The 42,994-nt window shown below is 69.1% G+C and carries 40 protein-coding genes and 1 other RNA gene; 30 read left to right on the top strand and 11 right to left on the bottom strand.

The features are described from left to right. Positions 1–367: 367 nt before the first annotated feature. From NBW77_RS12780 to NBW77_RS12765, 4 genes are read left to right on the top strand one after another with little or no spacing between them, the layout of a single operon-like run. Entirely contained in the window at positions 368–1,108 is a 741-nt protein-coding gene (locus NBW77_RS12780; RefSeq protein WP_250279745.1) for a signal peptidase II, read from the top strand. Beyond that, complete coding sequence (locus NBW77_RS12775; RefSeq protein WP_131746497.1) at positions 1,101–2,054, top strand: RluA family pseudouridine synthase; 954 nt, start codon at positions 1,101–1,103, stop codon at positions 2,052–2,054. The genes NBW77_RS12780 and NBW77_RS12775 overlap by 8 nt, the downstream gene beginning before the upstream one ends. Continuing rightward, the gene (locus NBW77_RS12770; RefSeq protein WP_131746482.1) at positions 2,051–3,076 is read left to right on the top strand and encodes a hypothetical protein; all 1,026 of its coding nucleotides are present in this window, start codon (positions 2,051–2,053) and stop codon (positions 3,074–3,076) included. The genes NBW77_RS12775 and NBW77_RS12770 overlap by 4 nt, the downstream gene beginning before the upstream one ends. 6 nt (positions 3,077–3,082) lie before the next feature. Next, positions 3,083–4,630 carry a hypothetical protein gene (locus NBW77_RS12765; RefSeq protein WP_131746481.1) on the top strand — a complete coding sequence of 516 codons (1,548 nt, stop codon included), beginning with the start codon at positions 3,083–3,085 and terminating at the stop codon, positions 4,628–4,630. A gap of 107 nt (positions 4,631–4,737) precedes the next feature. On the opposite strand, the gene NBW77_RS12760 is transcribed toward NBW77_RS12765, so the two are convergent. Genes NBW77_RS12760 through NBW77_RS12750 form a run of 3 tightly spaced genes read right to left on the bottom strand, consistent with a single transcriptional unit; the run spans position 4,738 to position 6,108 of the window. After that, positions 4,738–5,106, bottom strand: a complete 369-nt coding sequence (locus tag NBW77_RS12760) for a hypothetical protein (RefSeq protein ID WP_207386958.1) — start codon at positions 5,104–5,106, stop codon at positions 4,738–4,740. A 12-nt stretch (positions 5,107–5,118) separates the two neighbouring features. Beyond that, positions 5,119–5,610 carry a hypothetical protein gene (locus tag NBW77_RS12755; RefSeq protein WP_207386957.1) on the bottom strand — a complete coding sequence of 164 codons (492 nt, stop codon included), beginning with the start codon at positions 5,608–5,610 and terminating at the stop codon, positions 5,119–5,121. Positions 5,611–5,628: 18 nt separating this feature from the next. Then, positions 5,629–6,108: a glycine-rich domain-containing protein gene (locus NBW77_RS12750; RefSeq protein ID WP_131746480.1), complete on the bottom strand. Its 480-nt coding sequence runs from the start codon at positions 6,106–6,108 to the stop codon at positions 5,629–5,631. Between the two features lie 654 nt (positions 6,109–6,762). On the opposite strand from NBW77_RS12750, the gene NBW77_RS12745 reads away from it, so the two are divergent. Continuing rightward, complete coding sequence (locus NBW77_RS12745; protein WP_131746478.1) at positions 6,763–8,211, top strand: DUF2252 domain-containing protein; 1,449 nt, start codon at positions 6,763–6,765, stop codon at positions 8,209–8,211. A gap of 223 nt (positions 8,212–8,434) precedes the next feature. Further along, a complete protein-coding gene (locus NBW77_RS12740) occupies positions 8,435–10,903 on the top strand; it encodes a SpoIIE family protein phosphatase (RefSeq protein ID WP_250279744.1) in 2,469 nt (822 codons plus the stop codon). A gap of 111 nt (positions 10,904–11,014) precedes the next feature. Here NBW77_RS12740 and thrS read toward each other — a convergent pair whose 3' ends face one another. Further along, positions 11,015–12,991 (bottom strand): threonine--tRNA ligase, encoded by a 1,977-nt coding sequence (thrS, locus tag NBW77_RS12735; RefSeq protein ID WP_242605781.1) that lies wholly within the window; start codon positions 12,989–12,991, stop codon positions 11,015–11,017. Positions 12,992–13,331: 340 nt separating this feature from the next. Here thrS and NBW77_RS12730 point away from each other — a divergent pair, with 340 nt between their 5' ends. The 6 genes from NBW77_RS12730 (at position 13,332) to NBW77_RS12705 (ending at position 18,648) form a co-directional block, all read left to right on the top strand. Next, positions 13,332–13,976 (top strand): DUF6308 family protein, encoded by a 645-nt coding sequence (locus tag NBW77_RS12730; RefSeq protein WP_131746477.1) that lies wholly within the window; start codon positions 13,332–13,334, stop codon positions 13,974–13,976. Between the two features lie 24 nt (positions 13,977–14,000). Next, positions 14,001–15,368 (top strand): amidohydrolase family protein, encoded by a 1,368-nt coding sequence (locus NBW77_RS12725; RefSeq protein WP_250279743.1) that lies wholly within the window; start codon positions 14,001–14,003, stop codon positions 15,366–15,368. An 11-nt stretch (positions 15,369–15,379) separates the two neighbouring features. Next, positions 15,380–16,090 (top strand): glycosyltransferase family 2 protein, encoded by a 711-nt coding sequence (locus NBW77_RS12720; protein WP_131746475.1) that lies wholly within the window; start codon positions 15,380–15,382, stop codon positions 16,088–16,090. An 83-nt stretch (positions 16,091–16,173) separates the two neighbouring features. Then, entirely contained in the window at positions 16,174–17,136 is a 963-nt protein-coding gene (locus NBW77_RS12715) for an ABC transporter ATP-binding protein (RefSeq protein ID WP_131746474.1), read from the top strand. A gap of 13 nt (positions 17,137–17,149) precedes the next feature. Continuing rightward, positions 17,150–17,995, top strand: a complete 846-nt coding sequence (locus tag NBW77_RS12710; RefSeq protein ID WP_207386955.1) for an ABC transporter permease — start codon at positions 17,150–17,152, stop codon at positions 17,993–17,995. A gap of 20 nt (positions 17,996–18,015) precedes the next feature. Continuing rightward, positions 18,016–18,648: a hypothetical protein gene (locus tag NBW77_RS12705; protein ID WP_131746472.1), complete on the top strand. Its 633-nt coding sequence runs from the start codon at positions 18,016–18,018 to the stop codon at positions 18,646–18,648. Positions 18,649–18,652: 4 nt separating this feature from the next. Here the strand turns inward: NBW77_RS12705 and NBW77_RS12700 are convergent, their stop codons facing one another. After that, positions 18,653–19,330 (bottom strand): LON peptidase substrate-binding domain-containing protein, encoded by a 678-nt coding sequence (locus tag NBW77_RS12700; protein ID WP_131746471.1) that lies wholly within the window; start codon positions 19,328–19,330, stop codon positions 18,653–18,655. A 233-nt stretch (positions 19,331–19,563) separates the two neighbouring features. Between NBW77_RS12700 and NBW77_RS12695 the strand changes: the two genes are divergently transcribed. Next, positions 19,564–20,001, top strand: a complete 438-nt coding sequence (locus NBW77_RS12695) for a hypothetical protein (RefSeq protein ID WP_131746470.1) — start codon at positions 19,564–19,566, stop codon at positions 19,999–20,001. Positions 20,002–20,039: 38 nt separating this feature from the next. Here the strand turns inward: NBW77_RS12695 and NBW77_RS12690 are convergent, their stop codons facing one another. Next, positions 20,040–22,157 (bottom strand): PLL family lectin, encoded by a 2,118-nt coding sequence (locus NBW77_RS12690; RefSeq protein ID WP_131746469.1) that lies wholly within the window; start codon positions 22,155–22,157, stop codon positions 20,040–20,042. Between the two features lie 313 nt (positions 22,158–22,470). Then, a complete protein-coding gene (locus NBW77_RS12685; protein ID WP_131746468.1) occupies positions 22,471–22,713 on the bottom strand; it encodes a hypothetical protein in 243 nt (80 codons plus the stop codon). A 252-nt stretch (positions 22,714–22,965) separates the two neighbouring features. On the opposite strand from NBW77_RS12685, the gene NBW77_RS12680 reads away from it, so the two are divergent. The 5 genes from NBW77_RS12680 to NBW77_RS12660 all read left to right on the top strand — a co-directional run bounded on the left by NBW77_RS12680 (position 22,966) and on the right by NBW77_RS12660 (position 28,225). Further along, positions 22,966–23,838 (top strand): Nif3-like dinuclear metal center hexameric protein, encoded by an 873-nt coding sequence (locus NBW77_RS12680; RefSeq protein WP_175324688.1) that lies wholly within the window; start codon positions 22,966–22,968, stop codon positions 23,836–23,838. Further along, complete coding sequence (locus NBW77_RS12675) at positions 23,835–24,578, top strand: zinc ribbon domain-containing protein (RefSeq protein ID WP_131746466.1); 744 nt, start codon at positions 23,835–23,837, stop codon at positions 24,576–24,578. The genes NBW77_RS12680 and NBW77_RS12675 overlap by 4 nt, the downstream gene beginning before the upstream one ends. Before the next feature lie 22 nt (positions 24,579–24,600). Next, positions 24,601–25,743 (top strand): bifunctional RNase H/acid phosphatase, encoded by a 1,143-nt coding sequence (locus tag NBW77_RS12670; protein WP_131746465.1) that lies wholly within the window; start codon positions 24,601–24,603, stop codon positions 25,741–25,743. Between the two features lie 137 nt (positions 25,744–25,880). Then, positions 25,881–26,369, top strand: coding sequence for a MarR family winged helix-turn-helix transcriptional regulator (locus tag NBW77_RS12665; RefSeq protein WP_242605780.1), 489 nt, complete (start codon positions 25,881–25,883; stop codon positions 26,367–26,369). Positions 26,370–26,518: 149 nt separating this feature from the next. After that, positions 26,519–28,225, top strand: a complete 1,707-nt coding sequence (locus NBW77_RS12660; RefSeq protein ID WP_131746464.1) for an MFS transporter — start codon at positions 26,519–26,521, stop codon at positions 28,223–28,225. A 60-nt stretch (positions 28,226–28,285) separates the two neighbouring features. Here the strand turns inward: NBW77_RS12660 and NBW77_RS12655 are convergent, their stop codons facing one another. Then, positions 28,286–28,753, bottom strand: coding sequence for a lipopolysaccharide assembly protein LapA domain-containing protein (locus NBW77_RS12655; RefSeq protein WP_242605779.1), 468 nt, complete (start codon positions 28,751–28,753; stop codon positions 28,286–28,288). A 126-nt stretch (positions 28,754–28,879) separates the two neighbouring features. Here NBW77_RS12655 and rnpB point away from each other — a divergent pair. Then, positions 28,880–29,290: RNase P RNA component class A (rnpB, locus tag NBW77_RS12650), an RNA gene on the top strand. A 151-nt stretch (positions 29,291–29,441) separates the two neighbouring features. Beyond that, positions 29,442–31,193: a SpoIIE family protein phosphatase gene (locus tag NBW77_RS12645; RefSeq protein WP_131746463.1), complete on the top strand. Its 1,752-nt coding sequence runs from the start codon at positions 29,442–29,444 to the stop codon at positions 31,191–31,193. A gap of 70 nt (positions 31,194–31,263) precedes the next feature. Here the strand turns inward: NBW77_RS12645 and NBW77_RS12640 are convergent, their stop codons facing one another. Further along, positions 31,264–31,410, bottom strand: a complete 147-nt coding sequence (locus NBW77_RS12640) for a Txe/YoeB family addiction module toxin (protein WP_131746462.1) — start codon at positions 31,408–31,410, stop codon at positions 31,264–31,266. Between the two features lie 281 nt (positions 31,411–31,691). Between NBW77_RS12640 and NBW77_RS12635 the strand changes: the two genes are divergently transcribed. Beyond that, complete coding sequence (locus tag NBW77_RS12635; RefSeq protein ID WP_131746461.1) at positions 31,692–32,573, top strand: intradiol ring-cleavage dioxygenase; 882 nt, start codon at positions 31,692–31,694, stop codon at positions 32,571–32,573. Between the two features lie 106 nt (positions 32,574–32,679). Here NBW77_RS12635 and NBW77_RS12630 read toward each other — a convergent pair whose 3' ends face one another. Continuing rightward, complete coding sequence (locus NBW77_RS12630; RefSeq protein WP_131746460.1) at positions 32,680–33,330, bottom strand: MBL fold metallo-hydrolase; 651 nt, start codon at positions 33,328–33,330, stop codon at positions 32,680–32,682. A 170-nt stretch (positions 33,331–33,500) separates the two neighbouring features. Further along, on the bottom strand, positions 33,501–34,589 hold the full coding sequence (locus tag NBW77_RS12625) for an S-(hydroxymethyl)mycothiol dehydrogenase (protein ID WP_131746459.1): 1,089 nt from the start codon (positions 34,587–34,589) through the stop codon (positions 33,501–33,503). A gap of 330 nt (positions 34,590–34,919) precedes the next feature. Here NBW77_RS12625 and NBW77_RS12620 point away from each other — a divergent pair, with 330 nt between their 5' ends. From NBW77_RS12620 to der, 9 genes are all read left to right on the top strand, one after another. After that, entirely contained in the window at positions 34,920–35,909 is a 990-nt protein-coding gene (locus NBW77_RS12620; protein WP_131746458.1) for a ParA family protein, read from the top strand. Between the two features lie 40 nt (positions 35,910–35,949). After that, on the top strand, positions 35,950–36,636 hold the full coding sequence (locus NBW77_RS12615) for a zinc metalloprotease (RefSeq protein WP_131746457.1): 687 nt from the start codon (positions 35,950–35,952) through the stop codon (positions 36,634–36,636). 98 nt (positions 36,637–36,734) lie between these two features. Next, the gene (locus NBW77_RS12610) at positions 36,735–37,700 is read left to right on the top strand and encodes a segregation and condensation protein A (RefSeq protein WP_131746490.1); all 966 of its coding nucleotides are present in this window, start codon (positions 36,735–36,737) and stop codon (positions 37,698–37,700) included. Positions 37,701–37,714: 14 nt separating this feature from the next. Continuing rightward, entirely contained in the window at positions 37,715–38,350 is a 636-nt protein-coding gene (gene scpB / locus NBW77_RS12605; protein WP_250279742.1) for an SMC-Scp complex subunit ScpB, read from the top strand. Beyond that, the gene (locus tag NBW77_RS12600; RefSeq protein WP_131746456.1) at positions 38,347–39,093 is read left to right on the top strand and encodes a pseudouridine synthase; all 747 of its coding nucleotides are present in this window, start codon (positions 38,347–38,349) and stop codon (positions 39,091–39,093) included. Before scpB ends, NBW77_RS12600 begins: the two co-directional genes overlap by 4 nt. A gap of 99 nt (positions 39,094–39,192) precedes the next feature. Then, on the top strand, positions 39,193–40,314 hold the full coding sequence (locus NBW77_RS12595; RefSeq protein WP_131746455.1) for a prephenate dehydrogenase: 1,122 nt from the start codon (positions 39,193–39,195) through the stop codon (positions 40,312–40,314). A gap of 153 nt (positions 40,315–40,467) precedes the next feature. Next, positions 40,468–41,265 carry a (d)CMP kinase gene (cmk, locus tag NBW77_RS12590; protein WP_502799479.1) on the top strand — a complete coding sequence of 266 codons (798 nt, stop codon included), beginning with the start codon at positions 40,468–40,470 and terminating at the stop codon, positions 41,263–41,265. Further along, a complete protein-coding gene (locus NBW77_RS12585) occupies positions 41,262–41,987 on the top strand; it encodes a lysophospholipid acyltransferase family protein (RefSeq protein WP_131746454.1) in 726 nt (241 codons plus the stop codon). Before cmk ends, NBW77_RS12585 begins: the two co-directional genes overlap by 4 nt. A 118-nt stretch (positions 41,988–42,105) precedes the next feature. Beyond that, a partial coding sequence (gene der, locus NBW77_RS12580; protein ID WP_250279741.1) for a ribosome biogenesis GTPase Der occupies positions 42,106–42,994 on the top strand: 889 nt, incomplete at its 3' end.

The following is a 42,994-nucleotide window of genomic DNA, read 5'->3' as shown; positions in this document are numbered from 1 at the left end:
CCGCCATTTTAGGGCCTGTTTGAGATCTGCACGACACCCCCACAGCGGGATCGGCACGTCGAGCGGTGGCTGTGATTGGTTCCGGTGGTGACGATGATCGCGTCGCGCCGTGGACGGCGTTGACCCGTGCCGTTGACCCGGCTCCATCTGCCTGCGTAATCATCTGGACATCCTGGACACGATGCGCCCTTTCCGGGAGGGCAACAGCCGTGCGCAGAGTACGTTCTTCCGCAAGGAGGTGGCGGGACTGGGACGTTCGGCGTAGCCACGGCCGGCCAGCCGGGAAGGCCGATCTGGCAGGTCAAGCACAACCTCGACTGACGGTTGGCTGACGGTCACGGTGTGGCCTGGCCGTAGAGTGGGTCGGGTGCGGGAGACATCGTCCACGGGCGGAGATGCGACCGCCTGGGCGGAAGGCATCCAACCGGGCCTGAGCTTCGGCGGGCCGAGCCCCGACGGCTCATCGCATGACGAGGGGACCGTCATCGGACAACAGAACGCCGGACAACAGAACGCCGGACAACAGAGCGCCGGACAACAGAGCGCCGGACCGGGCACCGAAGAGGAGAGCATCAACCAGGGCGGAGCCCCGCTCGCCGTTCGATCGCCACGAGCGGTGGCCGTGCTGGTCGGGGCGGCTCTCACGGTGGTCACCACCGACGCGGTAACCAAGATCCTCGCGGTGGCGCACCTGTCGGACCGGGCTCCCGTCGATCTGGTCCCCGGTGTGCTGGACCTTCAGCTGACCCGCAACCCGGGAGCCGCGTTCAGCCTCGCGGGCGGCGCGACCGTACTGTTCAGTATCGTCGCCCTCGCCGTTGTCGGCGTCATTGCGCGGACCGCCCGGACCTTGAAGTCGACACCGTGGGCGATCGTCCTCGGGTTCCTGCTCGGTGGCGCGCTCGGGAACCTCACCGACCGGATCTTTCGGGCACCGGCCCCGCTACGCGGGCACGTTGTCGACTGGATCCACCTGCACCACTGGCCCGTCTTCAACATCGCGGACTCGGCAATCGTGATCGGTGGTGTGCTCGCGGTCATCCTGGCGGGACGAGGGATCGGTCTGGACGGGCGACGGGCGGCAGGTGCCGGCGAACGTGATGAGTAGCGGGGGAGCAACGACAGGTCGGGCCAGGCGCGCCCTGCCGGTTCCCGACGGGCTGGACGGGCTGCGCCTGGACGCTGTGATCGCCCGGCTTTTCGGGCTGTCCCGCACTGCCGCCGCCCAGCTCGTCGACGACGGCCATGCCAGCGTCGACGGAACCGTGCGGGGACGTTCCGACCGGGTCAGGGGCGGGGCGTGGCTCGACATCGAGCTGCCGGCGCCACCGCGTCCGGTGCAGGTGGAGGCGACGCCCGTACCGGGCCTGCAGGTGATCCACGACGACGAGGACATCGTGGTCGTGAGCAAGCCGGTCGGGGTGGCGGCCCATCCCGCGCCCGGTTTCACCGGCCCCACCGTGATCGGCGGACTTGCCGCCGCGGGCTACCGCGTCGCGACCAGCGGTGCGGCCGAACGCCAGGGCGTGGTGCACCGCCTCGACGTCGGTACAACGGGAATAATGGTTGTCGCGAAAAGTGAGCACGCCTACACCGTGTTGAAGCGGGCTTTTCGGGATCGGGAGGTCGAGAAGACCTATCGTGCTCTGGTGCAGGGGCATCCTGATCCTTCAAGCGGCACGGTGGACGCACCGATCGACCGTCATCCGCGTAAACCGGGGCTCTTCGCCGTGGTCGCGGACGGCAAACCCAGCATCACGCATTACGACACGGAAGAGGCGTTCCGGGCCGCTTCGCTGCTGTCGGTGCGGCTGGAGACCGGGCGCACCCACCAGATCCGGGTACACATGTCGGCGCTGCGCCATCCCTGCGTCGGTGATCTCGCCTATGGTGCCGATCCGGTTCTTGCCGGCAGGCTCGGGTTGGCGCGGCAGTGGCTGCATGCCGCCCGACTGTCCTTTGCGCATCCCGCGGACGGGCGGTGGGTGACGTTCACCAGTCCCGATCCACCTGATCTTGCGGGGGCGGTGTCCCTTCTTCGGCAGCAGTCGTGACCGCCATCGGGCGCCAGATCGCGAAATGCCGGGTCACCCAGGTCACCCAGGTCACCCAGGTCGCCCAGGTCTTGAAGTGCCAGGTGGGAAGGCGCGAGGTGACGCGGGCTGCCGCCGCGTCCGTCCAGGGTGCGCTCAGCGCGCTCGACCGTCTGGACGAACGCGTGTTCCCGGTTGCCGTTCAGATCATGGATGCGGTCGGCACCCGTGTTTCGCGGATCCGCCATGCGTTCGCCGTCCGCATGGACCGCAGGGTCGTCAGGCCTGACGACGCCCGGCGCGGCATGGACGGCACCCTCCTCGAGCGAGGAATGCGGATCATGGTTCTGGGTGCGGTCGGCATGATCGGGGTGAGCGCGGTCGCCGGGCTGGTGCGGGGGCCGGCAGCCGGACGCCCCGAGGGCCGGGCCGGACCGTCGGGGCGTCCGCCCGCCGGGGCGCAGGCCGATCCGAGCGGTACGGCGCTGGCGACCCCCGTCCAGACGGCGCCCCGGCCGCAGACCGTGCAGGTGGGCCCGAGCCCGGACGAGCCGATCGACGGCTACCTGACCGTCGCCCGGATGCGACTTGCCGCGCTGGCGCAGGCCGCGGACCAGCCCGACACCTACGCGGTCGTCAGCTTCCCCGGCTACCGGACGCCGGAGCAGACGCTCGGGCTGCTCCAGGACTTCCGCACGGTCCGGGTGTTCTTCCGGGTCCCACCCGACGGCCCGACGCTGTCCGCGGACATTCTCGATCCGGCGGCCGACGTCCGGGCCGCATTCGAGCAGGCCGGCGACGCCGCGGCCCGCCGGGCGGACGCCGCGACCGACAGCGACACGCGTCAGCTTGCCGCGGACGAGGCCGCGGCGCTGCGTGACTCCTGCGCCTGCCTGTACGGGGCGGTGGTGCGCGCTCCCGTCGAGCGGCTTGTCATCCTTGCGGGGATGACGTCGGTCCGGCTGGTGGACGCGGCGCCACCTGGCACCGCCGGCTCGGTGGGCTCCGTCGTTTTCACGCCGTTGCGGCCCGAGCAGCTTTGAGCTGTCGTGACAGCTACGCGGGAGTGGCGGGTTTGCGCTGTGTTGTTGCTGGTTGTTGTCGTGCTGTGTGTGGACGCGTTGGCGTGGGGTGGGGTCGGTGACGTCTCCGCCGACCCCGGGACCGTGCCGGTCTCGGGGAGCGTGCCGGTCTCGGGGGGAACCCCTGTCCCGCAGGAAACACCGATCACGCTGGTACGCGCGGGCTCCCCGTATAGGCTGACCGTCCGCTCGCAGACCGGCGGGGAGGGGCTGCTGGACGTCACCGCCGAAGCCCCCGGGATCGACTGGGCAACACGGGACGACGAGTCCGCGGTGGTTGCCGTCGATGTGGACGGGCGGCTTGCCACCGACATCGTCGTCTGGTCGCAGCATCCGATCGCAAGGCGCGTCCAGCTCGGGTACCTGCCCGCCGGCGTCCACACGCTGACGCTCGCGGTGGACGGGGAGGCCTCCGTCGCGGCAGCGCGCACGGTGGTCCTGCGTGGTCCGGCGGTCGCGGTCGTCCCGCCCGGGGCGGCGGCATCCCGGGCGCTCGCGACCGCCCCCGTCCTGTACGGGCGGTCCCTGCCCGACCTCGGCGGCCGGTTCCAGAACAACCACACCGACACCCCGCTGCTCGCCTGGCACACCGAGGACGCGGTCGCGGCCCGCCCTGGCCACACGCTGTTCGAGTACAGCGTCATGTGGAGCAACGAGGACGGCGGGACCGGCAATGACCCGGCGGTTGTGCAGGCCCGGTGGGGACGGCAGACCGACATCGAGTGGGTGTACCGGGTCGAGGTCGACGCCGAGGGGTCCACGGTGGCGGGTACGGCGGTGTACCAGGGTCCCAACCATGTGGTCGTACCGTTCAGGGGAAGCTACGAGCATGGTCATCCCGTGCTCCAGACGTGCACGAGCAACAACAACGTGTGTGACGTGCTCGTCGACCCCGGCATGCGGTTCATGCCCGCCGCCGACCGCGAACCCGTGGCGGGTCAGGCGCGGGAGCGGATGATGGATGCCAATCCCTGGGCATACCAGGTGTCCGCCGCCGAGGTACGGCGGGAAGGAAAGACCGAACCGGTGGCGTCGCCGGACACACCCGCGCTGTCCGACCCTCGGAACTACCTGTACATCGTGGTCCGCAAGACCACCGCGGGCCCGGCCGTCGGCCCAGCCGAGGTTTCCGCGGGCCTGGCCGGCGGAAACCTCGGCTGGGTCGGTACCGCGGTCGGTGTCCGGCTGCGCCGGACCCCCGGCGTCCTCTACCGGTCGGACCACGCGATCGCGGGCTGGACCCTGCAACGGGACGGTTCGGCCGCCACCGCGGTGGAACTGCCCGTGGGTACGCGGCTGGACGACATCGCCACGGTCGAGGTGCTGCGCGTTCCGACGACCATGATCGACCCGGGTTCGACGGTCACCGTCACCGGCGTGGAGCGGGCGATCATGCTGGGTGACGACAGTCTGCCCGCGGCCGGGTCCCTGACCTGGTCCGGCATGGTCACGCTGACCGCGGCCAGCCCCGTCGCCGTCCTTTACGAAGGTATCCCGGCCTCGGTCGTCAGGTAGTCGACGGCCCGTGCCATTGCCGCACGGGTCGCACGGGCTATCTCGACGATTTCCGGGAACCACACGATGTAGGCGTCCCCGACATCTGGACTGACTCATTCGAGTCTTCAGATTCCGCTAGCGAGAAGCCACGTAGCGTATCGACGTGCGACGGCGGCCCGTTTTTTGGCGCCTGCTTGCCGAGTTGTCGCCGCACGGTAGCTCCATAGCCCGGCGACGTAGACTGCGAAGGCTGTCACAGTATCGCGGTCCAGTCGTGACCACGACGGCACCGATTTTGCCCATTCCTCGGCCTGTTCGGGTCTGTGGCCTGCTTCGACGAGTCGGATGACCACGAACGCGGTGTCTATCCAGTCGGCTCCGGCGGCAGGCCATCCCCAGTCGACTACGTGGAAGTCGCCATTCTTGCCGACGAGGAATTGACCGCCGTGGAGGTCGGTGTGGACTAACCGGTCACCGTCGATCCGGTCGAGCACAAGATCCGACCATTACGACAGTTCGCGGGTTTTTCGTTCCGCCAGGGTCGTTTCCGGTTCCAAATCCGTAAGCAGTTCCCAGGAGTCCGCCGGGCTCCAGCGGTCCCGAAGTGCGCGAAGGTGAGGCGCTCGAACGGTGCTGATTCGTTGAAGCGTCGCGGCGACACGCCCGAGGTCGTCCGAGTTCGGGGCGAGGTTCGCGTCTCGGCCGTGGATGTATTCGAATCCCACCACGAACCAGTCCTCGACGTCGTCTGAGAAAAGAACGGCGGGGGCGACGCCGGCCGTGATCCGGCCGGCGTCGGCCTCGTTCCTCAAAAACCGCATTCGACGACTGACTCCGTGGACACCTTTCAGGAAGACGGATTCGCCTACCGTCTGTAGCACGGTTGCGACGTCACAGTTCTGTCCGCCGCGTACGGTGGTTGCGTCTGTGACAGCGCCGACGCGGTTTTGCGCGGCCTCCCGGACCGTTTTCGGCAGGTCGTCCCAGTCCACGGTCATGTTTGTCCTCGGATGTCGCTAGCTCGGGAGTTGAGTTTCGGTGTTCTCGTCGCAGTCCTTGCCGGAGGCGCTGCACTTGCTGCACTTCGCCGAGTCGAGCGTCCACAGTTCTGGGACGACGACGTATCCGGTTCGTTCGATCGCGTCGAGCGTACGGAGGTGGGTGGCTGCCTGTTCCGTCAGGCCGATCGGCCCGCCGTGGGGGTCCTCGGGTTGGTGGTGGATGAAGCCCCCCGCGTACGTCCGGCAGAACTGCGCGTACGCCCGCGTGTGCAGCAGGAAGGCGTGCCAACCGGGGTCAATCGCCCTACTGGGTACAAGTGCGGCTTCCGGGTTCGCGGCGCACGCATGCAGGAACAACAGCGCTTGGTCCATGACCTGTTCGGCGTGGTCCTTGCCGACGCGGCGGTCCGCCGTGATCCGTTCGACCAATTGGTCGAAAAGGTCGGGGGCCACCGTGCTGCGCGCCGTTCTCGTCTCGGCTACGACGGTCGTCATGTCGTTCTTCCTTCCGGTTGTGGCCTCACGCTGTGTGAGAACCTTCGTGGTTCCGTGGGTTTGAGAAACGTGCGCTACGTCGACAGCTCCGGGAGCACCGCGACTGTGTCTCCGTTCTCATGGTCAACCGTGAAACACCCTTTCCTCCCCAACCGGCAATTTGGAACTCTGGTGCGGTGCGGTGCGGTCGTGTCGAAGGTGTGGGGCCAGCGGAGGGGTTATTCCTAGCCGCTTCGCTGTTCCTCTGTCGCGAGCGTGAGCAGCCGCCCGCCCTTTGCGCCGATCTTCGCCAACAGGGCTGAGCGGATCACGGGAATAGTACTCATCCCGGCCACCGACGGAACGACGACCGTGACGCCGTCGCCCAACCCGTCCAATCGGTCCATTAGGGGCTCTTCGCAGTAGGCAGGATGTCGTATTCGCGCGGCTACCGGCTACAGGACGGTTGTGGTAGCAGGGTGTAACCACCGGGGCCGGACCGGTCGGCGCGTTTGGGCGGGCGCAGCCCGTCGGTGTTGAGTTGGCCGGCGATCTGCCGGCTGGACAGGTCTGGGGTGGATCTTGCCCGTAGCCGGGAATCCCCAAGGTGCCGTGGGGCCCGGGGGATGTGTGCCAGGCCCGTCATGTGGACGGTGTGGAGCAGGGAGGTTGTCGATGAGCGTGACAGCAGCACCCGCGAGCTCAGTGAACGGCCAGGTCCCGCAGCGGCCCGGCGGGCGTTTCGGAACCCCGCAGGAACGGGTCGCCCGAGGGAAGGCGGCACGGGCCACCGTGCCCCGCTCAAGCCACGGCGAGTTCGAACCGGCGCCGAAACGACCGGACCCGGTGGACGTCGTCGAGAGGCAGTCGTCGACCCGGGTGCCCGAGCTGGTACCGATCCGGTACGGGCGGATGATCGAGTCCCCGTTCCGGTTCTACCGGGGCGCGGCTGCGATCATGGCGGGTGACCTGGCGACGACGCCACGTACCGGGATCACGGCGCAACTGTGCGGTGATGCCCATCTGCTGAACTTCCGTCTGCTCGCCTCACCCGAACGTCACCTGATGTTCGACATCAACGACTTCGACGAGACCCTGCCGGGCCCGTGGGAGTGGGACGTCAAACGGCTGGCGGCAAGCTTCGTCATCGCCGGCCGGCACAACGGGTTCAGCGGCGCCGAACGGCGGACGGTGGTCATGGCCATGGTCCGGTTCTACCGGGAGTGGATGCACCGGTTCGCGGACATGGGCAACCTCGCCGTCTGGTACGCCCAGGTGAACGTCGAACAGCTTGAGGCCCAGTATCTGGATCAGATGTCGAAGGCCAGGCGCAGGCGTGTCACCCGGACGGTGAGCCGGGCCCGGTCCCGCGACAGTCTGCGGGCGTTCGAGAAGCTCACCACGTTCGTGGACGGCGAGCGGCGGATCGTGGCGGACCCACCGCTGCTCGTGCCGATCCGGGACCTGTTCACCGGGGTCGAAGGCGACGCGCTGGCCGAGCGGCTTGCCGTGATCATCGAGGAGTACCGCGAGTCCCTGTCGTCGGAGCGCCGCGTCCTGCTCGGTCAGTACCGCCTCGTCGACGTCGCCCGCAAGGTCGTCGGTGTCGGCAGCGTCGGTACCCGGTGCTGGATCGTCCTCATGCTCGGCCGGGACGACCATGATCCGCTGCTCCTACAGGTGAAGGAGGCGGACACTTCGGTGCTGGCCGATCATCTGCCGGCCAGCGAGTATGCCAACCAGGGGCAGCGGGTCGTCTCCGGCCAACGGCTGATGCAGGCGGCCAGCGACATTTTCCTGGGCTGGCATCAGGGGATGGGCATCGACGGCCGGGTACGGGACTTCTACGTCCGCCAGCTGTACGACTGGAAGGGCATCATCCCGGTGGACGAGATGGCGCCGCAGAACATGCGCTCGTTCGCCGGACTGTGCGGGATGACGCTGGCCCGTGCGCACGCCAGATCCGGGGACAGGATCGCCCTCGCCTCCTACCTCGGCCGCAGCGACGTGTTCGACCGGGCGCTCACCCACTTCGCCGAGGCCTACGCCGACCAGAACGAACGTGACCATGCCGCTCTGGTCGCAGCCGTGAAGTCCGGCCGGGTGATCGCCGAGTCCGCCTAACCGATCTGGTCACCTTCAGCGAGTGGGCCCGGCCGGCTGATCCGGTCCGGGATCTGCCCGGTGAGATCCGTCTCCGGCCGCGGCCAGAAGTGATCGACTTGGTCTGTCGACTACGAAATGACCCTGAGGCCCACCACGACGGCGGACCGGCCCTGCATGGCGAGCGACGTGTGCCGATACCGGTTCGTCCGGGCAACCCGGGGGAAAGGATTCACCGGGGGCGATGATGACTCGTGAGGAACCGGCCAGCGCCGTAATCGACTCCCGCGGCGTCGTTGTGGGTTGGAGCGAGCAGGCTCACCTGCTGCTCGGCTACTCGACGACAGAGATCGTCGGTTGCCCCGCTTCCGACCTGCTCGCCACAGACCTCCCGGAAACCGTCCGCAGGGCCGCCGAGACGGGCCAGCCGTCCAGCGTCAGGCTCACCGTGCGCCATCGCGGCGGTCGCAGCCTCGGCCTGCAGATCCGTGCACACCCCCTGCAGGACGCGGCCGGGGGGACCCAGTGGTTCCTGGTCGGGTCCCCGGTCGGGTCCCCACCGGTTGCGGACCCGGGTCGGGCACGCGACATCGGGGACGTCCGGGCGATGCTGGACCGGGCGTTCACCGAGATGCCGGTCCATGCCGCATTGCTCGACACGGACATGCGACACGTGCGGCTGAACGCCGCGATGTGCTGCATGCTCGGGCTGCCGAGCGAGGCCGACGGTCTTGGCCTGCGATTGACCGATATCGTTCTGAATCCGGAAACCGAGGAGTCCGTGGCTCAGGCGCGGAGGGCGGCCCAGACCGGGGAACCGGTGCATCACCGGCTCTTCGGTCCGGACCGCGCACCGGGTGAAAGAGACAGGCTCCTCTGGAACACGGTGTTCTCTCCGGTGAAGGACCCGGCCGGTGAGGTTCTCGGCGTGCTGGTCCTGGGGCTCGACTCCACCGAACATCACGTGGCGCGGGAGCGGCTCGCGTTGGTGAACGAGGCGAGTACCCGTATCGGCAGTACTCTCGACGTGACCCGGACCGCTCAAGAAATGATCGAGGTCGTCGTCCCCCGGCTCGCCGACTTCGCCACCATCGATCTGCTGGAAACCGTTCTGCGCGGTGAGGAGCCGGGCTCCGGCCCGGTCACGAGGAGCGCGGCGCTCCGCCGGATCGCGGTCGACTCCGTCCTGCCGGGCATGCCCGAGGCGGTCATCAGGCCGGGCGAGGTGGCCTCCTACCCCGCGCAATCGCCCTTTGCGCTGTGCCTTGCCACCGGGGAAGCCATCCTGTACCGCAGTTGGGGATCCAATGACAACCCATGGGCCGGTAACGACCCGATACGCGACACCTACGTCCACAAGTTCGGGGTGCACTCCTCCATTGCGCTGCCGGTGAGAGCCCGCGGAATCACGCTCGGGGTGGTTCTTTTCCTCCGTCACCAGCGGCCGGAACCGTTCGAGGAGGACGACTTCGTGCTCGCCAAGGAGATCGTCGCGAGGGCGGCCGTCTGCGTCGACAACGCGCGCCGGTACACCCGGGAACGCGCCGCCGCACTCACCCTCCAGCACAGCCTGCTCCCGCAGCGGCTACCCGAACAGATCGCGATAGACGTGGCTTCCCGCTACCTGCCCGCCGGTTCCCACGTCGCTGTTGGCGGCGACTGGTTCGACGTGATCAGACTTTCGGGGAGCCGTGTCGGCCTGGTGGTCGGCGATGTGGTCGGCCACGGCATCCACGCCGCCGCGACCATGGGCCGGCTGCGTACCGCCGTCCGGACACTCGCGGATCTCGACCTCCCGCCCGAGGAACTACTCACCCGGCTCGACGACGTGGTGACGCGTCTGGTCGCCGAGGAGAACGTCCCCCTGGGCGAGACGGAAAGCGATCTGAGCGCCACCTGCCTGTACGCGGTTTACGATCCGGTTTCCCGTATCTGTTCACTCGCCCGTGCTGGCCACCCCGTCCCGGCTGTCGTCACCCCTGAGGGCGAGACCTATTTCCTGGACCTGCAGGCAGGCCCTCCACTGGGTCTGGGCGGCCTGCCCTTTGAGGGAGAAGAGTGCGAACTACCTGACGGTAGCCTGCTCGTCCTCTACACCGACGGTCTGGTCGAATCCCGTGAACGCGGCATCGAGACGGGGCTGAACGAAATGCGTAGGGTGCTGACCGAGATCCACCTCCGTGCTGACGGCTCCCTGCGTCCCCCGCCTCCGTTGGACAGCATCTGCGACTCAGTGCTCACGGCGCTGCTCCACGAGCGCCCCACGGACGACGTCGCTCTACTCATCGCCCGTACCCACGCCCTCGACTCCGACCGGGTGGCCTCCTGGGAACTGCCGGCTGAACCCGCGGTCGTCGCGAGCGCCCGGGCGCGGGCATCCCGCCAGCTCGCGGCCTGGAAGCTCGAGGAGAACGCCTTCACCACGGAGCTGATCGTCAGCGAGCTTGTCACCAACGCCCTCCGTCACGCCCGTACACCCATCCAGGTGCGGATGATTCTGGACAGTACGCTCATCTGCGAGGTGTCCGACGGCAGCAGCGCGGCCCCCCACCTGCGCCAGGCACACAGCTTCGACGAGGGTGGACGCGGGTTGCTGCTGGTCGCCCACCTCACCGAACGCTGGGGCACCCGCCAGACCCGGTCAGGCAAGATCATCTGGACCGAGCAGGCGCTGCCGCGGAAATCGGCCGCCGGTCTCGCCGGAAGCGGTTAGCGCGCTTGTCAGGGCGGGTGGTGCAGCCTCGGTCTCCGGGCGCAGCCGAAGGTTGACAGCCGCGCTCTGAATGGTACCCGCTCTGGTAGCGGATCCGGTACCAGAGCGGCGTCAGACCTGGACGCGGGTGTCGATGGCGGTGACGATCTCGGTGATGGCCTCGGTGACCGGGATGCCGTTACGCTGATCGCCGTTGCGGTAACGGAAGGAAACCGCCCCCGCGGCCACGTCCGCGTCCCCGGCGAGCAGCATGAACGGCACCTTCTGTTTCTGCGCTGTCCGGATCTTCTTCTGCATCCGGTCGTCCGAGGTGTCCACCTCGACGCGGACCCCGCGGGCGCGCAGCGTCTCGGCGACCTCCCGCAGGTACGGCACGTGCTCGTCGGTGATCGGGATACCGACCACCTGCACCGGCGCCAGCCAGGGTGGGAACGCCCCGGCATAGTGCTCGAGGAGCACCGCGAAGAACCGCTCGATCGAGCCGAACAACGCGCGATGAATCATGACCGGACGCTTGCGGGTGCCGTCCGAGGACTGATACTCCAGATCGAAGCGCTGCGGAAGCTGGAAGTCGACCTGGATCGTCGACATCTGCCAGGTCCGGCCGATCGCGTCCTTTGTCTGAACGGAGATCTTCGGGCCGTAGAACGCGGCGCCGCCCGGGTCGAGCACGAGGTCCAGCCCCTGCTTGGACGCGGCCTGGCGCAGCGTTTCGGTCGCCTCGGCCCATTCGGCGTCGGTACCGACGAACTTCTCGGGGTCCTTGGTGGACAGCTCCAGGTAGAAGTCGGTCAGGCCGTAGTCACGCAGCAGGTCGAGGACGAAGGTCAGCAGGCTGTCGAGTTCACCCGGCATCTGCTCGAGGGTGCAGTAGATGTGCGCGTCGTCCTGGGTGAAACCGCGCGCGCGGGTCAGCCCGTGCACCACCCCGGACTTCTCGTACCGGTAGACCGTGCCGAACTCGAACAACCGCAGCGGCAACTCGCGGTACGACCGTCCCCGCGCCCGGTAGATCAGGTTGTGCATGGGGCAGTTCATGGGCTTGAGGTAGTACTGCTGGCCCTCGTCCAGCTCCATGGGCGGGTACATGCCGTCGGCGTACCAGTCCAGGTGACCGGACAGTTCGAACAACTGCTTTTTGGTCGCGTGCGGGGTGTAGACGAAGGAATAGCCGGCTTCTTCGTGGCGTCGGCGGGAGTAGTCCTCCAGCACCTTTCGAATGACTCCGCCCCTGGGATGGAACACCGCCAGACCCGACCCGATCTCCTCGGGGACCGAGAACAGGTCGAGTTCGGCGCCGAGCCGGCGGTGGTCGCGCTTCTCCGCCTCGGCGAGCATCGTCAGGTGGTTCTTCAGCGCGTCCTTCGACTCCCACGCTGTTCCGTAGATGCGCTGGAGCTGAGGGTTCTTCTCGCTTCCGCGCCAGTAGGCGGCAGCGGTGCGCATCAGCTTGAACGCCGGGATGTACCGGGTGGACGGCACATGCGGGCCGCGGCACAGGTCCTTCCAGCAGACGTCGCCGCTTTTCGCGTCCAGGTTGTCGTAGATGGTCAGCTCGCCCGCACCGACCTCGACGCCGGCCTCCGAGTCGACGCCGGCTCCGCCCTTGAGGCCGATCAGCTCGAGCTTGAACGGTTCGCCGGCGAGCTCCGCGCGCGCCTGGTCATCGGTGACGACCCGCCGGGAGAAACGCTGCCCGTCACGGACGATCCGGCGCATCTGCCTGTCGAGTGCCTCGAGGTCCTCGGGGGTGAACGGACGCTCCACGCCGAAGTCGTAGTAGAAGCCGTCGGTGATGGGCGGGCCGATTCCGAGCCGTGCCCCGGGGAAGAGCCGCTGGACCGCCTGGGCGAGGACGTGCGCGGTGGAGTGGCGGACGATCGCGCGTCCGTCCGCGCTGTCGATGGTCACAGGCTCGACGGTGTCGCCGTCGCGCAGCTGGTAGGCCAGGTCCCGCAGGGTGCCGTCCACCTTGGCCGCGACGACCGACCGGTCACCGCCGAACACCTCGGCCGCGGTCGTCCCCGTCGTCACCGCTCGCTCACCCGATGAGGGGCTGCCGGGCAGGACGATCTGGACGGTTGGCACGGGTGGACTCCTGACAACGAGGGATGCTCAGAGCTCTTGCGAGTGCCTGATGCTACCTGCCGGTCGATGGGGTCACATCCGGGTTTCCCGGCGACGGTTTCCCCTTCCCCGCGAGGCGGCGAGGCGGCGATGCGGGGACCACGCAACGGCGGGCCGCTTCCCTGTCGTCACGGTCACAGAGGAGGATGGTCGGGGGATGGGCGATACGGCTGGGGCTGGGCGGTATGAAGGTGGCTGCGGCCGACGCCTGCCACCGTCCGTCACTATGGACGACACACGCACCACGACACGACGCACCACGACACGACGACACCATTCGACGACTTGAGGAGCCCCTGCGGTGAAGCTGGCGATGGGCACCCGGGAGGTCTTCGACGCGGAGAGCCTGCTTGAGGAGTACCTCGGGCCGCGCAAGCGGGGCCTGCGTTATGCCTACCCGTACTACGACGGGCTTGCCACGAACGGCGACCCCGACCTGCTGTGCACGGGCGACCTGCTCGCCCCCTGCCTGCTCGGCGTCCAGGTGGACGTCGACCGGATGCACACGCTGACCGCGCTCACCCCGCTGTTGCAACGCGGCCTGGACAGACTCCCCCCCGGAATCGAGCTGATCGAGGCGGACGAGGTTACTCTTGACCTTGTCGCGGCCCTGTACGACCCGCTGGACGATCCTGACGTCTCCGACCGTGACGTCAAGGGCTCGCTGATCGCGAAGGTCCTGCACCGCAAACGACCCGCGCTCGTGCCCCTGTTCGACTCGAAGGTCAGGATCTTCTACCAGCACGAGCAGGGCATCCCCCCGTCGCCGCGCGACGGGCGGTCCTGGCGCGAGTACATGGAGCTGCTGGTCCGCGCCATGCAGTACGACCTGCGGGAGAACGCCGAGGAGTTCCGGCGGCTGTCCGCTCTCGTTCCCGACAACGGGCCGCCGCTGACACCGCTTCGCATCCTCGACATCGTGGTGTGGATGAGCAGTGCGGTCTGATAGCCGTCCCCGGCCGGGGTTGCGGTGAGGCGCCGGGACGGACCCTCGGGCTGCCTGCCGGCGCTGGTCGTCGTGCCGCTGCGGGCGGCGCGCCGGGTGACCGGTCGGGCGCCGACCCGCCACGAGATCGGCCGTGGTCTCGCGCTGCGGGGACGGATCTGGGACGGTATCGCCGACCTCGCCTTCAACGGAGTCGTCGTGGCCGGCGTGGACGGCCGGGTGGCCGCGGTGGGCCCCGGTGACGCGGTGGCGCTGCCGGACGGGCTGCAGGTGATCGACTGTGTCTGGATCGGTCCGGGCGTCACCGACGCCCATGTTCATCTTGCGACCACCGCCACCTCCGGACACGATGAGATGCGTGCTGGACTCGTCGCGGTGCGTGATCTCGGTTCGCCGGTCGAGAGGCTGGCCCATTGGCGGATGGCCGCACCGATCGTGGTTGCCGGCGCGGGGCCCCGCGTCACCGGCGCTGTGGATCCGCGTCCGGACCTGCGCACGGACCTGTGTACGGACCGCGCGGGCCGGGAGGTGTTCGCGCGCGAGCCGGTGGGCCGGGGCCTGGGGGTCAGGTCCTGGACATACCGGTCGTCGCTTCGCCGCGGGACCGCGAGCCGGACGGCATCCGGTATCTACGCCCCCGGGCGGAACGCCGCCGGTCGCAACACCCAGGACTGGGATGCGCTCGACGGGGAGGCGGTCGCCGTCGTCGACAGTCCCGCTGCCGCTCGCAGGCTCGTCGCCAGCCTGGTGGCGGACGGCGTCGACCTCATCAAGGTGTGTGTCGAGGGCGTCGACGGCACCGAGGGCGGCGTGTCGTCCGGACGTGCGCCACTGCATCAGTCCGACCTCGGGGCCGTCGTGGACGCCGCCCACGCGGCAGGGCTCGCGGTGACCGCGCATGCGCTGACCGTCCGGGCGGTCGAGATGGCGCTGCGGGCAGGCGTGGACGAACTCGCCCATGTTCCCCTGGAGCCCCTGCCTGAGGAGGTCGTCGAGCGGATTGCCGCCGCCGGCGTGGCGGTGGTCTCCACGCTGCAGTGCCACGCCGGAGTCGGGCCGGCACCCGCACGTAACGCGGCGTTGCTCCACCGCGCCGGAGTCCCCCTGATCTACGGCACCGACGCGGGCGGCGCGAGTAGCCGTCCACCCGGCGTGGACCCCCGGGAACTCGACCGGCTCGCATACGCCGGCCTGGGACGCCTGGGCGCGCTGCGTGCGGCGACATCGGGCGCCGCCCGGGCAGCCGGGTTCGACGGCCAACGGCCGTCCGGCCGCATCGAAGTGGGCGCTTTCGCGGCGCTGGTCGGCCTTCCCGCCGATCCTCTGGTCGAGCCCGCGGCCTGGCGGCACCCGACGGTGGTCGTCAACGGCCACCGACTGATCGGCGCGTAATGTTCGCAAACGTGAAGCTTTCGGTCCTGATGCCGGTATTCAACGAGCAGGCCACCCTTGCCGCCGCGGTCAAGCGGGTGCTGGATGTCGACTACCCGTCCGAGGTGGAACTCGTGGTGGTCGACGACGGCAGCACGGACGGGACCCGGGCCATCCTCGCCTCCCTCGACGATCCACGCCTGGTCATCGCGCACCAACCGGTGAACCAGGGCAAAGGCGCCGCGATCCGGGCCGCGAGCCGACTCGCGACCGGTGACTACCTCGTCATCTGTGACGCCGATCTCGAATATGCACCGGAGGAGATCCCGGCGTTGCTGGAGCCGGTACTCGCCGGTGAGACCGAGGTCGTCTACGGCTCCCGGACGTTCAGCAGCAACACCGCGTTCTCGTTCTGGTACGTGATGGGCAACAAGGCGGTGACGCTGGCCGCGAACGTCCTGTTCGACAGCTACATCAGTGACCTGGAGACCTGCTTCAAGCTGATGCCGGTCAGCCTGTACCGCGAACTGGACGTCTCCTCCGCGGGTTTCGGGATGGAGGCCGAGGTGACCGCGAAGCTCCTCGCCCGCGGTATCCGGCCGTTCGAGGTGCCGATCAGTTACCGGGCCCGCACCCGGGCCGAAGGCAAGAAGCTGACCTGGAAGGACGGGGTCGAGGCGCTGTGGATCCTCGGATCGATCCGGGCGCGCGGCCGGACGCACAGCCGGACCCGGACCGGCTGACCCGGGGGCACACCCGTGTACGCGAGCCGCCGACCGGCAGCTCACATCCCCTCGGGCCGAACCCGGGCCCGCGGGCTGCGACAATGGGCCGCGTGCTGAGTTACGCCGTGCGCGGGCTCACCCGTCGGCACGGCGTCGGTGAGCATGCTGTCCTCGCTACCTCCGACATCGACCTCGATATCGGACGCGGCGAGGTGTTCGGCGTCCTCGGGCCGAACGGCGCCGGCAAGACCACGCTGGTGCGCCAGCTCATGGGGCTGATCCGGCCGGACGCCGGCTCGATCGAGATGTTCGGTCGGGACGTCGTCGCCCGTCCCGACATCCCGTCACGGCTCGCCGCCTACCTCGGCCAGGGTGACATGGCCCTGGCGGACCTGCCGGTGAACGTCGCCGTGGAGACCACAGCCCGGTTGCGTGGCCTCGGCCGTGCGGCATCCCGGGCGGCCTGCACGGCCGTCATCGACGAGCTCGGCCTGGCCCCGATAGTGAACCGGCCGTTGCGGCACCTGTCCGGTGGTCAGCGCCGGCTCGCCTCGGTCGCCTGCACCCTGGTCGGCGACCGTGAGGTCCTCGTCCTGGACGAGCCGACCACCGGCCTGGACCCGACGGCCCGACGCGCGGTCTGGTCGGCGTTGGAACGCCGCCGGGCCGCCGCCGGCGTCACCGTGCTGCTGGTCACCCACAACGTCCTCGAAGCGGAGACCGTGCTCGACCGGGTCGCGGTACTCGACGCCGGCCGGGTGATCGCCTGCGACACCCCGGGACGGCTCAAGGCGTCGGTGAGCGAGGACGTCCGGCTGGACCTGGTGTGGCGTCACGAACCGCCCGCCGACGACCCGACCATCGCGCGCCTGGCCCGGCAGGCCGAGATCAGCGGTCGCCGGTGGACGACACGGATGCCCGCGGCCGAAGCCCGGGAGGCGCTCGCCCGGCTCACCTCCGGCCCGGCCTTCGCCGCCCTCGACGACTTCACCCTCGCCACACCGTCACTTGAGGACGTCTACCTCGCCCTCGGCGGAGCATCCCGCACCCTGGAGCGCACATGACCATGGTTGCCCCGTGACCGCCCCCACCGTGCATACGGCCCTGCCCGCGCACGGCGACCCGTCCACGGGCACCACGACCGTGGGTGACGTGCCGTTCCCGCTGCCGCCGCGAACCTCGTTCGGCCCGGCGGTGCGGGCCGTCTATGCCGGCCAGCTCTCCCGGGCGCGGGTCGCGCGGGTGCCGTTGCTGTTCGTCGCGGCCTTCCAGTCCCTCGGGATCATGCTGCTGCTGCGCGGGGTGGTCGACACCGGCAACGAGACGACCAGCGAGCAGGTGGTGGCGGGCTCGACCGTGCTGGTCGTGGCCTTTGTCGCGCTCAACCTGCTCGCGCAGCGTTTCGGGGCGCTGCGCGCGGCCGGGGCGCTCGACTACTACCTGACGCTGCCGATCCCGGGCAGTGCCGTGGTGCTTGGTACCGCGGCGTCCTACGCGTCGTTCGCCGTGCCGGGTACCGTCATCACGGCCGTGACGGGTGCTCTGCTGTACGGCCTTCCGCTGTCGGGGCTGTGGGTCCTGGTACCGGTGACCGTGCTGGCCGGCGCGTCGTTGGCCGGGATGGGCGCGGCCATCGGCCTGCTGGCTCCGCGCCAGGAACTCGCGACCGTCGCCGGGCAGCTCGGCATGAGCGTGGTGCTGTTCGTCGGCATCATCCCGGCGAACCGGCTGCCCGCCGCGATCGACGTCCTGCGTGACCTGGTGCCCAGCACCTACGCGGTGGACGTGCTGGCCGCCACGTTCCGACCGTCGGTCGACTGGGTCACGGTGACTGTTGACCTGCTGGTGTGCGCAGTCGTCGCGGTTCTCGGCCTGACCGTCGCGACGGTGGCGCTGCGGCGTGCCGGCAACGCACGGCGTTAGAGCGTTAGGCTGGATGTCCTGTGACAAAGCCGTTGGCAGACGTGCACAGTGCGGGGATGCGGGACTCGTACGACGTTGAGCAGTCGCATCCCCCTGACGGGTTCGCCGGCGCCCCGGAAGACTGGCAGATGATCGAGGATCCGGCTTACCGATTCTGGCCGGTGACGAGAGCCGAAATCCTCGCCGGAGTCGTCTGCGCGGTCGCCATGGCCGCCTCCGGTCTGCTTCTCGGCCTGCTGTGGGCGGCGGCGGCCCCGCGTCTCGACGTCCGGGCGGTGTTGGCCGGCAGCGAGATCGCGTTCGACGCCCAGGCCGGCATCGACGTGTACTTCGCGATGATCTGCGCGGTCGGGGGTGTTGTCGGGGGAGCGTTCGCGTTCTGGCGAGGCCGTGACGCCGGCTGGCCGGTGCCCGCCGGACTTACGGTGGGTGGGATCGGTGGGTCCGGGCTGGCGAGCTGGATCGGACACCTGCTGCGGTCCTCGCGGGTCGTGTCACAGCTCCCTGACGGGGCCAGCCATCTCGTCATCCAGCTTGTCGACTTCCGGTTGCGGTCGCCCGGGTTCTGCCTCGTCCTGCCGGCCTTCTCGCTGTTCGTCCTGGCGGCGCTGAGCTGGCTGTCGGTTTTTCTGGTCCCGCGCAGACACCCATGACCGTTCAGTTCGGGCTGGGCGTGATGTGGCGGTGCTCGTCGGAGGCGACGGCGGTGAACCGTTTGAGGAGTCCCAGCTCGCGGCGCAGGATCGCCCGTTCGGCCTTCAGACGGGCCACCGCGTCCGGGGCGGCGAGCAGCGCCTGACGTTCAGCCGTCTGGGTCACCACCGAGGCGGCGACGAGGTAGGACAGCAGCCGGGGATCGTCCGGAAGATCAGGTAGGCGGATCTCGACAGCCCGGGAGGCGGTGAGACCCGCGGCGTAGTCGTGGAGCAGCTGCGTGACAACCGGGACCATGCCGGCGGCGTCGTCGGGGTCGCCGACGTCGTCGGTGAGGTACTCCACCTCGCCGACGAGGTATGGACGGCTGGTCCGGTCCACCGAGAGCACCCGGAACCTCGCCCCGCCCGACGTGATCACCGAGAAGCGCCCGTCGGCCTGTGGATCGATCCTGCGGATGTTCGCGGTGCATCCGATCTCGTGGAAGGTCGGAAGGTCGTCTGTCCCGGTCTCCCGGCCGCGGCGGATGGCGACGACCCCGAACCGGCGTGGCTCACTCTCGGCAAGCTCCATCAGTTCTCCGATGAGCACGCGGTAACGGGGCTCGAAGATTTCGAGGGGGAGCAGAAGGCCTGGGAGCAGCACGGTTCCAAGCGGGAACAGGGCCAGCCGTTCGGTCATGACACGATCACCTGCTTCAGGTCGGGGCATGCTCCGGATGCTGGACACGATCAGCCTGCGATCCCATGATGGGCCGCCGGGCGGGTGAACGCCTGGTCCTGTGTCGGTTTCGTCCACTGCCACATGATCGCGGTGGGATGGTGTGGATACCGCCGGCCGTGCGCTACCGTTATTCGACAGACCGTTATGCGGTATACCGGTGCCCCGAGGTGGGCGCGGTGGGAGGCGTTTGCGTGGTCGAACCCGTGCCGGAGCTGCTGGTCGTCCTTGCGCCGCCGGCCTCGCTGTCGTCCCGCGCTGCCGGTCGTCGGGGTGATCGGGGGGCGGATCGAGAACCTGGCGGGGACGACTGTCATCAGGTGGTCGGTGACCTGCGCGGTTTCGCGCAGGTCACCGCGATCCTGCCACCGCGGCTGGCCCTGGTCGCGACGCCGGCGGACGGTGCCGGCGCGTTGGCCCGCCTGCCCGGTGTCGTGGGCGTCTTCACCCATACCGTGCCGGCGGGCCTGCGGGAGACCCTGACCGCGACGGAGAACCTCTTCGTCGACGCCTGGCTCGCCCGTCTGGCGGGCAAGAGCCGTCCGGGGGAGGGGCTGCCCTGGGACGCCGCCGGCCGGTTGCCGCCGGATCCTGCGGGCGAGGCGGGCAGCCCTGCATCCGACGCCGGGTGAGCCGTGCGGGACCTGCCGTGGATACCCGGTGAACGCCGTCAGAAGATCCGTGAGGGCGGCAGCCAGGCGAAGGTCCCCGACGACGCCCGCGCCATTGCGTACAGTCGGTCACCGACTCTCGCGACGACCTCCAGATGCCGGTCGAACGAGCTTTGAATCATGGTGACCGCGTCGACGCGTCCGAGTTCGGTGGCGAAGTTGGTCGGGCCACTCCAGGGATAGCCGGACGCGTCGTTGTTCCGCCACACGTGGACCAGACCGCTGGTGGCGGACGGCGCGACGACCTCGAAGTTCCCGTTCACCCCGAACCGGCTCTGGACCAGCACCGGGTTTCCGGCCACGCCCTCGGCGAACACGACCGATGTCCGCCACGACCCGTCCTGCGAACGGTAGAGATGGACGAGCCGGCCGCCGGCCAGCGCCACGGCCTCCAGATTGCCGGTGCCCAGGGCTCCGTGGATCAGGCTGACCCCGTCGACGCGGCCGAGATTGCCCGCCACGAGAACCGGCCGGCTCCACGGGAACCCGGCGACGTCGTTGTCACGGGTGAGGGCCAGCAGGCCGATATCGGTGGCGGGGACGAGTACCTCGAAGGTGCCGAGCCGACCCAGCCGGCTGTGGATCAGGGATGGTGTTCCCGCGACGCCGTTGGCCAGCGGGGCCGGCGCGGACCAGCGCAGGGCTGGTCCGCTGTCGCGCCAGAGGGACACCAGCGATCCGCCGATCCGGGCGATCGCTTCCAGTGCTCCCGGTGTCGCCAACCGGCTCTGGATCATGGAGAGTGCGTCGATCCGGCCGCTTCCCTGGATGACCTGTGTCGGCTCCCGCCAGGGGAGGCCCGGGGCGTTGTTGTCGCGCCACAGGTGCGTCATACCGGCGAAGGCCGACGGCACCACGAGCTCGAAGTTGCCGATCTGGCCGAAGTCGCTCTGCACGAGCGCCGGATTGCCGCCCACACCACGTCCCCAGCCGATGTGACTCGGCGTGTACCGGCACATCTCGAAACTGTTGGACCGCATCAGACAGGTGACGCTGTCCGTCGCGCAGGCGTCACAGTTGCCGTTGGGGGTGGCGAAACGTCCCCACGTCCCTGCGCAGTTACAGCCGCTGGCGGCGTACTCGTCCGGGCAGCCGAAGATGTGCCCGGTCTCGTGGGCGAAGACCCGGTCGAGGTTGTCCGGACCCCAGCCGTCGTTGTCGTAGGACAGGACGAGTCGGGGTCCGCCGATCGAGCTGTAGGCGAAGTACGACAGCGGGTACTTGGTCATGAAGGCGCAGTAGGACCATCGCGTGACATGGCGGTCGCGCAGGTCGTCGACGTAGTTGTAGACCCCGTCGAAGTTCGGTTGGTAGCCGAGCTGGGCCATGGCTGGGTCCCGCCAGCGAGCTTCCAGGTCGGCTGCCGAAGGGTTCGGGGGTGTCGCGATTCGCACGATGTTGATGTCGTAGCTGAAGGTGAGGTCCGCGGCCGGATTGGTGGTGGCGTACCAGGAGAGACCGTTCTGGATCTCAGCGACGACCTTGGTGCGTTCCGCGGCGGTGAACTGCAGGTCGACTGTCGGCCCCTCGACAATGATCACCCCGACCGCGATGCTGCCCTCCATGAAACTGCTGGTGGGCGTACCGCCGACGTGGCCGGAAACCGGCTGGCTGACCTGCTCGCCGAGCAACGTGGGGGCGAAGGAGGTGGCCGGGGCCGCGCCGGCCTGCTGCGGGGAGCCGGCCTGCTGCGGGGAGCCGGTGCCGGGAGTGCGGGTGGACGAGCCCCGCGGCGGCGGGATGTCGGTGCACGGCCGGTCCATGTCCCATGCCTCGCCGGCCCTGGAACGGTCCTGTTTGTTCTGCTGGTAGTCGGCGCTGGCCCGTAACCGGAAGGCTGCCAGACCGAGGCGCTCGATCTGGTCGAGTCCGGTCGCATCGACGACGGTGGCCGTCGATGCGTCACCGGCCGATGCGGTACGTATCCCCGGCCGCCCGGACGGGATCGCGGTGGTGTCGTGGACGACGTGGACCCGGCCGTAGCGGTGTAACACACGCGCGGACCCGTGGGTGGCCGTGGGCGGTTCGCCCGGCTTCCGGGCGCCATTGTGTGTGGCTGTCGATGGTAGGTCCACTTTTACGACGATTTGTTCGCCGGTTGGTATGTCCCCCGCCATGGGTGATCTGTGTCCCTTCCGATGAGTCGACTGTGCGGAGTTGTACCTGGTTGATCTACGATTGTGTTGCGTTTGAGAAAAGTGTGCGGTCCATGTTTTCGGGTGCGAGGCGGTGTCGAAGCACGCCGGTGGACGGCGTGCGTCAACCCGGACGGTTGGTCCGTGTGGTGTGGCTGGTCATGGACAGCCCTGACCGCCGTGTGCACCCGGAAGGCGGGAGTGAATGCCGGCTCCCGCCGGGGCGGGCCCGCCATGTCCCCGTGGGCCTGTCCCGCCGTCCCGCGGCGTCCCCTGCCGTCGTCCCGCCCGCCGGTTACCCGAGAGGGCGGCGGGCCTGGCCCGTGGGCGGCGGCTCGCCCCGAAGCTGGGTGTCACCCCAGCCGACACTCCCCTGGAGGCTGGGCTGGACCTGCTGGCCCCCCCGAGCCTGCGTCGCCATCGCCTCGGCCACGTTGTGCATGATGGCCTCGATCAGGCGTACCGCCTGCGTGGTCGGCAGGTTCAGCACAACCTCGGCGTCACCGGCAATCTGGAACCGTACGGACACGTCCACCATCGTCGGTGAATCCCCATTTCCGGTTAGGTCTCCTGTGGTCTTCGGAGGAGCGGAAAGAGGCATGGTCGTTCCTCCTTGGCCATTCAGTGTGCTTGGATCAGCGGGCATGTGCGGTTCGGGTCCATCTGCCGCATGGGTCACGGTACGTCGGGACGCTCCGTGGTCGTACGGGGCCTTGGGTCGCACGTGCCCGGCGAGCCGCTCCGATCGCGGCCCGGTAGTGTCGCGGCGGTGACCGAACCACATTCCACCATGGGTGACTGTATTGCCGAACTGGAACGCTGCTATCCCCCGTCCTGGGCGGAATCGTGGGATGCGGTCGGGCTTGCTGTCGGCGATCCGGATATGCCGGTTCGGCACGTTCTGTTCGCTGTCGATCCCACCGTGGATGTTGTGCGGGAAGCCGTCGACCGGGGCGCGCAGCTGCTGGTCGTCCATCATCCGCTGTTCCTGCGCGGTGTTCACGCAGTCGCGCAGACAAGCCCGGGCGGCCGGGTGGTGGCTACCGCCATCCGCGGTGGAGTGGCTGTGTTCAGCGCGCACACCAATGCCGATGTGGCCTGCCCGGGAGTGAGCGACGCGCTCGCGCAGGCCCTTGGGCTCCGCGGGGTGGGCCCGCTGACCGACCCGCCCTCGGCCCGGCCGGGCAACGGCGGTCTCGGCCGGATCGGCAACCTCGCCGAGGCCGAACCCCTGGGTGCCTTCTGCACGCGGGTGGCATCCGCGCTGCCCGCTACCGTCGGTGGGGTGCGGACGACCGGTCACCCGGACACCCCGGTGCGTCGGATCGCGGTCTGCGGCGGTGCCGGCGGCGAGTTGGTCGAGGCTGCCGCGCGTGCCGGCGCCGATGTCCTGGTGACCGCCGATGGGCGGCACCATCACGTCCTCGATGCCGTCAGCGCTTACGACGTGGCCGTCGTCGACGTGGCGCACTGGGCAAGCGAGTGGCCGTGGCTGCACACCGCCGCCTCCCGGCTTCGCGCCGCTCTGGTCGGGCAAGGCCGTACGGTGAACACCACGGTTTCCACTCTGGTGACCGACCCGTGGCGGTGGCACACAGCCTCGTCGTGGTCCGGTGAACCAGCGGTGCCGAACACTGCAGGAAACACAGTGAGGAGCACATGAAGGCCGACCCAGCGACCCAGCTTCGTCTGCTGGACATGCAGGCGATCGACTCGAGCCTCGACCGGCTCGCTGCCCGGCGGCGAAACCTGCCCGAACTTGCCGAGATCGACAAGCTGAGTTCACAGCTCGCCGCGATCACCGACGACCTTGTCCGGGTCTCCACGGAGCTGCGCGACCTGGGCCGGTCGCAGAAGAAGCTGGACGACGAGGTCGACATGGTCCGTGCCCGAGCGGCACGCGACCAGAAACGCCTTGACTCCGGGCAGATCACCAGTTCCCGGGAGCTGGAGAACCTCCAGTCGGAGATCGCCTCGCTCGCCCGTCGGCAGCGCACGCTCGAGGACGGCATGCTTGAGTTCATGGAGGTCGCCGAGGGGCTGGAGGCCCGGGCCGCGGCCATCCGGTCCGACCAGGAGCGTCTTGAGGCCGAACTCGCCACCGCTGTCGGCAGGCGGGACGCGGCAATGGCCGAGATCGACAACGAGACGGCGGCGCGGCGGGCCGAACGCGACGCTATCGCCCCGACGCTACCCGCCGACGTGGTGGCCCTCTACGAACGCCTGCGCGCCACGTCCGCCGGGGTGGGCGCGGCGAAGCTCGTCCGCCGCCGTTGCGAGGGATGCCACCTGGAGTTGTCCGGCGGCGACCTGCGCGACGTCGCGGCGGCTCCCGCCGACGAAGTGGTGCGCTGCGAGGAATGTCGGCGCATCCTCGTCCGGACCACGGAATCGGGCCTTTGAGCACTGGTGATAGGAGCTGACCATGAGTGACCGCCCGGGGCGCCGGCTGGTCGTCGAAGCCGACGGCGGATCGAGGGGCAACCCGGGCCCTGCCGGGTACGGGGCGCTTGTCAAGGACGCCGACACCGGTGAGGTGCTGGCCGAGCGGGCAGGCGCGATCGGCCGGGCAACCAACAACGTCGCCGAGTACCAGGGTCTGATCGCGGGCCTACGAGCGGCGGCGGAAATCGATCCGGACGCCGCCGTCGAGGTCCGGATGGACTCGAAACTCGTCGTCGAGCAGATGAGCGGACGATGGAAGATCAAACATCCGGCGATGCGACCGCTGGCGATGGAAGCCGCGGATGTCGCGCACGGTTTCCCGCAGGTCCGCTACGGCTGGATTCCGCGGGAGCGCAACGGCCATGCCGACCGGCTGGCGAACGAGGCGATGGACGCGGCCGCACGTGGACGCACCTGGGAGCCGCCGGAACCCCAGTCACCCGAACCCGCGCCGCACACGGCGCCGACCACCAACCGGCTGTCCGGGTGGATGGCCCCACCGGCCCCACCCACGACCACCGTGCTGCTGCGGCACGGCCAGACGCCGATGTCGGTGGACAAGCGGTTCAGCGGCATGGTGGACGTGGCCCTGACCGACGTCGGCCAGGAGCAGGCAGCCGCGGTGGCGCGGCGGTTGCATGACGTCCCCTTCGATGCGGTGTACTGCTCGCCGCTCAAACGTGCCCGGCAGACCGCGGACGCCCTCGGACGGGACTACCTGGTCGACGACGAGCTGCGCGAGACCGACTTCGGTACCTGGGAGGGCCTGACCTTCGGCGAGGTCCGCCAGCGTTTCCCGGACGAGTTGAACGCCTGGCTTGCCGATCCGTCCGTCCCACCGCCCGGGGGGGAGAGCATCCTCGACACGATCCGACGGGTCACCGCTGCCCGGGACCGCGTCCTGACCGCTCATCCGGGCGGCACGATCCTGATCGTCTCGCACGTGACGCCCATCAAGGCCCTGACGCAGCTGGCACTCGACGCCTCGCCCGCGGTGCTCTACCGGCTGCATCTGGACCTGGTGTCGATGTCGACGATCGACTGGTATTCGGACGGTCCGGCCGTGCTGCGCGGCTTCAACGACGGGATCCACGCCGCCCACCTGGTCGAGGCGGGCCAGTAAGAGAGGCCGGTGGCGGCCGGCAAGGCCAGCGGCTTGCTGGCACACTGGGTCCTGCCCAAGCCATCAGGAAACCGTAGCTTCGGCGACATCCAAGCTCCGCGAACCTCGGCTCACGCAGACAAGGACGAGGACCGCCAGTGCCGAACGTTCAGCCGACCTCCGTCACGCCTGAGCGTAGCTCGCGCGGCACGCAGCACGCCGAGCCGACGCTGCTGTATGTGATGAAACAAGTGGAGCTGGCTGTCCGCGCACAACTGGACGACATCTTCCGACCGATCGGTCTGACAGCGTTGCAGTACACGGCGCTGACCGTGCTGGAACGGCACCCGGACATGTCCTCGGCGCAGCTCGCCCGCAACTCGTTCGTCACGGCGCAGACCATGGCCGACATGGTGACGGCCCTCCACGAGCGGGGACTGATCGAGCGGTACCGCGATCCAGATGACCGCCGCCGCCTCGTGCTGGCCCTCACCGCCGACGGGCGGGAGCTGCTGGGACGCCACCGGGAGAAGGTCAGCGACCTGGAGACCGAGATGCTGGCCGGCGTGACCGAGGAGCAGGCGGCCGAGCTGCGCCGGATTCTGCTGGTCTGCCGCGCTAACCTCGCCGGGCACCCGCCGCACTGAGTGGCCCATCGGCACCCGTCGGATCCGACATGCTTCGATAGTCAGGTTTCCTGTCAAAAAACCATCAGGAAACCTGTACGTCGCAAGATTAATGTGGCACGCTTCACACCCAGCTGAACTACCGGCACCCGGACGCTGGAGGCCACCGAATGACCGTTCTCAACCGACCCGCGAACGACGCGGTCGTGACGACATCGCCGCGCGGCCTGACCCGCGGCACGCTGGCCGCCGCCGTGCTGGCGGTCTGCGTCGCCCAGGTCGGGCTGGCAATCCCGGCCGTGCTCAACGGCCTGTTCCAGCAGGATCTGGGCACCAGCTCGTCACAGTTAACCTGGATCTCGGACGCGTTCCTCGTCCCGGTCACCCTGCTCGAACTGACCTTCGGGGTCATGGGCGACCTGTTCGGGCGCAAGCGCCTCCTGATCGGGGGGACCGTGCTGCTCGCCCTCGGACAGCTCCTCGCCGTCCTCACCCCGGGAACCGGCAGTTCGACGGGGAGCCGGGTGCTGGTGCTGTGGTCGGGCCAGATCATCGCGGGCGTCGGCGCCGCCGCGATCTTCCCCACGTCGCTTGCCATGATCGCTGCCGGCACGCACACCATCCGTGACCGGTCCCGGGGCATCGCGATCTGGGCCGCGGCGTTGGCGTCAGGCGGGTTCGTCTCGCCGGTGCTCGGCGGTTTCCTGGCGCGTTACGGCTTTGGCAGTGACCCGTATGCCGGCTGGCGGTGGGCCTTCGTGCCAGTCGTGGTGCTTTCGCTGGTCAGCATCGCCGTGTCGTTGCGGTTCGCCCAGAACTCCGCAGCCCCCGAGGGTCGGTCGCTCGACTGGCCGGGGCAGATCACCATCGCGGTGGCGTTGTTCGCTCTTTTGTACGCCGTGATCCAGGGTCCGACGAGCGGCTGGGGCAGCGGTGACGTGATCGCCGGATTCGTGCTCGCCGCGGTGTTCCTGGTCCTGTTCGTCGTGGCGGAGCGCCGCTCGAACGCGCCGCTGCTGCGCCTGGATCTGTTCGCCAACCGCGCGTTCTCGGTCGCCGCGGTCACGACGGTCTTCGGTATGTTCGCCTACCTCGGCACCGCCTACTCGACGAGCATCCGCCTGTCTGCGATCCAGGGCTTCACCCCGCTGAAGACGTCCATCGCGTTCATTCTGCTCAACGCGATGACGCTGCTCATGATGCCCTTCACGTCGCGGGTCCTCGAGCGCTACAACCCACGGTGGACACTCGGCATGGGCTTCGCGCTCGTCGCCGTGGCCGACTTCTGGCTGTCGGAGGTGTCCGCGACGAACCTGTCCATCACGCCGGTCGTGGCGCCGCTGCTCATCGCCGGTATCGGGTTCGCGGTCGCGCTGTCGGCCATCACCGCTGTCGCGGTGAACACCGTCCCCAACCACCTCGCCGGCATGGCGAGCGGGTCCACCAGCCTGCTGCGTGACTTCGGCTTCACGCTTGGCCCCGCCGTCATCGGCGCGATCGCCCTGAGCCGCGCCGCCGCGGAGGTCTCGCACAAGGTCAGCAGCAACGCCGCGTTGGCCAAGGCGCTGGAGGCGTTCAACAGCTCGGCGGCCACCGCGCCGGCGGCGCAGCAACCCGCGCTGCACGCGGCGATCGGCGCGGTGAACTCCGGACCGCTGGGCGCCAACGCCGTCCCCGGCTCCATAACGCTGCCCACCGGTAATGTCGTTGCGTTCAACCCGCTCAAGGACGTTGCCTTCCACGCCCTTGACCATGCCTACGCGTTCGGGTACATGGTCTGTGGCGCCGCGGCCGTGTTCGCCGCCGTGCTGGCGGCGGTCGCGCTCGGCGGCCGGTCGCACGAAACTATGATCACCGAGGAGAGCCTGGCGCGGTGACGGATGCCGATCTGACGGCGGCACGTTTACCTGTGTGCGTGCCGCCACCCGGATGACCGGTCAGCGCTTGCCGCGGCGGTACTGGCGGAGTTCCTTGCGCACCCTGATCTGGGTGATCAGCCCGATGAGGAGTCCGACGAGGAGACCGGCCGCGGCCGAGGCCGCGAGCGCGCCCGCGACCGACATGTTGTGGATCGAACCGAACAGCCAGATGTTGACCCGGGCGTTGTTCTGCACGACAAACACGATCATAAGGATCGCGATCAGCATGACAAGAACGGTGATCGCATAGGTTGTGTAACCCACACCTCGGCGTCGCCCCGTCGGTTCCGGCGCGGTGCCAGGGGGCGTGACCGGACCCGGTCCGGCTGTCTCCGGCCCTGTCACCCCGGTCCCGGGCCCGGGACCGGGCGGGCCCGGCACCGCGGTCCCTGATCCGAACGGCCCGGGGGTGGTGGTGCCGGCAGGCGGTGGCGAAGCCGGACGGTTGTAGTCGATCTTCCTGGTGGGTTCCCCGGGCGTGGTCACGGCCTATCCCGTCCCTCGTCTCATACGGCTGCGGCAACCGATGCTGCCTTGCGTGCAGTATCCACTGGGTTTGATGCTCCTGGCAGGCCAGTCCCGCCCGCGGTGTCGTATGCTCCGGCTCACGGATGAGTCGGCCAGGCGGTCGCGTCGGTTCCGTTCACGCGGAGCCGCCGAGGAACGTCCGGGCTCCACAGGGCGGGGTGGTGGGTAACGCCCACCCGGGGTGACCCGCGGGACAGTGCCACAGAAAACAGACCGCCGGTGTCCTCGGATGCCGGTAAGGGTGAAACGGTGCGGTAAGAGCGCACCAGCGCCCGGGGTGACCCGGGCGGCTAGGTAAACCCCACCTGGAGCAAGGTCGAAAGGTCGCGGGGCCGCGAGGTCCCGCAGCTGCGCAGGCGTTCGAGGGCTGCCCGCCCGAGCCTGCGGGTGGACCGCTGGAGGCTGTCGGCAACGCCAGCCCGAGATAGATGACCGCCGGCCGGGGGCCGCAAGGCACCCGGCTCACAGAACCCGGCGTACCGGCCGACTCATCCGCCGTACCTGCACCGATGTCCGGATCATGGCTCTGGGCTGGTGCTCCCGTTCGCGCAGAAGGTGGACCTGTCCCACACTTGTACGCGTCTCTACCCGCCCGAGCCTCCGGCGACGACCGGCAGCTCCTGGCCCTGGCAGGACCGGTCCCGACATGAACCTGATGCCGCAGCCCGGCGGTCAGGTTCCCAGCGATCTTCGTACGCCTCGGCCCGGCTGGCCCGTCCTGCCGACATCGGACCGCTGGGAAGAGGCGACGCTCTTTTCGCAGATATTCGATGCGGCGCCGATCATACTGTCGATCATCGATCGCGGCCGGCGGATCCGAGCCGTGAACCAGGCCTGGGTCAGGGCCTTCGGCCTGTCCGCCGAGAACGCGGTCGGCAGGCGTGTGTCCGAGTTGTTTCCGGACCTCGATCCTGTCAATGCGGAGCTGGACCACCGGGTCATGGCGACCGGTGAGGCGATCATCGACGATGAGGTGACCACGGCGATGCCGGCGGACCCGTCGGACCGGCGTGTCCTGCGGGTCTGCCGCTACCCTCTTCACGACTCGGCGGGAGCCAGGGTCGCGATGGGTGTGGCAGCAGTGGACGTGACCGAACAGCGCCGGGCAGAAGCCGAGCGGGATGCGGTGGAGCGGCGGTTGCGGTTGCTGAGCCGGGCGAGCGGGCTACTCGGCGCGTCCCTGGACCTGTCCGCGACGTTGCGGGAGATAGTCACACTCGTCGTCCCGGAGTTCGCCGACACCTGCGAGTTGTACCTGGCCGACGAGCCCTACCCCCTGGATGCAGACCCCGACCCGCTTATGCTTCGCCGGGTCGTATGGGCCCACTCGCCGGATCTACCCCGACCGCCTCCCGATCTGGATCTTCCACAGTCGGGCGAAATGATCAATGTGGCGGGGCGTTCGCCGGAGCAGGTGTTCGTCACCCGTCAACCGATCCGCATCGACATCGACGACAGGCTGTTCGACACCTCCCCCGCGCCGCGCGTGGCCGCGGTGATCCGGCATTTCCGGCTTCGGTCCTCGATCGTGGTGCCGCTGCTGGCCGGCGGGGAATACCTCGGAAGTGCGGGGTTCGGCGTCACCGCGGCGCGGCCCTACGACGAGGGGGATGTCCAGACCGCGGCGGAGCTGGGCAGCCGGATCGCCAGCGCGATCGCGAATGCGCGTGCCTTCGACCATCAGCGGATCGCCGCGCTGACGCTCCAACGCGCACTCATGCCCCGCGACATCCCGGCTGTGGGAGGTCTCGAACTGGCGTGGCGCTACCAACCCGGTACCAGCGGCACCGAGGTGGGTGGCGACTGGTTCGATGTCCTCCCGTTGCGGGCCGGACGGGTCGCGCTGGTCATCGGCGACGTCATGGGCCGCGGTCTGGGCGCCGCCGCGGCCATGGGGCAGCTGCGCACCACCGTCCGGACCCTCGCCCGTCTCGACCTGCCCCCCGCCGCCGTGATGACCGAGCTCGAGGCCGTCACCCGGAGCATCGAAACTATCGCCAGCGTGGTCTACGTGGTCAGGGACCCGGCCAACGACACCCTGACCATGGTCAACGGCGGCCACCTGCCCCCAGCCCTGCGCCATCCTGATGGAACCGTCGAACTCCTCGGCGACGTCCACGGGATCATCCTCGGGGTCGACGAGCAGACGTTCACCGAAACCCGTCACCGGTTCCCCGCCGGATCCACGCTCGCCCTGTACACCGACGGTTTGGTCGAATCCCCTGCCATCGACATCGACGAGGGCTGCCGGCGCCTGCTGCGTATCCTCTCGGAAACAGCCGACCTGTCCGCCACCGCGGACCGCCTTCTGACGCTCATCAACCCCAGCGGCGGCTACGACGACGATGTCACCCTCCTGCTCGCTCGTACCCGGCCGGATCATCGCGGGTTCGCCTAGCCTCGATGATCGGCACCTTCGCTCATGAAGAATTCATGGAGAAGACGCGTCGGGCTGCTCAAAAACGCTCTCACTGGTAGTGGTAACGGCATTGTGTTATACGAATCTCATCGCCATTGATCCTGTAGGCGAGCCGATGCTCATCGGTGATACGCCGTGACCAGTAACCTTGGAACCCGTGCGTGAGGGGTTCTGGCTCGTCCCACGTGAGCTTCACTCGGCGAGGTCCCTCGCGACACCACTACCACTCTCAAGCCGGTCGATGGCGGTAAGCAGCCGGCGCGCAAGCACGGCATCGTCCACAAGGACGGTTCTGATCATTCCTGCGATGCGGATGCGGATGCGGCCGAAGTATCGTGACCTCCTACCGTCCTATCGGAACCGGATGATCCTGCTGTTCCAGCCCCGAGCCGGGTAGTACCTACCATGTGCATCCCCTGGCGTAGCACACAGTTTGTTGACAGGTTCTTCACAGGCAGCCTGTCCATGCTTCCCCCCATGAACGATTCTTCTCCCCGAGCACTCAACAGGCGCAGGCTTTTCGCCTTCGGCGGGGCGGCGGTCGGCGCGGCCACCCTCGCCGCCTGCAACTCCAAGGTTCTTGCCGGTGGCCCGTCGGCCACGGCCACGCCGTCGAGCGCGAGCGCGACGACGACTGCGGCGGCCACCACCTGTGTGCTGACCTCCGAGGCGACCGAGGGTCCCTACTGGCTGGACAACAGCCTTGTCCGAAAGGACATCACCGAGGGCAAGTCCGGCGCGGCGCTCACGCTGCAACTCACCGTGGTCGACTACAAGAATTCGTGTGCTCCCTTGTCGAACGCCGCGGTGGAGATCTGGCACTGCGACGCCTGGGGCTACTACTCGGGCTTCACCACGACCAGCCCCGGCGGCAGCGGGCCGGCCGAGGACGGCGTCGGTGACGAGAAAACCTACCTTCGTGGAATCCAGCTCACCAACAGCAGCGGCGTCGCCGAGTTCAGGACGGTCTTTCCGGGCTGGTACAGCCCACGCGCTGTGCACATCCATTGCAAGGTGTACACCGGTGGCACGATCGACACCTCCACCAACACCTACGAGAACGGTACAGCTCACCACACCGGCCAGTTCTTCTTCCTGGACGACTTGGTAACCCAGGTGGAGGCGGCAAAACCGTACAGCCAGCACACCGGCACGATCACCACGCTCGCCAACGACATGGTCTACACCGGTAAGGGTGTGCAGGACGGCCTGCTGACCGTCACCGGGTCGCTGTCCGCGGGGTTCGTCGCCACGATTGCCGTCGGTGTCGACCCGAGCTACACGGCCGCCTCCGGTGGTGGCGGTGGTGGCGGAGGCACCCCGCCGAGCGGTGCTCCCGCTTCCCCGCCGAGCGGATGATGACCGATCCGGTCAGGTAGTGGTGAGGTCGACCTGAACCGAACGGTCTTTGCGGTGCGGGTGGGGCATGGGTCCCACCCGCGTGGCGAGTTCGGCGAGGCCGAGGTCAGCGGCCGCGAAGGATCCACTGGTCGTAGTCGAGTGCCTCACTGCCGATGGTGGTGTCGTCGCCGTGGCCGGCGTGCACGATGGTCTCGGGCGGAAGGATCAGCAGCCGTCTTCGGATCGAGCTCAGGATGGTCGGGAAATCGGAGAACGACCGTCCCGTGGCTCCCGGCCCGCCACGGAACAGGGTGTCGCCGCTGAAGAGCACCGGTTCCCCGCCGATGACCCCGTACAGGCACACGCCACCGGGGGAGTGCCCGGGGGTGTGCATGACGTGCAGCCAGCCGCCACCCGCAATCGGAATCTGCTGGCCGTCGGCGAGCTGGAGGTCCGGCGGGCGGCCCGGGTAGACCGCTTCCCACAGCATGAGGTCGGCCTGGCACAGGGCGATGGGTGCCCGTGTCCGGTCGGCGAGCTCCACAGCCGCGTTGATGTGGTCGTTGTGACCGTGCGTCGCGACGATCAGGGATACCCGGCGACCCTCGATGGCGGCGAGGATGACCGAGGGATCGTGCGCGGCATCGATCACAACCACCTCGGTGTCGTCCCCGACCAGCCAGATGTTGTTGTCGACGGTGAAGGTCTGGCCGTCGATGGTGAACTCGCCGCGGGTGATGATCCGATCGACTCGCACTCCGCCGTTTCTCGCCACGCGTTCTCCGTCCCCATAGCTGGGTTACTGACCGTTGTCGTGCTGACCGGTGTCGCGCTGACCGGTGTCGCGCTGACCGGTGTCGCGCTGACCGTGCGAGGGCTGGACCGGTGCCGATCCGGACCATTCCGGGACCGACGGTACCCTCTTGATCAGAGAGTAACGGTTGGTCAGAGCGTAACGACGCTGCGCAGTACGTCGCCGAGTCGCATGCGATTGAACGCATCCTCGATGTCGCCGAGGCCGATGGTTTCGGTCACGAACCCGTCGAGGTCAAGCCGACCGGCCAGGTAGAGGTCGATGAGGATGGGGAAGTCCCGGCTCGGCAGGCAGTCGCCGTACCAGGACGACTTCAGTGAACCCCCACGGCTGAACACCTCGATCATCGGCAGTTCGAGGGTCATCGCCGGGTCGGGAACGCCGACGAGCACGAGCCGCCCGGCGAGGTCTCGGGCGAAGAAGGCCTGCCGGTAGGTCTCCGGCCGACCAACCGCCTCGATGACGACGTCGGCGCCGTTTCCACCGGTCAGTGCCCTGATCGTCTCGACCGGATCGAGGTCACGCGCATCAATGGTGTCGGTGGCACCGAACCGGCGTGCCCATTCCAGCTTACGTGGGTCGATGTCCACGGCGATGATCTGCCGCGCGCCGGCGATGGCCGCGCCGGCGATGGCCGCGTCCCCGACACCCCCGCAGCCGAAAACGGCAACGCTTTCCCCACGGGTGACCGCGCCGGTGTTGACCGCGGCACCGAATCCGGCCATCACTCCGCAGCCGATGAGCCCGGCTGCCTGCGGGCGCGCGGCCGGGTCGACCTTCACGCACTGGCCGGCGTCCACCAGGGTCGCCTCGGCGAAGGCGCCGATGCCGAGCGCCGGCGAGAGCGGTGTCCCGTCGGTCAGCGTCATCGGCTGGACGGCGTTGCGGGAGTCGAAGCAGTACCAGGGTTTTCCCCGCAGGCAGGAACGGCAGGCCCCGCAGGGCGCCCGCCAGGCGATCACGACGTAGTCGCCGGGCGCGACCGCGGTCACCCCGTCGCCGACCGACTCCACCGTTCCGGCGGCCTCGTGGCCGAGCAGGAACGGGTAGTCGTCGTTGATGGCGCCCTCGCGATAGTGCAGGTCGGTGTGGCAGACACCGCATGCCTGGACACGCACACGCGCTTCACCCGGCCCCGGGTCGGGGACGACGACCTCGGTCAGGATGACGGGGGCACCCTTCTCGAGCGACACCACACCGCGGACAGTTACCGAACCCATAGCTGCACTCCCATAGCCGTTGACCGCTGGGCGGCTTCACCCAATCACCGCATGCAGCGGTCCGGCAATTTCCTATGTGACCGGTTCTCGTGTGACCGGTTCCACATGACGGCACGCGCCTGGACCTCGGTTGGGGTGACGACATCGGTGCGCGGCGCGCCGAGGTGACCTACCCGGCGTCATGAAGCACGTCCAGTATCGGTACGCTCCTGAAGGTCCGCTTCTGCTCTCCGCACACGGATCCGCAAGTGTCCCTTGCGGTCTCCGGGCGTGCGAAAGGAATCATGATCGCGCGCCCTTCGGCCGACCAGAAGGAGCAGGTCCCTTGACATGACCGCCGACACCTCGCCGATGCCGGCCCAGGTGCGCCCCCCGTACGGGCGGATGACCGTCGGGGATCCTGCGCTGCCCGACGATGGTCGACTCGACGGTGCCGGCGTCGTGCACAGCCCGGGTGGAGCTGGCGAGATCGGCCCCACCGGACGCCCGTTGCCCGCCTTTCCCGTACCGCCTCCGCTGGCGACTCAGGGGGTTGCCTGGATGGTCGCCATGTGCAACCAGAAAGGTGGCGTCGGCAAGACCACCAGCACGATCAATCTGGGCGCCGCGCTCGCCGAGTACGGTCGCCGGACGTTGCTGGTCGACTTCGACCCGCAGGGCGCCCTGTCGGTCGGGCTCGGTATCAACCCGATGGTGCTTGAGCGCACCGTGCACGATCTTCTCATAGGGGCCGAAACCGACATCGGCGAGGTGATAGTCCCCACGCAGGTCGAAGGTCTGGATCTGCTGCCGAGCAATATCGACCTGTCGGCCGCGGAGATGCTGCTCGTGACGGAGGTCGGCCGTGAGCACACGCTGGCACGCGCACTCGCGTCGGTCCGCTCCGACTACGACGTGATTCTCATTGACTGCCAGCCGTCCCTGGGCCTGCTGACCGTGAACGCCCTGACCGCCGCGGACGCGGTCATCGTGCCGCTGGAGTGCGAGTACTTCGCGCTGCGTGGCGTCGCCCTGCTGCTGGACACCATCGACAAGGTGCGCGACCGGCTCAACTCCCGTCTGGAACTCGCCGGCATCCTGGCCACGATGTACGACGCCCGGACCCTGCATGCCCGCGAGGTGTTGGCGAGGGTCGTCGAACGTTTCCCGGACGAGGTCTTCCACACGGTGATCAATCGAACGGTACGCTTTCCGGAGACCACCGTAGCCGGTGAGCCGATCACGACCTATGCGCCGACCTCGGTGGGAGCGGACGGATACCGGCGGCTGGCCCGCGAACTGATGGCCAGGCATGCGGCACCGCCTGTCGCGTCGCGCTGAGCCGGACGATCGGGAACCGGGATAAGGGACCTGTAGAGGCGTGCTTTTCCACCTGGCCGAACCCGCGGCGCTTCTGGGGATCGTTCTTGCGCTCCTCATCGGGATCTATGCTCATGACGCGGCCCAGGTCGTCGTCGCCAGGATTGTCCGGGACCCGAGGCCGCTGCGTTCCGGGCGGCTCACCGCCTCCCTCCAGCGCCGCCTTAGCCCGTTCAGCGTGGTCGCCATGCTCATCGCGGGTGTCGGGTGGACCGAGCCGATACCCATGAACGACGTGTGGCGTAAACGGCGGTTCCACGTGGCCACCGCGTTGCTGGCCGGGCCGTTCGCCTACCTGCTACTCGCCTTCGCCGCGACGGTAGGGGCCAAGTTTGCGCACAGACCGTCGCTTATCGTTGCGCAGGGTGATCGCATCGTCCAGCTCGCCGGCGAGGGTGACTTCCTTGCCAGGCTGCTCCTGTGGATGGCGGTCACGTTCGCGTCGTTGTTCATCCTGAGCCTCCTGCCGGTCCCGCCGACCGACGGCGGGCGGTTGCTGTTCCTGCTCGGGCCGCAGTCCCCCGCGTGGAACAGGGCCAACTACCGGCTCCGCGAGGAAAATTTCGGCATCGGCATCCTGCTGGCGATCCTGCTGCTGCCGGTGCTGTTCCCGACCGTCCCCTCGGTCGTGGGTCAGCTCATCCTTCCACTGCTGCGTGGCCTCGGCGGACTCGTCGACGTCGGCTGATCCCTGGGCCGGTCGGATGCGGCGACCGGCCCGGGGTGACGACACCGGACGGGTGCGCGGTGCCGGTGGCGGGTTCTGGCAGCGGTAGCGTCATCCATATGGCGCGGACCGGGACATCACACCGGAGCGTCACCGCGCCCGAGCCCGGCGGGGCCACGGCGCCCGGCGGGTCGGGCGCACCCACCGGGCGCGGCGGGGCCGGCGGTGCCTTCGTGGTGGAGCTCGCGAACTTCACCGGCCCGTTCGACCTGTTGCTGTCCCTGATCGCCAAACACAAGATGGACGTCACCGAGGTCGCGCTCTCCCAGGTCACAGACGAGTTCGTGGCCCACATCCGCCGCCTCGGCCCGGGTTTCGACCTCGGGCAGGCCACCGAGTTCCTGGTGATCGCGGCGACCCTGCTGGACCTGAAGGCCGCCCGGCTGCTTCCCGGGGCGATCTCCGAGGACGAGGCTGAGAACCTTGCCCTGCTGGAGGCCCGGGACCTGCTGTTCGCCCGGCTGCTGCAGTACAAGGCATACAAGGAGGCGTCGGCTCTCTTCGCCGGGCTGATGACCCTGGAAGCCCGGTACGTCCCGCGGGGGGTCCCGCTGGAGCCGCGTTACGCCCGCGCCCTCCCGGAGGTCCAGATCGGCATCGGGCCGGCCGAGCTCGCCCGGCTCGCGGCCCGGTTGCGGGAACCTCCGCTGCCACCGCAGGTCGCCACCGACCACGTCCACCTGCCGAGGGTCAACGTCCGTGAACATATGCTTGCTGTGATCGAGAAGCTGCGGGAGGTCGGTAGCGCGTCGTTTCGGGTGCTGTGCGCCGACTGCCGGGCGACCATCGAGGTGGTCGCGCGTTTCCTGGCCCTCCTCGAGCTCTTTCGGGAGGGCAGGATCGTGTTCGAGCAGGAGGTCGCGCTGGGGGAACTGATCGTCCGGTGGATCGCCGACTCCGAGCCGGATCCGGGGCTGCCGGGGCCGACAGCGGGTACCGGACACGCCGACACCGATGACCAGTTGGATGGCGACATTCCCGGCGTGGACACCACGGGTAGTAGGAAATTGGGTAGTAGGAAATGAGGATCACCACCACGATGACAGTGGACTCCGACCCGGTCGCCCACATCGAGCACCCGGGGGCCGGGACCGCGGGGACGGATGGGCTAAGGGCGGGCGGGGACGCCGCGCGACCACCGTTGCCCGCACTCGTCGAGGCGATCCTGATGGTCGCGGAGAACCCGGTCCCGGTCACCGAGATCGCCGTGAGCCTGGGCGTTCCCGCGGCCGACGTCGAACGGGTCGTGGTCGAGTTGGCACGCGGCTACACCGCGGACGGCCGTGGTTTCAGCCTGCGTGACGTCGGCGGTGGCTGGCGCTTCTACACCAGCGACGAGTGCGCACCCTGGGTCGAACGGTTCGTCCTCGCCGGGCAGAGCCCGAAACTGTCCCAGGCCGCGTTGGAGACCCTGGCCGTCGTCGCCTACCAGCAGCCGGTCAGCCGCGGGCGGATCTCGGCGGTGCGAGGCGTGTCCGCGGACGGCGTGATCCGCACCCTGACCACCCGCCGGCTGGTCGAGGAAGCCGGTACCGATCCGGAGGGCGGCGCGACGCTCTACCGGACCACCGACTACTTTCTGGAACGGATGGGCCTGCGGCATCTGGACGAGCTGCCTCCGCTCGCCCCGCTGCTGCCCGGTATCGCCGACGTGGATGACATCGTGGGCTCATGACGACCGGTGACGTGAAGGCGGAAGGCGTCCGGCTACAGAAAGTTCTCGCGGCGGCGGGTCTCGGGTCCCGCCGGCACAGCGAGGAGCTGATCGCCGCCGGTCGGGTCCGGGTGGACGGCCGGGTGGTCGAGGCCCAGGGCATGCGGGTCGATCCGGAGACCGCGGTCATCGAGGTCGACGGCACACGGGTCGTGACCAGGGCCGGTCTGATGCACCTCGCGTTGAACAAGCCCGCCGGGGTGCTGTCCGCGATGTCGGACGATCGCGGCAGGCCGACGGTCGCGGATCTTGTCGCGGATTTCGGCCCCGGGCTGTTCCACGTCGGACGGCTGGACGCCGACAGCGAGGGTCTGCTGCTGGTCACCAACGACGGGGACCTGGCCCACCGGCTGTCGCATCCGTCGTTCGGCGTCGCCAAGACCTACCTGGTCGAGGTGAGCGGGCCCCTCGGCCGTGACGTGCCCCGGTGGCTGCGGGCGGGTGTCACCCTCACCGACGGTCCGGTCGAGGTGGACGCCGTGCGGATCGTGAGCTCGTCGGGTCCGCGGGTCATGCTGGAGATCACATTGCATGAGGGGCGCAAGCACGTGGTACGCCGGCTGATGGACGCCGTCGGCCACCCGGTGCGCCGGCTTGTGCGGACCCGGATCGGTCCGGTGTACCTCGGCTCGCTGCGGGCGGGGACGACCCGGCACCTGTCGCGGGCCGAGGTCGGCGCCCTCTACCGTGACGTGGGCCTGTAGGCGTGGAGCGGGACGTGCGGACCGGGACCAGGTTCTCCGGGGCCTCCGGCCGGCACGGGAGTCCATGATCGCGTTGTCGTCGGCCGTTAGGGTGACGCGGTGACTGTCAAAGCCGGTACATCCCGATCCCCTGCGCACGAACCGCCGCCGGGCCGGGTGGGCGTGGTCGGGTCCGGGCTCATCGGCACCAGCATCGGGCTCGCGCTGAGCGCCCACGGTGTCGACGTCCTGCTCGCAGACATCGACAACGAGCAGGTCAAGGTCGCCGAGGCCATGGGCGCGGGTCGTCCCTGGCACGGTGAGCCGGTCGGACACGCGGTCATCGCCATCCCCCCGCACGCTGTCGCGGGTGAACTGCGCCGACTACAACAGGCGGGGATCGCCGATACGTTCAGTGACGTCGCCAGTGTGAAGGCCCGACCGATCACCGAGGCCGTACAGGCCGGCTGCGATCTGTCCTCGTGGTGTCCGGCGCACCCGATCGCCGGGCGCGAGCGGGGCGGCGCAGCCTCGGCCCGCGTCGATCTGTTCGCCGAGCGGACCTGGGTCATCTGCCCGGTGCCGCACACCTCACCGGCGGCGGTGGATGCCACGGTCGCGATCGCACGCACCTGCGGTGCCACGCCGGTCCGCGCGACGCCGGGCCGCCATGACACGGCGATGGCGGCGCTGTCCCATCTGCCCCAGGTGGTCGCGAGTCTGCTCGCCGCCACGGCCCCCGACCTCGGAGCTGGCGAGCTGGCGCTCGCGGGACCGGGGTTTCGCGACATCACCCGCCTCGCCGACAGTGACCCTGGTCTGTGGTCGTCGATCCTGGAGGGCAACCGCGGTCCGGTCGCCGCGCAGGCACGCCGCCTGGCCGCGGACCTCACCGGCCTCGTCGACATGCTCGACCGTGGCAGCGAACCAGAGGTTGTACTGGCGGTCCGTACGCTGGTGGCGAGGGGCAACGCCGGCCGGGCGCTGCTGCCGAGCAAGACCGGTGCGGCGGCCCGGCCGTGGGTGTGGGTCGGTGTGGTGCTTGCCGACCGGCCCGGCCAGCTCGGCGCGTTGTTCACCGCCATCGGCGATTGGCAGATCAACATTGAGGATATTGCCGCCTTCGAGCACAATCTCGATGCTCCGGCCGGGATAGTGGAGATCGCTGTTTCGCCGGATATCGGAGACGCCCTGCTGGACCGGCTGGCCGCGGCCGGCTGGACGGCTTACCGCAGGTCGTGAACACCACCCTTCGCGGGTGGGTGGGCCCGAGTAGCCTGAGCCGGGTTGACCACATCGACCTTGACTCGGGTGAGTGACCGGGTCGGGTCGGTTTCGCCGCGTCGGTTGTTGACGGGTTTCTGGTGTGGTTGTCGCGTCTGGACGGAGGAAGCGGTGGAGCAGGACCGCGGTTCCGGTGAGCTGGTGGGTGGGTCGGCCACCGGTGAGCAGGAAGTGTCCACGGGCGGCGAAGGCCGCCCCGCCGGGCATGGTGGGGCAGGGACGTTCGAGGGACTGGTCATTGCCGTCGACGGACCTGGAGGATCCGGCAAGAGCACCGTCGCCAGGGAGATCGCCCGGCGGCTCGGTCTGCGTTATCTCGACACGGGTGCGATGTACCGGGCGGTGACGCAGCTGGCGTTGGAGAGCCGGATCGACCTTGAGGATCACAGTGCGGTCGCGGAGCTCACGGAAAGGGCGGTGCTGACGGTCGGCACCAGCCCGACCAGTCCGGCGATCGCGGTGAACGGCGAGGCGGTGGACGAGAAGATCCGAACGAGGGCCGTGACCAACGCGGTGAGCGCGGTTGCCGCGGTGCCCGCGGTCCGGCGCCGGCTCGTCGCCCGGCAGCAGCAGATCATCGCCGGGGCGTTGCCGGACGGGATCGTCGTCGAGGGCCGTGACATCGGCTCGGTCGTCGCCCCGCAGGCCTCCGTCAAGGTGTTCCTGACCGCGTCGACCGAGGTCCGGGCGTTGCGGCGGTCGCACCAGCTCGGGGAGAAGGGCATCGATGACGTGGCCCGAACCCTCGCCGAACTTGATCGCCGGGATGTCCTGGACAGTACCCGCGCCGCGGATCCGTTGGCGATCCCCGACGACGCGATCGTGCTCGACTCGACCAGCCTGTCTGTTCAGGACGTCGTGGACGAGGTTCTGCGGCATTGCGAACGGGTCGCGGCCGGCGCGTCATGACAACCGAGGACGCGGACGTCACCAGGTGGGGTGGCAGGCGGCCGCCTGCCACCCCACCTGCACACCGTGGTGCGGCGTCCCGGCCATACAACGACATCCTCCACAGGGTGCTCAAACCGCCGGTTCGGCTTGTGCTGAACCGGATCGTCATGCACCTGACGCTGGAGGGCCTTGAACACGTGCCGCCGACCGGCCCGCTGATCTTTGCGGGAAACCACAGCAGCCTGCTGGACGGCCCCCTGGTAGTGATCGAATCGCCGCGCACGGTGCGGTGCCTGGTGAAGTCCGAAATGTATGACGGTATCCTTGGGAGGCTGCTGCGCATCACCGGCCAGATCCCGGTCGACCGCGGCCGGCCCGACCGGGCCGCGCTGCACACCGCGCTCGACGAGCTGTCACGCGGTGGGACCATCGGGGTGTTCCCGGAAGGTACCCGCGGCACCGGTGAGGTACAGACCGTGCAGCACGGCATCGCCTATCTGGCTGTTCACGGGCAGTGTCCGGTGCTGCCGGTCGCATGCATCGACACCGGCCGGGCGCTACCGAAGGGGGCCCGCTGGCCGCGGCGGTCGGTGCACGCCCGGGTGGTGTTCGGACGGCCGTTCGAGGTGCAGATCCCGGCGAACCCGCGGTCGCGGCGGGCGTTGGCGGTCGTGGCGGAGGACATCCGGGTGCGGATCGCCGACCATCTGGCCGAAGCTCGCCTGCCAGCCGGGTCGTGATGCGTTTCCGGCGGCGACGGGCTCCGCGGTGCGGGCCGCCCGTGGGTGCGGGCCGCCCCTGGGTGCGGGACGTGGTGTTGGTGACCGAACAGACGGAAGAGACGAGGACGTTGTGGGTGTGGCTTCGCAGGCCCCCGAGGACGAGGCCGGACATCGGCTGGATGGTACGGACAGGCAGCCGGTGCTGGCGATCGTCGGACGTCCCAACGTCGGCAAGTCGACGCTGGTGAACCGGATACTGGGCCGGCGGGCCGCGGTCGTCGAGGACGTTCCCGGCGTGACCCGGGACCGGGTCGCCTATGACGCGACCTGGAACGGACGACGTTTCGTGGTGGTCGACACGGGTGGTTGGGAGCCTGACGCGCGTGGGCTTGCCGCCCGCGTCGCCGAACAGGCCCGCGCCGCCCTGGACACGGCCGACGCGGTGCTGTTCGTGGTCGATAGCACCGTCGGTGCCACCGACGCGGACGAAGCTGTCGCCCGTGTGCTGCAGCGGTCGGGGCTGCCGGTCGTCCTCGCGGCGAACAAGGTCGACGACGCCCGGACCGAGGCGGACGCGGCTGCGTTGTGGAACCTGGGGCTCGGCGAGCCGTATCCCGTGTCGTCCCTGCACGGCCGGGGCAGCGGAGACCTGTTGGACGCGGTGCTCGCGGCCCTTCCGGAGGCGCCGCGGGAGCGCTTCGAAGAGGTGGTCGGCCCGCGCCGGGTTGCCCTGCTGGGCCGGCCGAACGTCGGGAAGTCCAGTCTGCTCAACCGGCTGGCCGGGACCGAGCGGTCGCTGGTACACGACGTCGCGGGCACCACCCGGGACCCGGTCGACGAGCTGGTGACCGTCGGGGGAGAGACCTGGAAGTTCATCGACACCGCCGGCCTGCGACGTCGGGTACGGGAGGCCAGCGGCGCCGAGTACTACTCGTCGTTGCGCACCGCGGCTGCCCTGGAAGCCGCCGAGGTCGCCATCGTCCTGCTGGATGCCGGTGACCCGCTGACCGAACAGGACCAGAGGG

Origin of the sequence: Frankia sp. Cppng1_Ct_nod, assembly GCF_920656135.1 — a bacterium.
Taxonomy (GTDB): domain Bacteria; phylum Actinomycetota; class Actinomycetes; order Frankiales; family Frankiaceae; genus Protofrankia; species Protofrankia meridionalis.
Note: the sequence above shows the minus strand (reverse complement) of the source record. Positions and strands in the feature narration are given on the sequence as shown.

What these genes read in the sequence shown, in the direction of transcription:
- NBW77_RS12775 (WP_131746497.1), top strand. Translation starts at nt 1,101, where the DNA reads ATGAGTAGCGGGGGAGCAACGACAGGTCGGGCCAGGCGCGCCCTGCCG.
- NBW77_RS12755 (WP_207386957.1), bottom strand. Translation starts at nt 5,610, where the DNA reads ATGACCGTGGACTGGGACGACCTGCCGAAAACGGTCCGGGAGGCCGCG.
- NBW77_RS12750 (WP_131746480.1), bottom strand. Translation starts at nt 6,108, where the DNA reads ATGACGACCGTCGTAGCCGAGACGAGAACGGCGCGCAGCACGGTGGCC.
- NBW77_RS12745 (WP_131746478.1), top strand. Translation starts at nt 6,763, where the DNA reads ATGAGCGTGACAGCAGCACCCGCGAGCTCAGTGAACGGCCAGGTCCCG.
- NBW77_RS12740 (WP_250279744.1), top strand. Translation starts at nt 8,435, where the DNA reads ATGATGACTCGTGAGGAACCGGCCAGCGCCGTAATCGACTCCCGCGGC.
- NBW77_RS12715 (WP_131746474.1), top strand. Translation starts at nt 16,174, where the DNA reads ATGGGCCGCGTGCTGAGTTACGCCGTGCGCGGGCTCACCCGTCGGCAC.
- NBW77_RS12700 (WP_131746471.1), bottom strand. Translation starts at nt 19,330, where the DNA reads ATGACCGAACGGCTGGCCCTGTTCCCGCTTGGAACCGTGCTGCTCCCA.
- NBW77_RS12690 (WP_131746469.1), bottom strand. Translation starts at nt 22,157, where the DNA reads ATGGCGGGGGACATACCAACCGGCGAACAAATCGTCGTAAAAGTGGAC.
- NBW77_RS12685 (WP_131746468.1), bottom strand. Translation starts at nt 22,713, where the DNA reads ATGGTGGACGTGTCCGTACGGTTCCAGATTGCCGGTGACGCCGAGGTT.
- NBW77_RS12680 (WP_175324688.1), top strand. Translation starts at nt 22,966, where the DNA reads ATGGGTGACTGTATTGCCGAACTGGAACGCTGCTATCCCCCGTCCTGG.
- NBW77_RS12675 (WP_131746466.1), top strand. Translation starts at nt 23,835, where the DNA reads ATGAAGGCCGACCCAGCGACCCAGCTTCGTCTGCTGGACATGCAGGCG.
- NBW77_RS12670 (WP_131746465.1), top strand. Translation starts at nt 24,601, where the DNA reads ATGAGTGACCGCCCGGGGCGCCGGCTGGTCGTCGAAGCCGACGGCGGA.
- NBW77_RS12660 (WP_131746464.1), top strand. Translation starts at nt 26,519, where the DNA reads ATGACCGTTCTCAACCGACCCGCGAACGACGCGGTCGTGACGACATCG.
- NBW77_RS12645 (WP_131746463.1), top strand. Translation starts at nt 29,442, where the DNA reads ATGAACCTGATGCCGCAGCCCGGCGGTCAGGTTCCCAGCGATCTTCGT.
- NBW77_RS12635 (WP_131746461.1), top strand. Translation starts at nt 31,692, where the DNA reads ATGAACGATTCTTCTCCCCGAGCACTCAACAGGCGCAGGCTTTTCGCC.
- NBW77_RS12625 (WP_131746459.1), bottom strand. Translation starts at nt 34,589, where the DNA reads ATGGGTTCGGTAACTGTCCGCGGTGTGGTGTCGCTCGAGAAGGGTGCC.
- NBW77_RS12620 (WP_131746458.1), top strand. Translation starts at nt 34,920, where the DNA reads ATGACCGCCGACACCTCGCCGATGCCGGCCCAGGTGCGCCCCCCGTAC.
- NBW77_RS12610 (WP_131746490.1), top strand. Translation starts at nt 36,735, where the DNA reads ATGGCGCGGACCGGGACATCACACCGGAGCGTCACCGCGCCCGAGCCC.
- scpB (WP_250279742.1), top strand. Translation starts at nt 37,715, where the DNA reads ATGACAGTGGACTCCGACCCGGTCGCCCACATCGAGCACCCGGGGGCC.
- NBW77_RS12600 (WP_131746456.1), top strand. Translation starts at nt 38,347, where the DNA reads ATGACGACCGGTGACGTGAAGGCGGAAGGCGTCCGGCTACAGAAAGTT.
- NBW77_RS12585 (WP_131746454.1), top strand. Translation starts at nt 41,262, where the DNA reads ATGACAACCGAGGACGCGGACGTCACCAGGTGGGGTGGCAGGCGGCCG.